This is a genomic window from Solibacillus sp. FSL W8-0372 (assembly GCF_037969735.1).
GTDB lineage: Bacteria > Bacillota > Bacilli > Bacillales_A > Planococcaceae > Solibacillus > Solibacillus faecavium.
This window is the reverse complement of the sequence record NZ_CP150204.1, coordinates 1,827,299-1,884,969: the sequence shown is the minus strand read 5'-3', so window position 1 is coordinate 1,884,969 and position 57,671 is coordinate 1,827,299. Positions and strand designations below refer to the sequence as shown.

Annotated in this window: 58 protein-coding genes, 1 pseudogene and 1 riboswitch; of the genes and pseudogenes, 42 read left to right on the top strand and 17 right to left on the bottom strand. The window is 35.8% G+C overall.

What is annotated here, in order from left to right; genetic code table 11:
- The first annotated feature begins 432 nt into the window (after positions 1 to 432).
- The 4 genes and pseudogenes from rsgA (at position 433) to MKY13_RS09260 (ending at position 6,009) form a co-directional block, all read left to right on the top strand.
- Positions 433 to 1,494: a ribosome small subunit-dependent GTPase A gene (rsgA, locus tag MKY13_RS09275; RefSeq protein WP_191698924.1), complete on the top strand. Its 1,062-nt coding sequence runs from the start codon at positions 433 to 435 to the stop codon at positions 1,492 to 1,494.
- 106 nt (positions 1,495 to 1,600) lie between these two features.
- Positions 1,601 to 2,233 (top strand): hypothetical protein, encoded by a 633-nt coding sequence (locus MKY13_RS09270; RefSeq protein ID WP_191698925.1) that lies wholly within the window; start codon positions 1,601 to 1,603, stop codon positions 2,231 to 2,233.
- A 427-nt stretch (positions 2,234 to 2,660) separates the two neighbouring features.
- A pseudogene (gene cls / locus MKY13_RS09265) lies at positions 2,661 to 4,090 on the top strand (cardiolipin synthase).
- 122 nt (positions 4,091 to 4,212) lie between these two features.
- Positions 4,213 to 6,009 carry a M3 family oligoendopeptidase gene (locus tag MKY13_RS09260; protein ID WP_339216702.1) on the top strand — a complete coding sequence of 599 codons (1,797 nt, stop codon included), beginning with the start codon at positions 4,213 to 4,215 and terminating at the stop codon, positions 6,007 to 6,009.
- 49 nt (positions 6,010 to 6,058) lie between these two features.
- On the opposite strand, the gene MKY13_RS09255 is transcribed toward MKY13_RS09260, so the two are convergent.
- Complete coding sequence (locus MKY13_RS09255) at positions 6,059 to 7,117, bottom strand: nucleoid-associated protein (protein WP_339216700.1); 1,059 nt, start codon at positions 7,115 to 7,117, stop codon at positions 6,059 to 6,061.
- Between the two features lie 904 nt (positions 7,118 to 8,021).
- On the opposite strand from MKY13_RS09255, the gene MKY13_RS09250 reads away from it, so the two are divergent.
- The gene (locus MKY13_RS09250) at positions 8,022 to 8,615 is read left to right on the top strand and encodes a YpjP family protein (RefSeq protein ID WP_339216698.1); all 594 of its coding nucleotides are present in this window, start codon (positions 8,022 to 8,024) and stop codon (positions 8,613 to 8,615) included.
- A gap of 67 nt (positions 8,616 to 8,682) precedes the next feature.
- Here the strand turns inward: MKY13_RS09250 and MKY13_RS09245 are convergent, their stop codons facing one another.
- Positions 8,683 to 9,144 carry a DinB family protein gene (locus MKY13_RS09245; RefSeq protein WP_339216696.1) on the bottom strand — a complete coding sequence of 154 codons (462 nt, stop codon included), beginning with the start codon at positions 9,142 to 9,144 and terminating at the stop codon, positions 8,683 to 8,685.
- Between the two features lie 171 nt (positions 9,145 to 9,315).
- Here MKY13_RS09245 and MKY13_RS09240 point away from each other — a divergent pair, with 171 nt between their 5' ends.
- The 3 genes from MKY13_RS09240 to MKY13_RS09230 all read left to right on the top strand — a co-directional run bounded on the left by MKY13_RS09240 (position 9,316) and on the right by MKY13_RS09230 (position 10,461).
- Positions 9,316 to 9,726: a VOC family protein gene (locus tag MKY13_RS09240; protein WP_339216892.1), complete on the top strand. Its 411-nt coding sequence runs from the start codon at positions 9,316 to 9,318 to the stop codon at positions 9,724 to 9,726.
- Between the two features lie 146 nt (positions 9,727 to 9,872).
- Positions 9,873 to 10,097 (top strand): transcriptional regulator, encoded by a 225-nt coding sequence (locus MKY13_RS09235; protein WP_191698932.1) that lies wholly within the window; start codon positions 9,873 to 9,875, stop codon positions 10,095 to 10,097.
- Complete coding sequence (locus tag MKY13_RS09230) at positions 10,090 to 10,461, top strand: hypothetical protein (RefSeq protein ID WP_339216694.1); 372 nt, start codon at positions 10,090 to 10,092, stop codon at positions 10,459 to 10,461. Before MKY13_RS09235 ends, MKY13_RS09230 begins: the two co-directional genes overlap by 8 nt.
- A 55-nt stretch (positions 10,462 to 10,516) precedes the next feature.
- Here the strand turns inward: MKY13_RS09230 and MKY13_RS09225 are convergent, their stop codons facing one another.
- The 3 genes from MKY13_RS09225 to MKY13_RS09215 all read right to left on the bottom strand — a co-directional run bounded on the left by MKY13_RS09225 (position 10,517) and on the right by MKY13_RS09215 (position 12,205).
- On the bottom strand, positions 10,517 to 11,200 hold the full coding sequence (locus tag MKY13_RS09225) for a hypothetical protein (RefSeq protein ID WP_339216692.1): 684 nt from the start codon (positions 11,198 to 11,200) through the stop codon (positions 10,517 to 10,519).
- A 268-nt stretch (positions 11,201 to 11,468) separates the two neighbouring features.
- A complete protein-coding gene (locus MKY13_RS09220) occupies positions 11,469 to 11,723 on the bottom strand; it encodes a translation initiation factor 2 (RefSeq protein ID WP_339216690.1) in 255 nt (84 codons plus the stop codon).
- A gap of 125 nt (positions 11,724 to 11,848) precedes the next feature.
- On the bottom strand, positions 11,849 to 12,205 hold the full coding sequence (locus MKY13_RS09215; RefSeq protein ID WP_191698936.1) for a DUF378 domain-containing protein: 357 nt from the start codon (positions 12,203 to 12,205) through the stop codon (positions 11,849 to 11,851).
- Between the two features lie 376 nt (positions 12,206 to 12,581).
- Between MKY13_RS09215 and MKY13_RS09210 the strand changes: the two genes are divergently transcribed.
- The gene (locus MKY13_RS09210; protein WP_191698937.1) at positions 12,582 to 12,773 is read left to right on the top strand and encodes an ABC transporter permease; all 192 of its coding nucleotides are present in this window, start codon (positions 12,582 to 12,584) and stop codon (positions 12,771 to 12,773) included.
- 149 nt (positions 12,774 to 12,922) lie between these two features.
- Here the strand turns inward: MKY13_RS09210 and MKY13_RS09205 are convergent, their stop codons facing one another.
- Positions 12,923 to 13,597: a serine/threonine protein kinase gene (locus tag MKY13_RS09205; protein WP_339216688.1), complete on the bottom strand. Its 675-nt coding sequence runs from the start codon at positions 13,595 to 13,597 to the stop codon at positions 12,923 to 12,925.
- Between the two features lie 25 nt (positions 13,598 to 13,622).
- The gene (locus MKY13_RS09200; protein ID WP_339216686.1) at positions 13,623 to 14,177 is read right to left on the bottom strand and encodes a VTT domain-containing protein; all 555 of its coding nucleotides are present in this window, start codon (positions 14,175 to 14,177) and stop codon (positions 13,623 to 13,625) included.
- 161 nt (positions 14,178 to 14,338) lie between these two features.
- Here MKY13_RS09200 and MKY13_RS09195 point away from each other — a divergent pair, with 161 nt between their 5' ends.
- Both MKY13_RS09195 and MKY13_RS09190 read left to right on the top strand, forming a co-directional pair.
- Positions 14,339 to 15,319, top strand: a complete 981-nt coding sequence (locus tag MKY13_RS09195; protein WP_339216684.1) for a thymidylate synthase — start codon at positions 14,339 to 14,341, stop codon at positions 15,317 to 15,319.
- Positions 15,320 to 15,331: 12 nt separating this feature from the next.
- Positions 15,332 to 15,802, top strand: coding sequence for a dihydrofolate reductase (locus tag MKY13_RS09190; RefSeq protein WP_339216682.1), 471 nt, complete (start codon positions 15,332 to 15,334; stop codon positions 15,800 to 15,802).
- 119 nt (positions 15,803 to 15,921) lie between these two features.
- On the opposite strand, the gene MKY13_RS09185 is transcribed toward MKY13_RS09190, so the two are convergent.
- The 3 genes from MKY13_RS09185 to MKY13_RS09175 all read right to left on the bottom strand — a co-directional run bounded on the left by MKY13_RS09185 (position 15,922) and on the right by MKY13_RS09175 (position 18,061).
- The gene (locus MKY13_RS09185) at positions 15,922 to 16,464 is read right to left on the bottom strand and encodes a hypothetical protein (protein WP_339216680.1); all 543 of its coding nucleotides are present in this window, start codon (positions 16,462 to 16,464) and stop codon (positions 15,922 to 15,924) included.
- Positions 16,465 to 16,833: 369 nt separating this feature from the next.
- A complete protein-coding gene (locus MKY13_RS09180) occupies positions 16,834 to 17,067 on the bottom strand; it encodes a hypothetical protein (protein WP_339216678.1) in 234 nt (77 codons plus the stop codon).
- Between the two features lie 349 nt (positions 17,068 to 17,416).
- Positions 17,417 to 18,061, bottom strand: coding sequence for a hemolysin III family protein (locus MKY13_RS09175; RefSeq protein ID WP_339216676.1), 645 nt, complete (start codon positions 18,059 to 18,061; stop codon positions 17,417 to 17,419).
- Between the two features lie 199 nt (positions 18,062 to 18,260).
- Between MKY13_RS09175 and MKY13_RS09170 the strand changes: the two genes are divergently transcribed.
- The 5 genes from MKY13_RS09170 (at position 18,261) to msrB (ending at position 21,740) form a co-directional block, all read left to right on the top strand.
- Entirely contained in the window at positions 18,261 to 19,106 is an 846-nt protein-coding gene (locus MKY13_RS09170; RefSeq protein ID WP_339216674.1) for a DegV family protein, read from the top strand.
- 186 nt (positions 19,107 to 19,292) lie between these two features.
- Complete coding sequence (locus MKY13_RS09165) at positions 19,293 to 20,195, top strand: GDSL-type esterase/lipase family protein (RefSeq protein WP_191698946.1); 903 nt, start codon at positions 19,293 to 19,295, stop codon at positions 20,193 to 20,195.
- A gap of 4 nt (positions 20,196 to 20,199) precedes the next feature.
- Positions 20,200 to 20,766: a YpmS family protein gene (locus MKY13_RS09160; RefSeq protein WP_339216672.1), complete on the top strand. Its 567-nt coding sequence runs from the start codon at positions 20,200 to 20,202 to the stop codon at positions 20,764 to 20,766.
- A gap of 17 nt (positions 20,767 to 20,783) precedes the next feature.
- Positions 20,784 to 21,311, top strand: a complete 528-nt coding sequence (gene msrA, locus MKY13_RS09155) for a peptide-methionine (S)-S-oxide reductase MsrA (protein WP_191698948.1) — start codon at positions 20,784 to 20,786, stop codon at positions 21,309 to 21,311.
- Complete coding sequence (msrB, locus tag MKY13_RS09150) at positions 21,312 to 21,740, top strand: peptide-methionine (R)-S-oxide reductase MsrB (RefSeq protein WP_191698949.1); 429 nt, start codon at positions 21,312 to 21,314, stop codon at positions 21,738 to 21,740.
- A gap of 45 nt (positions 21,741 to 21,785) precedes the next feature.
- Here msrB and MKY13_RS09145 read toward each other — a convergent pair whose 3' ends face one another.
- Entirely contained in the window at positions 21,786 to 23,564 is a 1,779-nt protein-coding gene (locus MKY13_RS09145) for a methyl-accepting chemotaxis protein (RefSeq protein ID WP_191698950.1), read from the bottom strand.
- Positions 23,565 to 23,668: 104 nt separating this feature from the next.
- Here MKY13_RS09145 and MKY13_RS09140 point away from each other — a divergent pair, with 104 nt between their 5' ends.
- The 5 genes from MKY13_RS09140 (at position 23,669) to MKY13_RS09120 (ending at position 26,714) form a co-directional block, all read left to right on the top strand.
- On the top strand, positions 23,669 to 23,890 hold the full coding sequence (locus MKY13_RS09140) for a YozE family protein (RefSeq protein ID WP_191698951.1): 222 nt from the start codon (positions 23,669 to 23,671) through the stop codon (positions 23,888 to 23,890).
- A gap of 185 nt (positions 23,891 to 24,075) precedes the next feature.
- Positions 24,076 to 24,783, top strand: coding sequence for a purine-nucleoside phosphorylase (deoD, locus tag MKY13_RS09135; protein WP_191698952.1), 708 nt, complete (start codon positions 24,076 to 24,078; stop codon positions 24,781 to 24,783).
- A gap of 275 nt (positions 24,784 to 25,058) precedes the next feature.
- Entirely contained in the window at positions 25,059 to 25,550 is a 492-nt protein-coding gene (locus MKY13_RS09130) for an RNA polymerase sigma factor (RefSeq protein WP_191698953.1), read from the top strand.
- Between the two features lie 4 nt (positions 25,551 to 25,554).
- Complete coding sequence (locus MKY13_RS09125; RefSeq protein ID WP_191698954.1) at positions 25,555 to 26,043, top strand: hypothetical protein; 489 nt, start codon at positions 25,555 to 25,557, stop codon at positions 26,041 to 26,043.
- Between the two features lie 17 nt (positions 26,044 to 26,060).
- Positions 26,061 to 26,714, top strand: coding sequence for a YesK family protein (locus tag MKY13_RS09120; RefSeq protein WP_191699417.1), 654 nt, complete (start codon positions 26,061 to 26,063; stop codon positions 26,712 to 26,714).
- Between the two features lie 124 nt (positions 26,715 to 26,838).
- Here MKY13_RS09120 and MKY13_RS09115 read toward each other — a convergent pair whose 3' ends face one another.
- Complete coding sequence (locus tag MKY13_RS09115; protein ID WP_191698955.1) at positions 26,839 to 27,075, bottom strand: DUF2651 family protein; 237 nt, start codon at positions 27,073 to 27,075, stop codon at positions 26,839 to 26,841.
- 316 nt (positions 27,076 to 27,391) lie between these two features.
- On the opposite strand from MKY13_RS09115, the gene MKY13_RS09110 reads away from it, so the two are divergent.
- From MKY13_RS09110 to MKY13_RS09075, 8 genes are all read left to right on the top strand, one after another.
- A complete protein-coding gene (locus MKY13_RS09110) occupies positions 27,392 to 28,918 on the top strand; it encodes a transglycosylase SLT domain-containing protein (RefSeq protein ID WP_339216667.1) in 1,527 nt (508 codons plus the stop codon).
- A gap of 277 nt (positions 28,919 to 29,195) precedes the next feature.
- Entirely contained in the window at positions 29,196 to 29,744 is a 549-nt protein-coding gene (locus tag MKY13_RS09105; protein WP_191698957.1) for a DUF2179 domain-containing protein, read from the top strand.
- A gap of 251 nt (positions 29,745 to 29,995) precedes the next feature.
- On the top strand, positions 29,996 to 30,418 hold the full coding sequence (locus MKY13_RS09100) for an RND transporter (RefSeq protein ID WP_339216663.1): 423 nt from the start codon (positions 29,996 to 29,998) through the stop codon (positions 30,416 to 30,418).
- A 229-nt stretch (positions 30,419 to 30,647) separates the two neighbouring features.
- On the top strand, positions 30,648 to 31,496 hold the full coding sequence (locus MKY13_RS09095; protein WP_339216660.1) for a DUF6612 family protein: 849 nt from the start codon (positions 30,648 to 30,650) through the stop codon (positions 31,494 to 31,496).
- 167 nt (positions 31,497 to 31,663) lie between these two features.
- Positions 31,664 to 33,172 (top strand): S41 family peptidase, encoded by a 1,509-nt coding sequence (locus MKY13_RS09090; RefSeq protein ID WP_339216658.1) that lies wholly within the window; start codon positions 31,664 to 31,666, stop codon positions 33,170 to 33,172.
- A 69-nt stretch (positions 33,173 to 33,241) separates the two neighbouring features.
- Positions 33,242 to 34,141: a CobW family GTP-binding protein gene (locus MKY13_RS09085; protein WP_339216656.1), complete on the top strand. Its 900-nt coding sequence runs from the start codon at positions 33,242 to 33,244 to the stop codon at positions 34,139 to 34,141.
- A gap of 178 nt (positions 34,142 to 34,319) precedes the next feature.
- Positions 34,320 to 35,039: a CAP domain-containing protein gene (locus MKY13_RS09080; RefSeq protein WP_339216654.1), complete on the top strand. Its 720-nt coding sequence runs from the start codon at positions 34,320 to 34,322 to the stop codon at positions 35,037 to 35,039.
- A gap of 529 nt (positions 35,040 to 35,568) precedes the next feature.
- Positions 35,569 to 36,645, top strand: coding sequence for an undecaprenyldiphospho-muramoylpentapeptide beta-N-acetylglucosaminyltransferase (locus MKY13_RS09075; RefSeq protein WP_339216652.1), 1,077 nt, complete (start codon positions 35,569 to 35,571; stop codon positions 36,643 to 36,645).
- A gap of 92 nt (positions 36,646 to 36,737) precedes the next feature.
- On the opposite strand, the gene MKY13_RS09070 is transcribed toward MKY13_RS09075, so the two are convergent.
- The gene (locus MKY13_RS09070) at positions 36,738 to 37,286 is read right to left on the bottom strand and encodes a GNAT family protein (protein WP_339216650.1); all 549 of its coding nucleotides are present in this window, start codon (positions 37,284 to 37,286) and stop codon (positions 36,738 to 36,740) included.
- Positions 37,287 to 37,669: 383 nt separating this feature from the next.
- On the opposite strand from MKY13_RS09070, the gene dapF reads away from it, so the two are divergent.
- The 10 genes from dapF (at position 37,670) to MKY13_RS09020 (ending at position 50,776) form a co-directional block, all read left to right on the top strand.
- Positions 37,670 to 38,635 (top strand): diaminopimelate epimerase, encoded by a 966-nt coding sequence (gene dapF, locus MKY13_RS09065; protein ID WP_339216648.1) that lies wholly within the window; start codon positions 37,670 to 37,672, stop codon positions 38,633 to 38,635.
- A 24-nt stretch (positions 38,636 to 38,659) separates the two neighbouring features.
- Positions 38,660 to 40,693, top strand: a complete 2,034-nt coding sequence (locus MKY13_RS09060) for a diguanylate cyclase (protein WP_339216646.1) — start codon at positions 38,660 to 38,662, stop codon at positions 40,691 to 40,693.
- A gap of 114 nt (positions 40,694 to 40,807) precedes the next feature.
- Positions 40,808 to 41,479 carry a response regulator transcription factor gene (locus MKY13_RS09055; protein ID WP_339216644.1) on the top strand — a complete coding sequence of 224 codons (672 nt, stop codon included), beginning with the start codon at positions 40,808 to 40,810 and terminating at the stop codon, positions 41,477 to 41,479.
- Positions 41,476 to 42,882, top strand: a complete 1,407-nt coding sequence (locus MKY13_RS09050; protein WP_339216642.1) for a HAMP domain-containing histidine kinase — start codon at positions 41,476 to 41,478, stop codon at positions 42,880 to 42,882. The genes MKY13_RS09055 and MKY13_RS09050 overlap by 4 nt, the downstream gene beginning before the upstream one ends.
- Before the next feature lie 314 nt (positions 42,883 to 43,196).
- Positions 43,197 to 46,004: a 2-oxoglutarate dehydrogenase E1 component gene (locus tag MKY13_RS09045; RefSeq protein WP_339216640.1), complete on the top strand. Its 2,808-nt coding sequence runs from the start codon at positions 43,197 to 43,199 to the stop codon at positions 46,002 to 46,004.
- Between the two features lie 95 nt (positions 46,005 to 46,099).
- Positions 46,100 to 47,359 carry a 2-oxoglutarate dehydrogenase complex dihydrolipoyllysine-residue succinyltransferase gene (gene odhB / locus MKY13_RS09040; protein WP_191698970.1) on the top strand — a complete coding sequence of 420 codons (1,260 nt, stop codon included), beginning with the start codon at positions 46,100 to 46,102 and terminating at the stop codon, positions 47,357 to 47,359.
- Between the two features lie 139 nt (positions 47,360 to 47,498).
- A riboswitch (Lysine riboswitch) is annotated at positions 47,499 to 47,684 on the top strand.
- 117 nt (positions 47,685 to 47,801) lie between these two features.
- The gene (locus tag MKY13_RS09035) at positions 47,802 to 48,632 is read left to right on the top strand and encodes a transporter substrate-binding domain-containing protein (protein WP_191698971.1); all 831 of its coding nucleotides are present in this window, start codon (positions 47,802 to 47,804) and stop codon (positions 48,630 to 48,632) included.
- Between the two features lie 115 nt (positions 48,633 to 48,747).
- Entirely contained in the window at positions 48,748 to 49,494 is a 747-nt protein-coding gene (locus tag MKY13_RS09030; protein WP_339216638.1) for an amino acid ABC transporter permease, read from the top strand.
- Positions 49,495 to 49,497: 3 nt separating this feature from the next.
- Positions 49,498 to 50,232, top strand: a complete 735-nt coding sequence (locus MKY13_RS09025; RefSeq protein ID WP_339216636.1) for an amino acid ABC transporter ATP-binding protein — start codon at positions 49,498 to 49,500, stop codon at positions 50,230 to 50,232.
- Positions 50,233 to 50,578: 346 nt separating this feature from the next.
- Complete coding sequence (locus MKY13_RS09020) at positions 50,579 to 50,776, top strand: DUF6501 family protein (RefSeq protein ID WP_191698974.1); 198 nt, start codon at positions 50,579 to 50,581, stop codon at positions 50,774 to 50,776.
- A gap of 47 nt (positions 50,777 to 50,823) precedes the next feature.
- Here the strand turns inward: MKY13_RS09020 and MKY13_RS09015 are convergent, their stop codons facing one another.
- Both MKY13_RS09015 and MKY13_RS09010 read right to left on the bottom strand, forming a co-directional pair.
- Positions 50,824 to 51,930 (bottom strand): toxic anion resistance protein, encoded by a 1,107-nt coding sequence (locus MKY13_RS09015; protein ID WP_339216634.1) that lies wholly within the window; start codon positions 51,928 to 51,930, stop codon positions 50,824 to 50,826.
- Positions 51,931 to 51,939: 9 nt separating this feature from the next.
- Positions 51,940 to 52,587 (bottom strand): 5-bromo-4-chloroindolyl phosphate hydrolysis family protein, encoded by a 648-nt coding sequence (locus MKY13_RS09010; RefSeq protein ID WP_191698976.1) that lies wholly within the window; start codon positions 52,585 to 52,587, stop codon positions 51,940 to 51,942.
- A 315-nt stretch (positions 52,588 to 52,902) separates the two neighbouring features.
- Here MKY13_RS09010 and MKY13_RS09005 point away from each other — a divergent pair, with 315 nt between their 5' ends.
- Both MKY13_RS09005 and MKY13_RS09000 read left to right on the top strand, forming a co-directional pair.
- The gene (locus MKY13_RS09005) at positions 52,903 to 53,199 is read left to right on the top strand and encodes a DUF1033 family protein (protein WP_339216631.1); all 297 of its coding nucleotides are present in this window, start codon (positions 52,903 to 52,905) and stop codon (positions 53,197 to 53,199) included.
- Positions 53,200 to 53,408: 209 nt separating this feature from the next.
- The gene (locus MKY13_RS09000; RefSeq protein WP_191698978.1) at positions 53,409 to 53,609 is read left to right on the top strand and encodes a cold-shock protein; all 201 of its coding nucleotides are present in this window, start codon (positions 53,409 to 53,411) and stop codon (positions 53,607 to 53,609) included.
- 23 nt (positions 53,610 to 53,632) lie between these two features.
- On the opposite strand, the gene MKY13_RS08995 is transcribed toward MKY13_RS09000, so the two are convergent.
- A complete protein-coding gene (locus tag MKY13_RS08995; protein ID WP_339216629.1) occupies positions 53,633 to 53,815 on the bottom strand; it encodes a hypothetical protein in 183 nt (60 codons plus the stop codon).
- Between the two features lie 349 nt (positions 53,816 to 54,164).
- Here MKY13_RS08995 and MKY13_RS08990 point away from each other — a divergent pair, with 349 nt between their 5' ends.
- A complete protein-coding gene (locus MKY13_RS08990; RefSeq protein ID WP_339216627.1) occupies positions 54,165 to 55,874 on the top strand; it encodes a hypothetical protein in 1,710 nt (569 codons plus the stop codon).
- Positions 55,875 to 55,939: 65 nt separating this feature from the next.
- Here the strand turns inward: MKY13_RS08990 and MKY13_RS08985 are convergent, their stop codons facing one another.
- Positions 55,940 to 57,544, bottom strand: a complete 1,605-nt coding sequence (locus tag MKY13_RS08985; protein ID WP_191698980.1) for an ABC-F family ATP-binding cassette domain-containing protein — start codon at positions 57,542 to 57,544, stop codon at positions 55,940 to 55,942.
- Positions 57,545 to 57,671: the final 127 nt, after the last annotated feature.

Below are 57,671 nucleotides of genomic sequence, written 5' to 3'. Positions count from 1 at the left end.
ATTATAGTTGAAAAAACCCATTTCCTCATCGATAAAACACTCCTTCCGATTTTGTTCTATCTGAATTGTTTCATAAATTTCTAAAACATTCAATTTATTTCAAACCAATTTACCGAAAGCTTGAAGCGTTATATTAGTGAATTATTTTAAAATTTTCTGTAAAATTATATTGACATAAATTACTATAATTTGTTATAGTTGTATTAATTATTGAAGGAAGATGGTGATGACAATGACAAAATTACATGAGATTGAAACGATGCAATTGAGCTTGTCATATAACATTCGCCACCTTTGTGCCTTCTAATATAGAAGAGTCACGCTTCTTCACTGTGCGTATGAGACCTTATGACGGGCAAAATTGCTGGTCATAAGGTTTTTTTGTTTGCCTAAAAACAATACAATACTATACGCCATTAGGAGGCAATTTCATTGAATTTACAACAACTTGGATTTACACAATATTTTGAAACACAATTACAAACTTTAACGTTTGACCGGGCAACAAGATTAGTTGGACGTATTATTTTAGAACATAAGCATTCATACCGGGTTTTAACAGAACAAGGTGAATTTTTGGCAACAGTATCCGGAAACTTTGCTTACCACGCCTTTTCCAGGAAGGATTATCCGGCAGTAGGGGATTTCGTTATAATCGAACAAATGCCGGGGGAAGAGCGCGCCATTATTCATCATTTATTTGACCGTAAATCAAAATTCACAAGGAAAATGGCAGGCTTAGAAGTCGATGAACAAATTGTTGCCTCAAATGTGGATTATATTTTACTTGTCATGAGTATGAACGCAGATTTTAACGTCCGTCGCCTAGAACGCTATTTAGTGGCAGCATGGGATTCAGGTGCGACACCGCTCATTGTTTTAACAAAAGCAGACCTTTGTGAAGATGAAAATGCGCTTATAGAAGCAGTGCAGTCTGTCGCATTCGGTGTAGACGTTTTAACAGTAAGTGCGGTTACAGGCGAAGGGATTTCAGCATTAAAGGAATTTTTGACAGAAGGAAAAACAGCCGCATTATTAGGCTCATCCGGTGCAGGAAAATCCACTCTTACAAATGCATTATTGAATACTGACCAAATGAAAGTATCCGATATCCGTGAAGACGATGCGAAAGGGCGTCATACGACAACACATCGTGAGCTCGTAGTTTTACCGTCCGGGGCATGCTTAATCGACACACCGGGTATGCGTGAGCTGCAGCTTTGGGATCAAGGAGACAGTTTATCAGCTAGCTTTTCCGATATTGATCAACTGGCGGACAATTGCCGCTTCAGGGACTGCAAACATAAAAATGAACCGGGTTGTGCGGTTATACAAGCAGTAGATGATGGTGCACTTGATTCATCGAGACTAACAAGTTACTTTAAACTGCAACGCGAGCTCGCATATATTGAGAAAAAGGCAAATACCGATGCTCAGCTTGCAGAAAAACGCAAATGGAAGCAGGTCTCAAAAAGCATAAAGAAAATGAAATAAGACAACAGGCAGATGTACATAGAAAGTGTGCATCTGCTTTTTTAATCCATGGATTGAATAACATTATTACGCTATAATAAATGGAGTAAATAAAAGAGGTGAAAAAATGATAAATTGGGTTTATGTAGTAATTTTAGGCTTAGCAGTAGGTTTTCTAAGTGCCATGTTTGATTGGCCATTTGTAGTATCTATCTCCATAATTCTAGTTTTTGGTCTTTGTTCAATTGGCTATATGTTTTACATTGCATACGCTTCTACAAATTTGGCGAAAATCAGAAAATATATTGTAAAGCATAAAAAAGATCCAGTAATGAATTACATACACACGTTGGAAGTCGGTACAAAAGAACAGGAAATCGAAGCAATGGAAAAAATCATTGGTCACTATAAACAACCGGTTATTAAAAATACATATGAAATGAATCGTGCAATTCGTCTCGACGATTTCGAACGTGCTCAATACTACGCAGATCAATTAATGGATAATCAGAATGGTCCATATGGTAAAGCATTAATTGCCGCAGTAGCCGGAAATCGGGAAGAAGCTAATAGTTATTCCTTGAAGTCCGAATGGATGAAGTACGGGATTGAAGCACAATTAGCATTAACAGAACGTAATTTAGAAGCATTTGACCATTTTGCACGACAGTCCGTTGAAGCGGCAAAAGGACTTCAACGATACTCATTATACTATAGCTTTAAAAAAGCAAAGATGGAGTATGAGATGGAGAGTAAATAAAGAGTTCTTCTAGATGCGTTAACAGGAACAAGTTGTTCAAATGTAAAGGAATTAATAAGTTGATTGGAGTGGAGGGACCGTGACTCCACCGGGAACCACACGTGCGGAAGATCCACTAACTTGGGCCTGCCGTCGTAGGCACAAGTTAGTTAGCTGGAGCCGTGCCTGGGGAAAGCATCGGTCCCGGAACGGAAATCAACGATGTCTAGATTCAATTAATTTTAAAATAAAAAACTGTAAACAAACACTATTTAAGAGTATGGCTACAGTCTGACCGCTTACTAATACAGTAAGCGGTATTTTAGTGTTAGGACGAATAAATAAATTTTGGCTTACATGTCTTGATTTCTAAATTTGAGGGAATAGTTAATGACTTGAAAAAACTGCAAACATTTTACAAGTAAAAAGAAGAAATGAGGTGATTTTAATGACACTTTTAGGTTTTTTGATGGTTACTGTGTACCTTTTGAATATTTTATTTGCACTCATGCTAATATTTATCAGTCGTAAAAGTGCTTCATCAACATGGGCATGTTCTTGCCGGTTATTGGGTTCATTTTCTATTTATTATTGGGACGAAATTTACAAAAGAAGCATTTCGTTCGCTGGCATGCTGTTCAACAGGAAGAATCTATAGAGGCTTTCCAGGATCAGCATACCGCTCTTGCAGAAGGAACATATGAATTTCCAAACGAGATTACAAAAAGGCATCAAGGGTTAATAAAAATGAATGTCGATTACAATCACGCTTTATTAAGTTCTAAAAATGATGTTGCGATTTTAGCTGAAGGGAAAGAAAAATTCCGCTCTGTCATTGAAGATATTGAAAATGCGAAACAAACGATTCATATTCAATATTACATTTACAAAATGGATGAGGTCGGAAAAAGTATTTTTAATGCGCTTGTTAAAAAAGCTAAAGAGGGCATTGAAGTAAAAATGATTTACGACGATTTAGGTTCACGTACTTTACGTAAAAAAGACTTAAAGAAATTGATGGATGCCGGTGGACAAGTAGAAGCTTTCTTTTCCTCGTATTTGAAATTATTCAATCCTCGAATTAATTTCCGAAATCACCGAAAACTCATTATTATAGACGGTCGGATTGGATATATTGGCGGTTTTAATGTCGGTAAGGAGTATGCCTGTCTTGATGACGAAATAGGGTATTGGCGAGATACGCATTTACGTATAGAAGGCAATTCCGTATACAATATGCAGGCACATTTTTTATTTGATTGGCATCAGGCGAGAAATGAAGAACTGAAGGTCGAGCAAAGATACTTCCCCTCATTTACAGTCGATGCGGACACACCCGTCCAAATTGTATCGAGTGGACCGGATACAGATTTTGAATCCATTAAAAACACTTATATTCGCATGATTTTAAGCGCTAAAAAATATGTTTATATTCAAACCCCTTACTATGTACCTGATGAGGCATTTTTGCATGCAATTCAAATTGCTGCCTCCTCAGGTGTAGATGTGCGCATTATGACGCCTGAAAAAACAGACCATCCCTTCGTATATGGCGCCAATTCAGCATACGGTGGAGACCTGCTTGAATCTGGTGGAAGGGTATATCGTTATAAAAAAGGATTCCTTCATGCAAAAATGCTCGTAATCGATGATGAATTAGCAACAATCGGTACTGCAAACATTGATGTCCGAAGCTTTAGTCTAAATTTCGAAATCAATGCGATTTTATATGATGAACGGTTTGCGATTAAGTGTAGAGAATTATTTGAAGCAGATATAAAAGATAGTTTCGAATTAACAAAAGAGCTATTTGAGAAACGAAAAACATGGACTAGAGTCCGTGAATCAGTGTCACGTCTGTTATCTCCAATATTATAAATGGAAAGCTAGTCTATTAGGCTAGCTTTTTTTATTTCATAAACCGAAATATTTTCGAGCAATTTTATTCATTTTTTAGTAAAATAAGAATTGAACTACAATTCAGAAAGCGGGGCAATACTATGAAAAACGTAAAATATCCTGAAGTTTGGGATTTAGATGTATTTTTCGAAGGTGGTAGTGCATCACCACAACTAAAAGAACATATCGAAAATTTAAACCCTAAAATGGATGTATTAAAAGAAATGGTTGAAAAATTCGATGTTCCTACAAATACAGATGCAGCATTATCTATTCAATCCATTTTAGAAAATATTAAAGAAGTAATGATGCATATATCACAGGCGGGTGCTATGCTTTCTTGTTTAACGGCACAGGATACGACAGATCGTGAAGCGCTTTTATTACAAGGTCAGCTTTCGGGTATTTCAGCTAACTTCTCTCCAATTATGGAAAGCTTTAATCAAAAGCTCGGTAAAATCGACGAATCGACTTTCGACGAATTACTTCAAACAAATGAATTATCACAATTTGAGTTTATTTTAACGGAATGGCGTGAAAAGTCGAAGGAATCACTATCTGAAGAAGAAGAAGCGCTAATTTCTGCTTTAGGTGTAGATGGCTATAGCTCATGGGGCCAGCTTTATAACATGCTGATCGGTGATATTAAAGTCGAAGTCGAAGTAGACGGCGAAAAGAAATTAATGTCGGTTGGACAAGCAAATAACTTAAGCTCTCATAAAGACCGTGCAGTTCGTAAAGCTGCATTTGATGCATTAGAGGAAGTATTTACAGACCGTGAAGAGTTCTTTGCTAAAACTTTAAACCATTTAGCTGGCTTCCGCTTAGCAGTATATAAAAAGCGCGGCTGGGATTCTGTTACGAAAGAGCCTTTACAAATTAACCGTATGAAGCAGGAAACCATCGATGCGATGTGGGGAGCTATTACGTCACGCAAAGCAAAATTTGCGGATTATTTAACACATAAAGCAACATTATTAGGTAGCGATAAATTAGATTGGTTTGATTTCGATGCTCCTGTAACGGATTCAACAGCAACAATGTCTTACCAAGAAGGCGCTGAATTTATTCTTAAGCATTTCGGTCGTTTCGGCTCGGAAATGGAAAGCTTTGCGCGTACTGCTTTTGAAGATGGGTGGATTGAAGCGGAAGACCGTGACAATAAACGTCCAGGTGGCTTCTGTACAGGAATGCCATTATCAGAGCAATCACGTATTTTCATGACATATTCAGGTTCAATGTCGAACGTTTCAACATTAGCACATGAACTTGGTCACGCATTCCATTCATATGCACTGCGTCCGGTTCATCCATTAAACCGTCGCTATGCAATGAATGTTGCCGAAACTGCTTCAACATTTGCAGAAATGATCGTAGCGGATGCAGCGGTTGAAGAAGCATCAAATGAACAGGAAAAGATCGCGCTATTAGAAGATAAAATCCAACGTTCAGTAGCGTTCTTTATGAACATTCATGCTCGTTATTTATTTGAAACACGCTTCTATGAAGAGCGCAAAAAAGGTATCGTATCTTCTAAGCGTTTAAATGAATTAATGGAAGAAGCACAAATCGAAGCTCATGGCGGAGCACTAGGTGAAACACACCCACACTTCTGGGCATCAAAAATGCATTTCTATATTACAGGCGTGCCGTTCTATAACTTCCCGTACACATTCGGCTATTTATTCTCTTTAAGCATTTACGCAAAAGCAAAAGAAGAGGGCAAAGGGTTCGAGGAAAAATATATGGCATTACTTCGTGATACAGCGGTAATGACTGTAGAAGATTTAGCAATGAAGCATTTAGGTGCAGACATCACGACTGAAGATTTCTGGTTAAAAGGAATCGCACTTTGTGAAAAAGATGTTGAAGAATTCATTGCATTAACTTCGAAGTAAAGAACAAAAAAAGTCCTTTCTACATTTTTTGTAGAAGGGACTTTTAATGTTATAGCGGTTTTTTATGCAAAGTAAAATCAATCTTATCTGCTTCCCGGATTGTTATTGTATAAGTACCATTCACCTGATCATGGTGCACGTCAATATTTTCAAGACGCTTATCATAACGGAATAACACTTCACCCTCCCCGGATTTATACACAACATGTAAATCATCACGCTTCACTTCAAAAGTAGGGGTGAAGTCAGGGTTACGGTCTGTAAACTCATCAATAAATAATTTTGCACCTTGTTCAACAAAGTCATTACGATTCTCAGGAGGAGCAATGGCTTCATATATATTATGTACAGATGCATCTAGCTCAATATATTTGCCATTTTCAAATTCCTCATCAATCACTTTTTGGAGATGGGGTGTTTGTTCTTCATTGATCGATTCCGCAATTTTCTCATATAATTCCTTCATCAGCATTTTAGTTTTCTTCTTATCTGATGCGATCGGTGTAGCCTGTAAAAAAGTCTCCATGAAAAATTTCGCTGGCTCGCCATCTGATTGTCTATCAAGCACATAAACGTTTTCTTCAAGCGGATTATAATTCATGCGAATGAGCGCACATTTTTGCACACGGCTAGAAGCGTCAGGTAAAATATTATCAATTGTATTTAAATTTAACGTTTCCAAATCAATTTGTACGGCTTCTTTCGGATCGAGCTTTAAAAATAAAATATAGGGCTCATCAATAATTTCAATATGTGCCACAAACACAGAGCCATTACTATTTGAAACGTTTTGCATAATTTGATATAGCTTATTCGATAAGTCGTTCGCTAAAGATATAAAATGGGTGTCATCCGGATATTCTACATAGCGATTAATCTTTGTAATAATATCATTATCGCGGTCTAAAAATTTACCTGCAACTGACTTAGGACTGTTCAAAGTCGCATCTATATATGATTCAAAAAAGTTGCTGTAAACTTCTGATTGTATTGCAGATAAATCCATCGTTTGACTGGCAGAGACGAAACGGCTTTGTTCCATATCAAGCAATGTTACAGCGATACGTTTCATTTGAATTGCCAATGTTGTTTCTACTTCATTCATCATTCACTAACTCCTTTTAATTCCGATTTTTCAAGTATAACGGACATTGGATTGTTTTGCACGAACGAAACAGATTTTACAAAGGGGAACATATGTGTTATTATAGTTAGGTGCTATTGTAGATAGTGCTATAAATGAATTGGCATTTCTGCTAGTGTTTTTGAAGATACTTATTCACACTGGCGCAAGCTTAAGGGCTGCAAGGACATAGTAGCAGGTTGGGACTATGTTGCTTAAGTTAGAGAAGATTAGTAGAATTTTACCGCGGTTAAAACTGGAGCTATGCTACTCCGAATAAAATAAAATTCCCCGGACGATCGGGTTGAGACTTTCATTTATTTATATTGCTATCTATTAAATACTAAAGGGGTTCCCAAGCTATATTGGGAGCCCCTTGTCCAATTTATAAGGTAGTTTTGGAAGCGTAATTGTGAAATAAACGGAGAAATTCCGTTTATTTGCCGATAATTTTAAAAAACAGCCAAAATAGACGGAGAAATTCCGCTTATTTACTTAAAAAACTTGAATTTAGGTGTTATTTTCATGAATAAGCGGAATTCATACCTTTATTTATCGCTAATTCCGCGCGATTTTATAAATAGCCGGAAATCTTCCGCTTATTTTAGAGTGCTTGTCCGTAAGTAGTAAAAAACCACCCAAAAATTTGGATGGCTGCGAAAGAAATAGTATTAGTCCGTGAAGCATAAAGAAGTCATATAACCAAGCATTAATAATAAGCCAAGACCCATAACAATGTCCATTTTTTAAAAACCTCCCTTAAATAACCTACAATATCTTCCTTTTTATTGTACAATGATTAATAGAAAGATGAAACCTTTTCGTATTTTATTCGTATAGATTTAATAACAGTGTTAAAAATTATACATAATTTAAGAAGGTGATAAACTTGAAGAAATGGATTTACAAATCTCTCGTTGTTTCCGTCGCTTTATTATCGTTTGGTTTAATTACACCCAATCATGAAATCTGGGCAAATTTCGAAGAGTCACGTCATAATCAATCGACATTAGACCGACCTAGTGACAATCATATTGCATCTGCCTATCAGCTTGATGATATTTTAGTTGATGAAAAACCATTACCAACAACCGACTATTTTGTTTCCGCGGCAAAAGAGCAGTCTTACATAAAATTCGGTACAAGAGTCGGTCCTGTCATTGAACAGGAGTTTGATACAAAGATTTTCCCGAAAATTGAAGAAGCAATTGCAACGACTATTGACCGAGTGGGTGAAGAAAAGCTTCGCAACTTAACAATTACTGAAAAGCCAAGTGGCGACTATGCAGAAAAAATCTTCCACTTAGTAGATGCGAATTCTCAAAAAGACATCATCCGTTTCCATGTAAGAACAGAGAACCGTCCTTTTGAAGGCTATTATTATAATTTCCATTACCACACATATGAAGATAATTACTCAAAGCATTATAACCTTGGCGATATTTATTGGTCGAAAAACACACCGCCGAAATGGTTATCCTAACAATATTGCACACCTGTACTTGCTGCAGGTGTTTTTTTTATGTCTAAAATCTATGATCATCAGAGATTTATTTAATAAATTTTTTCAAATTTAATATGTGCTGAAAATGTATTCCCTCATGGAAAATCGTTCTTATTAATACATGTTCAATCGTATTCATTCCCATGTCAGTTGGCGAGTGCACAATTTCTAATTTATCGGCAAATTTGTCTTTAATATCTTCAATTTGATTTCCTAAAAGTGTTTTTAGTTCTTTATAAGAAGGTGTTTCAGAGGTGAAATCGGTTGGAGATGTACCATATCCAAACCAACTATTATATTCTGATGGTGCATTGGTTTTTTCTTTAGTTTGTGTTTCTATCCATAAATATTGATCGAGATAAATATGTCCCATGTTCCAACGAATATTATTGTTAAACCGTTTTGGAATGATTTCAGCTTCTTCTACACTAACATCTTCCAATAAGCTAAGAGTGTCATTACGGTAACTTTTTAACTGGTTAAATAATATTTCATGTCTTTCCTTCATTAATAAAACTCCTTTCTATATAGCTAGTAAAATATTTCGTCAATAGTTAACGTATTTCCTTTTCTAATATGCTTTTACTGACTCTAAGATAGGAATTTTCATCCAGATGTCGTAGAGCATTTTCCTTCCTTGTTCTTTAAAATGAAAGTAGGGGGGATGAATGGGATGAATATGAAGAAATGGACAGAAACATTGCATATTGCACAATTTCGTATCGCACGACCAACGGATAAACTAGCACAGGTAGAACGTTTTTATTGTGAAGGTATTGGTCTTGAAAAACTTGGTGAATTTAAAGGACATCGAGGTTACACTGGCATTATGATTGGCTTGCCAGATGCATCGTATCATTTGGAATTTACCGAGCATATTGAAGGAAGCCCATGTCCCGCACCGACAGAGGATAATTTGCTCGTTTTTTATATGCCAGATCCTATACAAATTCAAGTTGTACAGACACGCCTTGATAAAATGGGCTATCCTCAAGTTCCACCGGAAAATCCATATTGGGAAGAAAAAGGTGTGACGATTGCAGACCCTGATGGCTGGCGAATTGTACTAATGAACACAGAGGGGATTTAATAGAATTAGAAAACAAAGCTCTGCGCAATTATTTTGTGTAGTGCTTTTTCAATTTATCCAACTATTTACTGTAAACTATAAAAATTACCGGTTCTAAAATAAGAACACTTGTTCTATAATAAAATAAAAAAGGACGGAGTGTATTTATGAAAGAGCAAATAATAAAAGCAATGCAGTACAATCAAACTCTAGACATTATGTACTTATCCAAAACTCACGCGATTTCAAAACGTCGTATCAAATTAATTAAAATTGCAGGGAATACCGTGCAGGCTTATTGTTTTACACGTCATGCAAAGCGTACATTTATTATCGACAACATTTTAGCAGCATACCCTGCTATCCAAAGGGTGAGTGTCGTTAATGCATAAAGATATTATGAATTTTAGCGATGATATACACCGTTTTATTATTTTAGAGATGTTTTTAAAAACGCTTGACCGCGACAAACTGTACGTTTCGCAATTGAAAATGGGCAAAATTTTAGAAGAATGGTATGATCAAAAATCCCATGAGACATTTCAGGATTTGAAAAAGTTGAGGGATTATTTATATAAACAAGGATGTAAGATTGAAAAACAACGCTCAGATGAATTTGTGACGGAGTATTTTGTTTTGTTTAGAGGAGTAACAGAAACAAGAACTTACACGAACATCGCCATCCGTAACTGGGTATCCCACGAAATGAGACGGGTCCTTGGAATGGAATATTTAACACCTCAAGATAGAAAGTAAAAAAAGGGCAAAACAGAAAAAAGCCTTCCACCATATACGAGCGGAAGGCCATACATTATTCTTCTCTATCTACACCTAAAGCCATTTCTAATGATGTTAAAGATAAGATGGCTTTCATCATTTCATTATCTGCATATGAAACATCTGTTTTCACCTTATCGAATTTTGAAGGACTATAATTTCCTTCATCAAACATTTTACGCGCTTTTTCGGCTGCTTCACCTCGCCACATAGCGGCATTTTTCATGTTTGTTTTATATTCATTGAATTTCTCTTCATTTTCTTTAGATAAACCACTGCCATCGATTGATCCGATAGTTTTGTAAAGACTATCATAGCGTTGCTCCAGCTGTTTCATATTACCGTAAGCTGTATACACATCTACAGTTGTGCCTAGACCTTCAAAAGTAGGTTTCCAAAGCTCATTCCACGCTTTATCATACAAGCTCATCATAGTATCCACTTTTGGTTTTACGTCAGTTAAATATAATTTTTTTTCAGCTGCTAATTTATCAGCAGCTTTTTTGGCATCAGCATCAGCTTTCGCTTTTTTATCTGCTTCAACCTTCTCTGCTGATTCAGGTGTTGCTTTCTCGGAATCATCTTTTGTTTTTTCCTTACTTGCAGTAGCTTCCGCTTTTTCAGGTTCATTAGCTACATCCGTTCCATCGCTTGTCACACCAACACCTATAAATGATATGATTAAGACTAAAAATGCTATTCCACTATACTTAAACATTTTAACCGACTTTGATCGATTTCTTTTCACAATGTTAACAAATGCGCTGAGAATGCACACCAACATAACTAGAAAAGCTATAATTAATATGATTATAAATATTGTATCCAGTTTAAACACTCCTTTTCAATTTATTATATTACTATAAAGTAATTATCAGTGCACTATAAATATGTAAAGTTTAAAAAGTCGAATAATTTCAATAAAAAACCCCTCCGCAAATTAAATGAGCGAAGGGTGGTTAGGAGATTTACTTCAAAAAAGTATTTTACATAATTTTCTTTATTTGTCTAAATTCATTTATTAAATAATCCAGCTGTTTCTGCATATCTTTTGACTGAGTCGGCGGGGGGCCGGAATCACCGTTCTTAGATTTTTCCAAAGCATCCAGTGCGAGACCGGCAGCAAGTGTAGAAATTAAGTCTCCTAATGTAACGATAGAAGCTCCTATAAAAGCAAGTCTCGCTATTTGAATATCCTGAGCATCTGAGGATTGATCTGAATTTTTCTTGTTGTTATTCATTTATTTCCTCCTCACCACTAAATATCGATTGTCATTACATCATATGTAGAGAGCAGATAGGGCACAACCAATTAGCAATTAAATACAAAAGACCAGGACTCATAAGAGAGCCTGGTCAATGATAATTATTTTTTGTTCTGGTCGCTGTTACTGCTATAATGCTTGGCTTTAGTATCATCACTTGTTTTCTTATATTCCGAAAAATCTTCTTCTTTACCAGCTTCCATATTATAATTCGGTCTTGTATTCGCACGATTAGATGTGTTGTAGGAATTTTCCTCTACATCGTCTAACGGTTTCATAAGAATCGGAATCGATATAAGTCCTGCAATACCTACAAGAGCATAAACAATTCTTGATAATACAGATGTTTGTCCACCAAATAATGAAGCCACTAAATCAAACTTGAAGAATCCAATAAGTCCCCAGTTGACTGCACCAATAATGACTAGAACTAATGCTGTTCTATATAATATTCCCATTTTGTAACATCTCCTTTATTTTTTTGACTCGAATGTCCTGGCGTTTAAAACAAACAGGACTTCGTTTCTTAATCTTCATATATTTTCTCCGGAAACAGCTGATTTATACTATTTATATTCGATTAGGATTGTTCATTAAAAAAAGCCAACTAACATAAAATTTTGACTTAAAAAAAGGACAATTGCACAAACAAAAAGCATTCATAACGCATATTAAATAATGAGGCGTACTACACTATATAGACGTTACTGCTGCTTCCTGTTAGTAAAAGACGCGATTTTTAATAATTTTATTAAAAATTTAGTTTTTTAAGGTGAATTTTTATGTAACTCAAGGTATAATATTTGTATACTATAAGAAAAAGGAGGACTGCCGATGATAACCGGTCAGTTAGGGCGAGCATTCCAATTAGCGGAAAAACATAAGCTCGACGTAAGTACAGTTTTAGAATTAACGAAAGTGATTGCAAAAGAAGTAAATGGCTCCCAAAAAGTTGAGGAGAAGATTTTGCAACAAATGATTCAAATTTTAGAGAACAACAAAACGATTCTTAGGGAGGCAACATAAAAATTGATGCAAACTATTGAGCTCTACGATGATTTAGACACATTTGACTAAAGGCGCTACTCAGCAAATGAAATACGAGTAGCGCCTTTTATGTTGTCATATTTTATAAATTTCCATACATAGTTCAAAACCTTTTTGCTTATAAGAGCTTATTTTTTAAATATAAGCTTTGAAATAGTTTTCGTGAATTCTTCATATGAAAAAGACGTTTCTCCTCGCTGGTTATACCACTTTTGAATTGTTACTACTAGCCAAAACGGCACAGCATTTCCTTCAATTAAATGATAGTACTGCTCATAACCTCTTTTTAAATGTTCCCAACGAAAATCATTGCCGGATTGTGTATATTCAGACACATCGATTATTTTTGCTTTGCCATGTTGAAGTAAAATGTTTTTCATATGGATATCACGTGGGTTCAATCCTTTACTGCGTACGTATTCTCTGGCATCCTCCACTTCACTCACAACGTGCTGCGGGATAGGGATACCTTGCAGAATGCAGTCAAATAGCGTTTTTCCTTCTTCGTAACTTAAAACGAGGTATTCGTCGGATGAAGCATAACACATGGGAAAGAAAGGTGATTCTCCTAATTGTTCATAAACATTTGCTTCCATTTTTACTTTTTCTACTTTATCTTGTGCATATAATTTAAACGCATAAGCGGGAGCAGAAAGAGACTGAAAAACGGCTGCATCTGTACCGACACCAATACACTTCAAATTATCCGCATCCCCAATTATAGTTACCGGCTGGTTATTAGGATTTGAAAAAACTTTAATTTTTGAAAGAGAACTTATATCTTTTTCCCATTCATTATTCATATAATCTCTCCGTTCATTTTCTGAATTAACGGGTCCACTTTTGTTTTATTTTTCTTCCGAGTAAGAATAACGCGACTAAGTAAAGGGCAATGATCAATATAATCTCCCAGTTTCCTGAAGCTATTTGATGTCCTGCTAGTGAAAAGGCTAAGATAGTGGGTAGCTTCCCTATAATTGTTGCGGCAATAAAGGCGATTACGTGGACATTAGAAATACCTGCAATTAAATTTACACCTGCGGGAGGTAGGATAGGGATAAGGCGCCCGAGGAGTACTGCTAAAAAGCCATTTGTTTGAATGAGCTCTACATATTTCGTCAAATATTGATGTTTTGTTAAGTATTTTAGTGCAACGCTTCGTAATAAATTCTTACTTAGTAAAAATAATAAAATGGATCCCGTAGTCGTCCCGAGCAGGTTAATCATCAAACCCGGCATAAAATCATGATGACTGGCAATGTACGCGGCCAGCACGGGGATAGGCGCAAATGGAATCATAGAAACTAGCACCATTATTAAAAACTGATAAAGCCATGCATACGGTTTTTCATTCTGTACGAGGTCTAAAATTTGTTGTTCCATATTATATCCTCTTAATAGTTATGTTAATATATTATCCGTTCTTTAATAAGACGCTCGTGTAGAGAAAAAGGTGCATTTAAAAGAAATAGCCTATATGTTTGTTACATAAATTATTTTTTATAGCTATAATAGAGATGAAATGAATTTGGAGGGTGTTTATCTTGTCGAATGAATTAGAAAAAACATATTTAGATTTTATGAAATACATTTTAGATAACGGGGTAAAAAAAGAAGACCGCACTGGGACTGGTACAATTAGCGTTTTTGGTTATCAAATGCGTTTCGACTTATCAAAAGGTTTCCCATTATTCACAACTAAAAGAACATCATTTAAACTAATTGCTAGTGAATTATTATGGTTTATTAAAGGTGATACAAATATTCGTTATCTTTTGCAGCATAATAACCACATCTGGGACGAGTGGGCATTTAAGAAATGGGTTGAATCGGACGAATACGAAGGCCCGGATATGACGGATTTCGGCCGTCGTTGTTTAGAAGACGAAGAATTTAATTTACTGTACAAAAAAGAACTGAAAGATTTCTGTGATCGAGTATTAACTGATGATGAATTTGCTGAAAAATACGGCGATTTAGGAAATGTCTATGGTAAGCAATGGAGACGTTGGACAGACTCTGAAGGAAATGAAATTGATCAAATAAAAGATGTCATAAACCAAATCAAAACGAATCCTGATTCACGTCGATTAATTGTAAATGCATGGAACCCAGAAGACGTAATAAATGCCGGTGCAAAAGGAAGTAAAGCTGCATTGCCTCCTTGTCATGTCATGTTCCAATTTTATGTTGCTAATAATAAATTGAGCTGTCAATTATATCAACGTAGCGGAGACACTTTTTTAGGAATTAATTACAATATTACTTCTTATGCATTGCTGCTTTATTTAATGGCTAAAGAGTGTAATCTTGAAGTTGGTGAATTTATTCATACAGTCGGAGATGCACATATTTATTTAAACCATGTTGAGCAAGTGCAAGAACAGCTGTCACGTGAGCCAAGAGACTTACCAACATTAACTATTAATACAGATAAGCAATCGATTTTTGATATTGAATTAGAAGATTTAACGATTGAAGGCTATAATCCACATCCATCGATTAAAGCACCGATTGCGGTATAAAGGGGAATAGAGATGATTTCACTAATTGTTGCACATGATGAAAATCGGGTTATTGGTTATAAAAATGAGCTTCCTTGGCACTTGCCTGGTGACTTGAAATATTTTAAAGAGATGACAATGGGCAAGCCAATTGTCATGGGACGAAAAACTTTCGAATCGATTGGACGCCCATTACCAGGTCGTCGTAATATTGTGATCACAAGAAATACAGATTATAAAGCAGAAGGAATAGAAGTTGTAGGAAGCCTTCAGGAAGCATTGGCACTCGTTCAGGATGCTGAGGAAATCATGATTATTGGCGGCGCTCAAATTTTTGAACAAGTAATGCCGATAGCTGATAAGCTGTACATTACTTTAATCAACCATACATTTAAGGGAGATACTTACTTTCCAACCTACGACGATTGGAACAAAACTTCTTGTCTTGAGCCAGTAAAGTCGGACGAAGGCTTTACATTCCAATACTGTATTTACGAAAAATAAAAAGTAATGCCATTATTCTCCTTGAGAGCAATGGCATTTTTTGCTGGCATAAAAAAAGATTGCCATTCCGAGACGCTTCCATAGGTGCGGCCTTACACGAACGTAGATGGGGAAAACTTTTATGTATATTTTTCATTTTTTGATAGGAAAACGTAATAATAGCTAATTAAAAATAATACTTCCAGTAACAATAAAGTACCCATTATAGTAGTGGCTAGCATGTTAAAGTAAGCACTTATACCTGCTAGAATGAATAGCAACATCATAATGTTAATTAGATTGTATAACAGCTCTTTATTCTTTTTACTATTTAAATCGTCCAATAGTTCTGAGATAATAGCAAATATTAAAAACATACCTGCAACAATAAACACAAGCCCACCATAAGCTATAATTGTTGCAAGTGAAGTTGAAAAAGCCATCGTTAACGGCGAATTACCTGTTACATTTAATAAGAAAAAGATAAAACTGTGAGCGATCATTATCATTACATAAGGTCTAACCTTTAACAGTCTTTGATTTGTTCTTCCCAATTCGATTATCCCAAAAAGTATCGATATGTATCCAATTATATTGGTTAAATAATAAGTCGCTCCGATATCCAAAAAACTTAAATTTGTTTTGAAGAAAACAAAGATTAATCCAACGAAAATATTTATCATAAATAACGTCTCCTCCTTTATAGTTAGTTTACATAACTAGAATCGGCAAACCTTCTAACACTAACCTGCCCAATTAGTTAAATAACAGCATTTCATATTGTTCAATATTTTAGGCTCATCACCATAACATGGGGTTGCTTTTCTAATAAAATTTCACTTGATTGATTGGTGGGCTACGGCAAGACAGCGCTAAAGCCACTTGAAGTGTCTTTATCACTGCCTTTATTGCCGTTTGCGAGGCCCACCAATCTCAAAATTTTGCCCTCGTTATAAAGTGAAGTAAAAAACACCTAATCAAGCCGCTTGCGCTATCGCGAGGCGGAAGAGAGCGGAAATGCTATGTTTTATATCTTCATTTTTTGCAGAAATTTACTTTACCCCAAGTAGAGTGACACGGAGCGGAGGGTGAGCCGCCAAATTACTCGCTTCAACGAAAAGAGTTGTGCGAAGTGTAGGGGCGGACTCCTTGGCGATTAAGCGTGCGCGGAAAATAGTTGCTCCTGTCGCTGCCGCTTTCGTCGCAAAGCTTTTTGACAAAAGCTTTGGAGCCACGCCGCCCGGAAAGCCTGCCCCGGAACGTAGTACAACGGACGCGAGCTTCAAAATACTTGCTTCAACGCGTTTTCCCCATAACGTAGCAGAACGGACTTGATTAGAAAATATTATTTTTCACTTTTGTCATCGCCAACTTATGGTGATGAACTATATTTTAATATATATTCCTTTTATTACCACTAAATTATTCATTCCAATATTCAATCAGCAAGTGTTTTAACAAGTGAATTAGCATAGGTACATAAATTTATGTACTCTTATTAATCTCTGTGATAATTGCGGTCCGTTGATATAACAACAAAAACGGGGACACCAATTCAAATAGAATTGTATCCCCGAAAGCTGTGTTATTTATTGTTTTCTCACCATTAACCGAACTCGTTATTTTTTAATTAGGTTAAATTAAGTATAAATAAACGCAGGCAACCATGCAGCCACAACCTGCAATTACGAATAAATGCCAAATTGCATGGTTATAAGGTAGCCTAGTCCAAGCGTAGAAAATGGCACCGAAAGTAAAAAATAACCCGCCATATAAAAGTAGCATAAACCCATCAAAAGTTAAAAAACTGTAGAGGGGACGAATGGCGATAATAATTAGCCATCCCATCGCTATATATAATACTAAAGATAATTTTTCAAACCGATGGATAAACAAGATTTTAAATACAACCCCTAAAATCGCTAGGGACCATATAATACATAGCATGACAATGCCAAATGTTCCTCCGATTGCTATAAGTAAAAATGGGGTATAGGTACCTGCAATTAATATATAGATCGATGAATGATCTAAAATTGCAAAGATACGTTTATATTTTTCCGGCACACTATGTAATAGCGTTGACATTAAAAACAACAAGATTAATGAAGCTCCAAAAATGGCGTATGAAGTAACATGCAAGGCGGATCCATTTATTGCCGAATAGATAATAAGCAATATACAGACGGGAATACTAATTGCCAGGCCAATGCCATGTGTAATCGCGTTCCACAACTCTTCCTTCCAACTTTTGTAATCGAATGTATCTATTTTTTGCATCGTACATCACACTCCTCTTTATATCAGTATAGTACGAATTGTAAATAATTGTGATAGTTGAATGTCATAATGTTATACTACTATATGTCATAATAGAGTGATGATAAAGAGACATGTTTTGCTATGACAAATGTCATATTGGTAAACAAAAATGATTTCTTTATAATAGTAAGGAAGATAGAAAAAGGATGTGTTTTCTTTGAGTCAAATTCATATTGTAACGGACTCTACATGTGATTTAACAGATGCAGAAATTCAACAGCATGGAATCCATGTAGTACCACTAACAGTACAAATTGATGATAAAACGTATACAGATCGCGTAAACCTGCAACCGGATACATTTATCGAATTATTAAAAACAGCAAAAGAGTTGCCTAAAAGCTCTCAGCCTTCTCCGGGCGTATTTAAAGAATTGTATGATGAGTTAGGGAAGGGTGGGGCGCAAGTTGTCTCCATTCACATGACAGGCGGTATGAGTGGAACATACCAATCTGCTAGCCAGGCAGCAGAAATGAGTAGTGCGGATGTTACAGTAATTGATTCACGCTATATCGCATTCGGGCTTGCCTTCCAACTTCGTGAAGCAATTCGATTACGTGACGCTGGAGCATCTGTAGAGGAAATTGTGGCAGGGGTTAACAAAGTCCGTGAAAACACACGTCTTTTCGTTGCACTGGATACATTGGAAAACATGGTGAAGGGCGGACGAATCGGAAAAGGTAAAGCGGTAGTCAGCTCATTGCTGAATATTAAACCGATTGGCCACTTGGATATTGGCGAAGTTACTATTTGTGCCAAACCACGAAGCTATAAGCAAATCATAAAATTTTTAATGAGTGAATTTGAAAAAGATACAAAAGGCAAAAAAGTAATGTCTGTAGGAATCTCTCATGCGAATTCAATGGATACATTAGTTAATCCATTAATAGAGCAAGTAAAAGCGACAGGCTTTACAGGAGAAGTAGAAGTAGCATTTACATCGCCGGTAATTAGTACACACACTGGTGAAGGTGCAATCGGCTTTATGTATTATACCGAATAAAAATAGGGTAATTCTAAAGGTCAGTACCTCTAGAATTACCCTTTTTATTTGTGATTGAGATTCTTTATGCAATTACTTACATAATATAAAATAATGATAATTTTCCATAGATCCAGATGTTTATAGGCAAATCATTCCTCATGGTGCAGAAAATATTTTATAATATAATATAAAGGGGGAAATTGTATGTGGCGGTTCTTACTCGCAACTTTGGCTGTTATTGTTTTGTCCGCATGCTCCATTACAGTTGACCCGAATCTAGTGGAAGAGCAATTAACCGACAATTCGAGTACTGAAAATAATGAGCAATCCAGTCCGGAAGATGAATCTGAACAAAAAACTACGGGCTTCTTCGATATAATAAATGATGTATTTCAACTAGATTGGTCCACTCGTAAAGAAGATAATGCTCAACCTATACAGTATTTAGCTTTAGGAGACTCATTGACACGTGGTGTTGGCGATGAAACCATGGAATATGGCTATACGATACGATTACAGGAAGAGCTTGAAAAATGGCCGATGATTGAATCGGTAGAACTTGATAACCGTGGGAAAAATGGTCGACGCAGCGATCAGCTTTTAGATTTATTACAGCGTGGACATTATGATGAGGAGCTGGCAGAAGCAGACCTTATCTCTATATCACTTGGTGGTAATGATGTCATGAAAATAGTGAAAAATAATTTATTTACAATGACTAAAACAATGTTTGACAAAGAATTACCTCGTTTTAATGAACGCTATGAACAGGTAATTACAGAAATACGTGAAATTAATGCCGATGCACCAATTATTCTAGTCGGTTTTTATAACCCTTTTTCGATTGTAGTAGATGAAGTAACACCTTTTGATCCAATTATTGCTGAATGGAACTACTCCATCGAACAATTGGCAGTAAAGGACGGAAAAGCATGTTTTGTAACTGTAGAGGATTTATTTGTGTCAAATGAGGATATGGTATATCATGTAGACTTCTTTCATCCGAACAGCACAGGATACGACCGCATGGCAGAACGCATTATTGAAACAATGCAAGCATGTAACATAGAAGAGATGTCAGACGGTTTAATAGGATTTGGGGAGTGAGTATATGAACAAATGGAAAGTAGCATTTTTATTACTAGCGGGCACAGTGTTATTAACACTAGCTACGGTTCTGTATCTTTTAACTGCAGATGGAAAACAAGTCACAGAACAACCTCCACTCCCGATAGAGGGCAATATATTAAAAGTTGAAACGACAGCAAAGGAATTTGAAGCAATTGCGAAACAATATTTAACAGCAGCGATGAAACAATCCCCAGTTCCTGTAGAAATCGTTATTGATGAGAAAATTTATTTATACAGTACATTAACCATTTTTAATTTCGACTTGCCGATTCAGATGGATTTCACCCCGGTTGTAAAGGACGGAAACATTGTATTGAATCAAGAGGCAGTCCATGTCGGGAAAGCAAATATACCACCGGAATTTGTATTGAAAATGATTGATGACGCGGTTGATTTTCCAAATTGGATTATGGTGAAGCCAAACGACGAGGAAATTTATGTAGATTTATCTCGTATTAATATTGCAAGCGGTTCAAGAGTCCGAGCAAAGGAAATTGATCTTCCTAATGATAAAATAGAATTAGAAGTAGTTATTCCAAACGAATAAAACTAGGAGGCAGATTTATGACATATGAAAAAGCGACATTTGCAGGGGGATGCTTCTGGTGTATGGTAAAGCCATTTGATACACAACCCGGTATTATAGAGGTTATGTCAGGCTATACAGGGGGACATGTTGAGAATCCAACATACGAACAAGTTTGCAGTGAGACAACTGGTCATTTAGAGGCTGTACAAATAACATTTGATCCAGCTATTTACCCTTATGAAAAATTAGTTGAGCTTTATTGGACATTAATTGATCCTACTGATGCGGGCGGCCAATTTTATGACCGCGGAGAATCCTATTCAACGGCTATTTTTTATCATGATGATGTTCAAAAACAAATTGCCGAACAATCAAAGGCGAAGTTGGAAGCAAGCGGGAAATTCAAAGCACCAATTGCTGTAAAGATTTTAGAAGCAAAGCCGTTCTATGTGGCTGAAGAATATCACCAACATTACTATAAAAAGAATCCTGCTCATTACGAGCGCTATTCCATTGGTTCGGGGCGAGCTGGATTTATTGAAAAACATTGGGGGTCGAAGTAAATGAATAAAGAAGAACGCTTAAAGCAATTAACAGAGATGCAGTATCATGTTACGCAAAATCAAGGAACTGAACCGCCATTTAGAAATGAATACAACGATGTTTTTGAAGATGGAATCTATGTTGATATTGTATCCGGGAAACCATTATTCAGTTCAAAGGATAAATATGATGCCGGCTGTGGTTGGCCATCGTTTTCAAAACCAATCGAACAAGTGGAAGTGACGGAGCATTTTGATACTTCTCACGGCATGCGTCGTGTAGAAGTTCGAAGTAAAACTGCCGATTCGCATTTAGGACATGTGTTTCCGGATGGACCACAGGAATTAGGCGGATTACGTTACTGCATCAATTCTGCAGCATTACGCTTTATTCCAGTTTCAGAATTGGAAAAGGAAGGTTATCCTCAATATTTATCAATGTTCAAATAAAAACAACTCGCTTATGGAATCCCATAAGCGAGTTGTTTTTTAATGTTAAATTTTAAATTCACTAACAACACTTCGTAAATTATCAGCTTGCGCGGCCAATTCGACAGCCGACGCATTAATTTCCTCCATCGAAGCCGAGCCTTGAGAAGCAGCAGCTGCACTGCGTTCCGTGTTAGCGGCTGTATTATCTGCAACCGCAGCAACATGAACAAAGGAAGAATTCACATCGTGACTATTGTGCAATGTTTGCTCAATTTGACCAACCATATGTGTTAAAATATCCGATGTTTTTTCTGTCTGTAACAAAATATTTTGCAAAGAATCCGTTGTTTCATTTGTTACTTCGACACCGCGAATTACTTTTTGTACGCCTGTTTGGTTTTGGGCAATGATGGATTTCACTTCGGACTGAATAGATCCGACAATTACTGCTACTTCACTTGCAGCCTGCTGAGATTGCTCTGCAAGCTTTCGTACTTCATCAGCAACAACGGCAAATCCACGTCCATGCTCTCCAGCACGTGCGGCTTCGATTGCAGCGTTTAAAGCCAATAAGTTTGTTTGTTCAGCAATTGCTGTAATGGTACTAATAATAGATGTAATATTTTCAGATTTACGGCCTAAATTTTCAACTGTTGCCGATGTAGTTGCCATCGTTTCTTCAATTTCTAACATCACGTTTGAAGATTGCGTAACCGAATTACTACCGAGATGTGCAGCATCCTTCATGTGTAGAGCGGCCTGTTGAACTTCCAATGCCTTTTCATTTAACTCATGCATCGATTGCTCAAGCTTTTGCATTTCGTTTGCTGCATTTCCGATACTAGTTAAAATCTCTGTGCTATCATTCGCAATATCCATCGTAGAGTCTGCAATAAAATCAATCGTACGTGCATTCTCATCTGCTAAAGCCATTAATTCCTGAGAACTGCCTGACACATTATCTGCGAGGTTAGAAACACGCTTTATTAATACGGATATAGACTCGATTAGAATATTTGTTGAGTTGGCAATTTCAGAAAATTCATCTTTAGTTTTAACATTTACACGACGTGTTAGATCGCCGCCAGCTTGTGCAATATCCAAAATGGACTCATTAATTGCTTTTGTATTTCTACGGATTGATTTAAATAGCATATAGCCCAACGTCATGGTCAATATAATCGCAATAAAAGCTAATACAAAAAAAGAAATTTTAGAGGCTAAAGCAAATTGCTCTAAATCCGTTATGGATTCCTCGTTACGTTGTTCTAAAATTTGAATCAATTTAGATGTATTATCATCAATATATGATTTGAAGCTTTGGCTTCCGCTATTTTGAAAGAGTTTTGCCGCATTTTCATATCCGTATTTTTGACGTACATCAATTGTAGATTTAGAATAGGATAAATAATTCGTATAAAATTGCTGAATTTGTCCAACAATCTTCAACTCTTCATCCTGATTTTCAAAGGATTTCTGAACAGATGTCAGATTGTTATGTATTAGTTCTTTCGTATCCTCATATAATTGCAGATACTTTTCGTCACCTGTAATTAAGTAGGTCTGTTCATGGCTTGACAGTTTTGCAATATCAGAAGCCAGGTTGTTAATTTGAAATTGCTGTTTTAAATTTTCATCTGCAAAACTACGCAAGCTATTTTGTAAGTTTGTTATATTAATATACGATAAAATTTGCATAGCAAGGATAATTGCCATTAAAATTGTAAACGCAATTAAAATTTTACCTCGAATGAGATGGAAGAAATGAAGTGGTTTTTTTGCAGTTTTCATTTTTTTATTAGTTTTTTCTCGTTTCGTACTTGATTTTTTTTTCTTTTGCATAAATTCACCATCTTTTCTGAAAAATCAATATTTTATTATAATACTACACTAATGGGGATTTTTCACTACAATAATGTAAAAATATATAAGTAGGAGGGAAAATATTGAAAAAGTCATTTTATCACTATGTATTAACATATAGAGGGGGAGAATGGTCTGATGAAAAAGTTCGTTTTGCTGAAAGTATGTTCATAGATCATTCATTTCCAAAGCAATCGGATAATTTCGAGGAGCTTTCGACCTATATTGAATTACAGGCAGACGAATATTTAACAATAAGTGCGTTTGATTCACTGTGGGATTTATATGAGGCTAAATTCAATTGATATTTTGCATACCCACGAATTTTTAGGTATAGTTGTACTAAAATCCGTAGATGTGAAATTGCTTACATTTGACAAAATATTGTATGTTTAACCAATATTTTTAAAAAGCAAGACGTCTAACGATTGAATATTTATACGAAAACGTTTACAATTTAGAAGAATTATGATGAAAAGAGGTTTTATAAATGAGCGTTCACATTAATGCCAAAAAAGGCGACATTGCAGAAATCGTATTATTACCAGGAGATCCGTTGCGTGCTAAATATATTGCTGAAACATTTCTAGAAGATGTTGTTCAGTATAATGAAGTGCGTAATATTTTAGGCTATACAGGTACGTATAAAGGTAAACGTATTTCTGTACAAGGTACAGGCATGGGTGTACCTTCGATTTCAATTTATGCGACAGAATTAATGCAAGAGTATGGTGTACAAAAATTAATCCGTGTAGGTACTTGCGGTGCGATCCAAAAAGATGTAAAAGTGCGCGATGTAATCATTGCTCAATCTTCATCTACGGATTCTAGTTTAAACCGTGTTATTTTTGGCGGTACAATTGATTTTGCACCAACAGCTGACTTCGATTTATTATTAAAAGCATACAATGCAGCAAAAGAAGCAGACTTAAACGTGCGTGTAGGGAACATTTTCACTGCTGATATGTTCTATTCAGATGAAGCACAAAACGAAAAATTAGCACAATACGGTGTGTTAGCTGTAGAGATGGAAACATCTGCACTTTACACATTAGCTGCTAAATTCGGTCGTCAAGCTCTTACAGTATTAACTGTATCTGACCACATCTTAACTGGCGAAGTAACAACTTCTGAAGAGCGTCAAACAACGTTCAACGATATGATGGTTATTGCGTTAGAAGCTGCGATTCAAGAGTAGGAATACAAAGGGTTTATCCATAACGTAATTTTGAAAGTGCCTAACAGGTGAAAACTTGTTAGGTGCTTTTTTAGTTGAATGAATCAATAGCATGTAAATAGAGGTATTCAGCGTGTTTCAAGTTTCACTCGTTTACTCGACTATCATATGAAATAAAATTGTGAGTTAATTAGGTAATAAAAAGACCAAATGGTAAATTAAAAAAATAATAGCAACTTTAGCAAATTCTTAGTCGTCTCACTTGTGAAGGGAAAATGATTCAGGGAGATTAAAAAATGTCTAAAATGAATCCTTTAGTTCTGATTGAAGAAATATACAATGAGCATTATGCGTATTTAAGAAACTTTTTAATAGGTCTAACTAAAAGTGACGTAATCGCTGATGATATTATTCAAGATTTTTTTACAAAAATATTAGTTTCACCCTCAGTAGTTACAGAAGTTAAGTATATGAGGAGTTGGTTAATAACAGGGGTTAAAAATACACTGCTAGATTATTATAAAAAGAAGAAGCCTGAGTTGCTACATGATGAGAATATTATTGAAACGTTGTTGGTTGATAATTATACACCTGAAGTAAGTGCAACACTTAATAACGAATTGGAAATAGTTTTAAGCAAGCTATCGACTTCTGAAAAAGCAATTATTATAGCAAAAGAATATTATGGTTATGATTACAATGAGATTAGTGATCTATTAAATATACCCGTATCCACAATAAAATCGATTGTGTTCAGAATGAGAAAAAGAATGATTAAAGTGAGGTAATTCTATGGATTCTTTCAAAAAAATACATCTTTTATCTCTGGAGTTGATTCCCATCATCAATGACCTGGATGATGAGCCGAGACAGGTTGTTTTAGAACATATCACTTACTGTGAAGATTGCCAAAAATTATATGATCGTACAGAAAACTTTAATTCCAGTATGCCAAAGCAAGAATACTCAGAGGATGTGGAGTTAAAGCCTTTAAAAAAATTAGTGCAGTTTAATAATGGATTAAAGTTATTACTTATTACTGTAAGAGCGTTAATTTTATTTTATATTGTTTACTCCAGCTTTAAATATTATGGTGTGGAGTCTGTAACATCGATGCTAGAGTATTTCAAATCTGGGATATTTTTATTTTACATACCAGCTGCCATATTCCTACTTGTATTTGCGTTTACATTCTTCAATAAAAAATGGGTCTGGATATCGTTGGTGATTGATTTAGTAATTATTTTATTTTTAGAAAAAGTGTTGCAGTTATTTTTATAAATGGAGGTGTTAAATTGATGTATTTTGTCATGTTGTTTGGATTGTTTTTAGGTATTATATTTTTTGCATTTGTTTTTATTGCTTCAAAAAGGAGCAGCAAATATTATTTAGCACCAGTCATTACCTTTTTGTTTTCTGGAATGATTGTGGCATACAGCCTATTTCTCGTTGGGGGATTCGAAGGAATGGGGTATTTATTTTTAGCAGTAGGATTTCTTGTCGTTAGTATTGTAGGGACATTGCTGTTACCGTTATTAATTCCTAAGGTTAAATCAAAATCGTTTAATAGAAAAGATAAAATTAGTTTGTTCCTTTTACCTATTCTATTTTTTGCAACAATCGGGATAGCCATAATTTCAGAAGATGGCTACTGGATTATTGAACAGTCAAGCGCTGCTCCTGTAGAAACAGAAGGTTACCGAATTTCCACTATTTCTGAAGGTAGCAAAGCAATCACTTTACAGCTTGGGGAAAAATACCTTGGAAAAGAGATTGAAGTGAAAAAGGTAAGTAAACGAGGGGCGACAGAAATAATTTTGAAATTTGTAGATGGAGGGGATGATGATAAAGTTCCTTTTATAAAGATCGGTCTAAATGAAATAAACGAACCATTGAAAGTACAATCAACGGATGGCGATATTATTGAATCATTAGGGGGCACATGGGATTAAAGTTATCTAAAATTGAATAGAAATTATAGTTAGTTAAAGGGTAAGCCAGTCCAAATAATGGTGCTTAATGTACGCCAGACTAATAGCTTATGTAATGATAGAGGAGAAGTACTTGTATGTAGCTTTACGCACAAGTACTTTTCCTTTTTATAGTGTTCATAATACTAGTGATGATCGAGAAAATCGTAAATATAATCACCCAAAAGAAGAATGTTTCACCAAATGTTGTAAACGTAAGTATTGTTAATACGCTAAATACGATTAATGGAGCGATGAACCATTTTTTAAATAACAAATAACTTATTGATGAAACAGTATAAATGATAATAGGTAAAATTAAAAATACTAATAGAAATTCCATACTATCCTCCTAAAACATCAGCTTTTGCTAAAACTATGTTAATACTTTCTCGTATTAAAATTGTAACATAGGAAATTTATGGTTGATATAGTTTTAAATTTTTCATAAAAAAATTAACAGTATACAACGGACGAATTTATCGAATGAAAGCTTTACTATTCTTTTGCTGAATTGTATCAGATTTTGATAGGAAGCATTCAGTGTATCAAGTAACAAAAATCGCCGAATTTTCACACTATCTCAAATAGGGTATTTATGGTAACATGTAACTGAATCTTTCAATGTTACAAAATAAAAGGAAGTGTAATAATCACATATGAAAAAGATATTGAAACCATTGATTAGTATTGTTGCCATTGGTGCACTCTCCCTATCTATCAATATAAATCAAAATGTATTTGCGGATACATGTGAGTATGATACATCATCAAAGGTAAACCCAGACTATTCCACAATGAACTGTTTGTTAACGGAAACAGCACTGAGATATAATGTGCCTCCTGAAATTGTGAAGGCGGTTGCGGAAGGTGAAAGTGGAAATTGGCGACATTTTGATCAGAATGGCAAAGCGATTGTGACGGCTGATAATGGAATTGGTCTTATGCAAATTACTAATCAAGCGCGCTACGATCAAGAGAAGCTAAAAAGTGATCTTGTCTATAATATTCAGGCTGGCGTAGAGACGCTGGATAAAATGTTTAATCGCAAGGATTTGCCTAGCATTAACGGCGGGGAAAGAGAAGTATTGGAACATTGGTATTTCGCGATTATGGCTTATAACGGGACTAAACCAGTAAATAGTCCAATTGTCCAAGCAACGGGTGAAAGAAATGTTAATGCCTATCAAGAAAAAATTCTCGGAATTGTTAAGAAATCTGAATTAATTAACTTAAAGGAACTGCCATTTAAACGTGAACATTTCCAATATGACTCTAACAGCAAGGAAAATATTAAATTTTCAGCACTGAATTATCAATTTGATTTACCATTAACAAAATCAAAGTATTTTTTCAAAACGAATCAAAAAGTAAGTGCAACAGCTAACCCTAAATTTAGGTCAACACCTACAACGAATAATGAAAATATTAAGGGTACTTTAAATAAAGGCGAAATGGTTACCATTACTGGTCCATTTGTATACGATGAAGTTTCAACGAAGAAAAACCATTTTGTTTGGTATCCAGTAAAAAGAAGCGACGGGTCAGAGGGGTATGTAGCTTCAAGTTATTTAGAGTACCCGGAAATGACAACGTTACCGGTACCGAGTCCAGCAGAGGGTACTACACCTATACCGGACTACTCAGAATATATTAAAAAGTATGCTGATTTCAACCCTACAGCTTGGTGGAAAGATGATATGATTTGGGCAATCGATCGAGGCTTAATTAAAGGGTACAATGACGAATGGAACGCAAAAACAAAGAAATACGAAACCCAGCTACAACCGAACAGACATTTAACGGAAGCTCACTTCTTAACAATATTCTTCCGTTATGCTCAAAATGATGAATTAGCAAATGTAAAAGGCACGTCGTCTTGGAGCAGAAGTGGTATATACAACATGGCGGAAAAATACAAAATGCCTGTACTGGCAAATGAAAAATCCAAAGCATCTAGAGCTTTAGCTGAAAGTGGTATTAAACGTGGTAAATTAGCGCAATTGATGGTCTCTTACCACTTAGGTAAACAAGTAAGTGAAAACGAAGCCATTAAATTTTTCATGGATAATGGGATTACTACGGCTAAATCAATCGTTGCATACGAGCCTGACCGAATTTTAACTCGAGCTCATATATCTGCGTTTATTCAAAGATATGAATCATTCGAATCAAAGCAAAAATAATAGAACTTAGAAAACGGTTGCGTTCTTGCAATCGTTTTTCTATTTTTTGAATATCCAAAAGGCAAGCTCACTATTAAAGTTGAGGTTGCCTTTTAAATTTATCCAATCAATATTAATAACATTGCAGAATAATTTTAAGCACTTATTTCTTGGGTAACACGTAGTCTACATAAGCTTTTTACCATTTTCATTCCTCCACTCTAATAAAATTATATGACTATAAAAATAATTTTGGGGTAGAAGTAAAGAAAATATTTATTATGAAAGAGGCGTTAACATGCAAGAAATACTACTAATTTTGGCAATACAACTAGTTTATGTACCTTTAATGACATTGCGAACGATTTTCTTAGTAAAAAATATGCGACTTCTCGCTTCGATTTTTGGTGTTATGGAAGTACTTATTAATGTATTTGCATTATCTATCATTTTCAGCGGCGATCAAAACTTCATAGCGATGCTCGTATATGCACTCGGTTTTGGTCTAGGAATCCCATTAGGAACAATGATTGAAAGTAAACTAGCTGTTGGTTATGTTTCTGTTACGATCAACACGCAGGAAAAAAATCAGGAATTAATTGATATGTTAAGAGATAATGGATTTGCCATCACGACGTATATTAGCCAAGGACGTGACAGCGACCGATTTAAATACGAAATTTTGGCAAAGCGAAATCGTGAAAAGGAATTGTTCAATCTTGTAGAATCAATTGAACCTAAGGCATTTATCATTTCATATGAGCCTAAATCATTCAGAGGCGGGTTCCTAGTCGATCGAATGCGTAATAAAAAGTTTAAACTTAAAAAGAAGTCTGAAAATAGTTGATAAGTTTGAATTAAAAAAATCAGTAATTACATGTATAAATAAATAAAAATGAATCAAACTATTAATGATGGTCGGTTAGCCATCGAATGATTTCGGCGCAGAAGGCTTCGTCCTTCGCGCCTTTTTTATGCTTATAGACTGTCAAATTTATTTAAAAATGATGTTATGGAAATCCTCTTTTCTTCAAATAATGAATAAAAAGAGGTGAAAAGATGAGTAAAGAAGTTGGGAAGATATTTGTACAAAGGATAATGAATAATAGTGATCCATTATCAAACATCGTAACAGTGCACCTTTTTTGTGAAAATGCGATCAATAGCTTAATTAAAGCAAAGGCTTTTGGCGTCGAGGATTTCTCGAAAAAGAATAAGGGGGAGACATATATCCCTATACTCGATTCCAATTATTCAACAAAATTATATTTTGTATATTCAATGGGTTTAATCGAACAAAAATTGTATGAAAACTTAAGGTTGCTTAACCATTGGCGAAATAAAGCTGCCCACAATATCCATGAAGATATAAAGAAATTGCCTATCGATTTTCATATTTATAATGAAAACCATTCGATTACAGCAGGGGCCGATGAAAATGAAATCGTCTTAGGTGTAGCCTTTGCAACTTATGTTGAATTACATAAGTTCATCGAAGAACAATATCAAATCAATATTTGAATAAAGGCGCTAATTTTATATCGATATAAGAGGGTTGGGAATGCATCAAAGTTCCTGACTCTTTATTTTTGATAGCTTATTGATATTTGCTGCATTTTGGTTAGTTCGTATTTCATAAAACACATTTTAATGATGGGTATATATAACGAATATCTATTACTACTGCTAAAATTGTCTAAATAAGGGTATAGGATATAAGTAGTTTATTTTTACTAAGGGGATGGACAATTTGAAAAAAAGATATTATTTAGCTATGAGCGCACTGTCAATTGCAGTTGTAGCAGGTTGCGGAGATACAGCTGAACCAGTAGATGGTACTAAAGATGAAGCAAGCTTAACATTGCAGCAAGTCTTTGAAAAAGCAATGGAACGTCAACAAAATTTAAAAAGCGTCCATGCAGAAACGAATATGGATCAAGTGACGAATTTAATGATGGACGGCGAAACAATGCAAATGACGAGTACCTCTAATTTAGCAATGGACATCACACAAAATCCATTGGCAATGTATACAAACGGTAATATTGAAATGGATATGAGTGGCGAGAAATTCGATATGCCAATGGAAATGTACATGACCGAAGAAGATGGGTTTTATATGTTGAACGGCGAAACAAACGAATGGATCAAGTTGCCGGACGAGCAATATGAGCAAATTATGGCACAAGCTGGGGCACAGGCAAATGCAACAGACCAATTGGAACAATTACAGCAATTCATTGATGAGTTTACATTTGAACAAGACGATGAAAATTACTTATTAACCTTAAATATTCAAGGTGATGAGTTTAAACAATTTATTCTTTCCCAAATGGGTGCAAGCTTAGGTGAATCCATGGAAATGTCCAACGATATTTTAGAGAACATGTCGTTTGAAGATTCCCAGTATAATATAGTAGTTGCAAAAGATACATTTGATACGAAGGAAATCGATTTGGACTTAAAGATTATCACTAACATCGAAGGTCAGGAAACAACGATCGAAAATGATGTTAATGTTGTGTACTCGAAGTTCGATGAGGTAGATACAATTAAAATTCCGGATGAAGTGTTAAAAGAAGCAACAGTAACTGAATAATTGACAAGCAGTGGATGCGCATTTTTACGTTATCCACTGCTTTTTTTATTTTACATAGGAAACAAAATAAAAAAATTATCGTCTGTCCTTTTCTAGTCGCCTCTAAACTGATATTATTGATATAGTGTGACATCAGTCAGTGTAAAAATGAGAGTGGTGAAATTAAAATGGATGAACAAAAAAGAGATGTAGGACAAACAGAACAAAGTGAGCAGCAAGTTAAAGTTGAAAAGCCTGCTGGTAAGTATTTACGGATGAAACCATTCGCATTCATTATGCTCATTTTCCTAACAATTATATGTACAGCTGGTTTAACTATCTTTGCATTAACGTTTGGTGAGCAAAAGGTCGTTGAAGTAAAGGTACCTGTTGAACGACCGGAATTTAAAAAGCTATATGATGCATATGATACACTTCAGCAAAAATATTTCGAAGATGTAAATGAAGAAGAAGTGGTATATGGTGCAATCAACGGAATGTTTGATGCATTGGGAGACCCTTATTCAGACTATATGAACAAAGAAGAGGCTAGCTCGTTTAACGAAAACCTTTCTTCAAGTTTCCAAGGCATTGGTGCAGAAATTCAAGAGAGAAACGGCTACATTATGATTGTCTCTCCAATTAAAAATACACCTGCTGAAAAAGCTGGTTTACAGCCAAGAGACATGGTGCTGGCAGTTGACGGCAAAAGTGTAAAAGGTATGAGTTCCACTGAAGCTGTACTCCTTATTCGTGGAGAAAAAGGTACAGAGGTGACATTAACAATTCAACGCGGAGATGCGGAAAGCTTTGACTTGACGCTAGTACGTGATGACATCCCTGTGGAAACAGTATATGGTGATTTAGATGAATCAGGAATAGCTCATCTTCAAATTACATCATTTAGTGAAAATACAGCAGTAGAACTCGAAAAAATTCTAATCGAATTTGAAAAAGAAGGATTGAAGGGGATTGTTATAGATGTTCGCCAAAATCCTGGTGGGTATTTAAAAGCGGCCATCGACATTTCAAACCTATTCGTTGAACAAGGTAAAACCATCGTACAAATTCAAGAGCGTAATTTAGAGCCTCAAATTGTTGCGGCGGATAATCGTTCTAAATATAAGCTGCCTATAACGGTATTAATCGATGAGGGAAGCGCCTCTGCCTCAGAAATCTTAGCAGGAGCTTTAAAAGAATCGGCAAATGCAAAAATTATTGGCTTAAAATCATTCGGTAAAGGCACAATGCAAGAAGTAATTTACATGGAAGATGGCGCTAACTTAAAGTTTACAACGGGTAAATGGCTAACACCAGATGGAAACTGGGTAAATGAAAAAGGAATCACGCCTGACGTGAAAGTGAATTATCCAGATTATGCTTCACTGCCATATATTGACCCAACTCAAACTTATGAATTAGGTACCGAACATGTAGCTATTGAAACGGCAGAACGTATTCTCGAAGTACTGGGCTATGACCCGGGCGAAGTGAATACTAAGTTTGATGAAGCAACTGAAGCGGCTTTAAAAGCGTATCAAGAAGAAAATGAGCTGGAAATAACGGGGATCTTAACAGGAGATACAACATATGCATTAATGGATGCCATTAGTGAAAAGCTCAAAACTGAAGATCCTCAAATTTTAAAAGCTAAAGAACTATTAGGTGTAACGCCTGAAGAAACAACAGCAGACTAATACAAAAGATGGGCTAGTATAAAGTGGAAATCACTTTATTGCTAGCCCATTATTATAGGAAGTGAAAATATGAAAGATGTTTATTTATTTAGTGGCTTTTTAGGAAGTGGCAAAACTTCCATGTTAACGGATGTGATTCGTCAACTGAAGGAAGCAGGTTTAAAGCCAGCCGTAATTATGAATGAATTAGGCAAGCTGCCTTTTGATTCGCAATCTGTAGAGTCAGATGTACCTTTAAAGGAAATGCTCGAAGGCTGTATTTGTTGTAGTGGCGCAGAAAAGACCGAGGCGCAAATTCAATCGCTTTTGCATGATCAGGAATTTGATGTATTAATTATTGAAACAACAGGTGCAGCACATCCTGTAGAGGCACTGGATGCCGTGTATTCGCCATTATTTGCAGAACAGTTGAATATAAAAGGTATTGTTACAGTAGCCGATAGCCGATTATGGTTAGATCGCACTACTTTAACACCACAAGTTCGTTCGCTGTTTATGGAGCAGATTCGCCATGCACACTTAATATTAGCGAATAAAACGGATTTGCTGACAGATTCCGAACAAGCTCAAGTTGTATATGAACTGCAAGGGTTTAATTCAAAAGCGTTCATCTTACAAACAACGAATGGTCGTGTTCCACTTAACTTGTTACAAAATATGCAATCGACAGCCCGTGTTTCAAAGGATGACATCGTATCAGCGCGCATCGGTGAAAGCTTTAACTTAGGCTCTAGATTAGTACATTTTAATACTAGTTTTACTCAAGAACAGTTTGAAGGGTGGATACGGGAACTTCCGGAAACGGTTTACCGCATGAAGGGATATGTACCGATTGAAGGGATTAAAAACCCGATGCTGTTTCAATATGCTTACGGTATGGTGCAATGGCTACCGGAATACGTGAAGATGACACCAAGCCTCGTAATAATCGGAGAGAATATAAAAGACGTGGAAATTATTGGACAATAACTCGTCAATACCTTTTCAAATGCAATGTTTGAGGAAATTGGATAAATTTATAGGGAAAATGAAGTGAGATTTAAGATTATAAGGCTTATAAATTGGTAGATGGACAACTTACCAATTTATAGGCCATTTTTTTATAGATTTTTCATTTACGATGGGATTACGAAAGGAGGCGTACAAAATGAAAAAATTAATATTACCATTTTGTGCAGTAATACTTTTTGCAACACAAGCACCCGTTGCGAATGCGAACGCAAACGAAGGGGGCAAAACAACTACAGGAATCAACTACTATCAATCAGCAGCAGAATATAAGATGAAGCTGAATCAAAAATATAACTCTCAAAAAAATACACCTCAAAAACAAGAGGTATCATCAAATACAAGTAAAAATACATCTGTTAAAGAAGTTACTAAAAAGCAAACAACAACTAGTCCTTCTACAAATGCAACAACACCAAAAACTGAAACAGTATCGACAGTAAAGAATACGAATGCAGTAACGAATACTGCTACTGATCAAGTAGCGGCATTTGAAGAGAAAGTAGTAGAACTAACAAATGTAGAGCGTACTAAAAACGGTTTAAAGGCATTACAAATAGACCGTCCTTTAATGGCAGCAGCTCGAGAGAAATCACAGGATATGAAAGACAATAACTATTTCTCTCATACTTCACCGACATTTGGTAGCCCATTTGATCGTATGAAAGCATTGAAGATTTCGTATAAAGCTGCAGGTGAAAATATCGCAAAAGGTCAAAAATCACCAGAGCAGGTTGTAGAAGCTTGGATGAACTCAGCAGGACATCGCGCTAATATTCTAGATAAAAATTTCACGCATATCGGTGTAGGTTATGTTAAAAACGGCCACATTTGGACACAGCAATTTATTAAAAAGTAAAGATTATTGGTATATCACTTATAAATAGTGGTTTAAAAAGAATGTAGACAAAAGGTCTCGAGAGACGAACTCTCGGGACCTTTTTATCTTTTTAATTATTGCTAGTTAACGTACGCTCGCGGAGGATTTACAAAATGCTAAGCTGTGTTATTTATATTTTATTGAAATAATAATTATTTTATAATATTTAATTTGAATTTGGTCGACATCCGTTTATCTTTAACACAAGCATTTTATATCGGGTTCAATTGTGCTACAATTAACGGTATACTTAAATTTACTTTAAAATAAAACGATGTAAAATTGTTATGTGAATTGTGGTGAATTACCAATAAATACTTTTTAAAAAATAATAATTATTAAAGGCATACATGAATAGATGTAGAAAATGGGCCTAAAAAAACTATTTTAATAAAAAATTAACTAAAATTAAATGGCAGACTAAATAATATGATATTTATCGAAGCATGTTGAAATGTCTTGATGCATAAAATATAAAAAATGACATTTGCTTTGTTAGGAGAAAATTATGAACGAAAAATCAATTATTTTAACAGGTGGAGGAACAGCCGGTCATGTATCTTTAAATGAGGCAATTATTCCATCCTTATTAGAAGCAGGATATAAAGTACATTATATTGGTTCGCATGATGGCATAGAAAAAGAACTGATAGGGAATGCCTTTCCGACATTACCATATCACAGCATTTCAAGCGGGAAGCTACGCCGTTACTTTTCAATGCAGAACTTTACGGATCCGTTCAAAGTGTTGGCAGGGGTTACACAAGCTTTTACTATTATTAAGCGAGTGAAACCGACTGTCATCTTCTCAAAAGGTGGTTTTGTGTCGGTACCGGTAGTAATAGCAGCCAAACTGGCGAATATTCCCGTCGTTGTACATGAATCGGATGTAACACCAGGGTTGGCAAATAAAATTTCATTGCCATTCGCTTCGCATATTTTTACCGTATTTAAAGAGACGATGAAGCATTTGCCGAGCGATAAAGCCACATGTACTGGCTCGATTATCCGGCAGCAACTTTTTGAAGGTAACCGCGAACGTGGTTTGGAACTTTGCAATTTTACTTCGGACAAAAAAGTACTTCTTGTTATGGGCGGCAGTTTAGGGTCGGTGGTAATTAACGATGCACTTCGTAGTAACTTGTCGGCATTGCTCGAAAAATACCAAATCATTCACCTTTGCGGCAAGGGGAATAAAGATGCGTCATTAAATAATCTGGAAGGCTATTGTCAATTTGAATATGTGACGAATGAATTGCCGGACCTGTTATATGCAACAGATTATGTCGTATCAAGAGCGGGCTCAAATTCTATCTTTGAATTTTTGACACTGCATAAGCCAATGCTGCTAATTCCTTTATCAGCGGCAAAAAGTCGTGGGGATCAAATATTAAATGCAAATCTATTTAAAAAACAGGGGTTTGCACAAGTATTGGATGAAGAAAAATTGACAAAAGAATCATTTTTACAAGCCATCAATCACCTTACTGCAAAAGCAGATGAAATGATTGACCATATGGTTGAAGTTGAACATCCTAAAACCCCGAAGGAAATGGTCGGTTTAATTACTCAATATGAAAAATAAAAAGCGAGAGGCGTCCCAACAATGTGGAGAATGCCTTTCGCTTTAATTTATAAGTTATTGATAATGCATGCCTGATTTATAAAACGTTCATTTTACATCGCTTGTTCTTCTGCTTCCTCTTGCGTGTTGGCAGTTGTTAAGTAGAACAGGTCTTTTGGTATTTTGAATAAACGAAATTTTGTAGTGCCTTGATTGATTTCTTCAAAAAGCAGTGGATTTGTAAGCTCAGCATCGATTACATACGGCAATTTTAATGCCGCTGCCTGTGATCGACCATTTTCTTCCCGTACGCGTAAAAATACTGTATGGAAATCATAATCAAAAAACAACTCATTTAAAAACGCCAGCTTTGCTTTTTGATTGTAGCCTACTCCTTGATATGGCTTCCCAATCCAAGTACCTAAAAAACCGGCACCATCCTGAATATCAAAGATACTAATTGTGCCGATTGGAGCGCCCCACTCATCAACAATCGTACGTGAGATTGTTTGGCCGTTTTGCTCTTCTTCGATTAATTGTTTAGTCATAAATAAGTACTCTTCAGCAGAAGTTGCTTTTTGACGTACATATGGAAACACAGACGGATGACGTAATAATTCGTATAATTCTGCAGTTTCATGAAGTTCTCTTTGTTTTAACATGTGAAACGCCTCCTTTTAAGAAGAAAATGGTAGAGCCTGTAGTAAAGAAATAGTGCAAATAATCTTCTAATGCTAAAAGGTTCTTTATCATAAGGCAGTAGTCATTTCGAACTTGATCTTACCTAAAAGAATTTGACGTTAAACTATGGAACATAATTTGCCGGTCTCGCTCTATCCTAGACAAATAAAACAATATCGAAATAAGAATTGTATCTACATTTTATTATAATATATTCTCTTGGCGCAACTTTCAAGCTCGAAAAAAACATTTTTTTCTACTATAAGTCTATATATTCTGAATAGTCTAATTAATAATAATATTGATGACAATTTGTTTTTTTACAAAGTATAATATAGTAATTATGAGAAGGTGAGGCGAAAGAATGAAAGTACAATTAGTTAAAGTTCACGGTTCAGGAAATACATTTTATTTATACGAAGCATTATATGACGATAAGCTTGATTATGTGAACATGGCTAAGCAATTATGTAATCCTTCTATAAATGGAGGAGCAGATGGACTGTTGCTCGTTTTGCCCTCCGATATTGCCGATGCTAAAATGCGCGTCATAAACGCGGATGGTTCGGAAGCTTCTATGTGCGGCAATGGCTTACGCTGTGTTGCACGACATGTATGCGAAAAATTGGAAATCGATGAAGCGATTATTGAAACGATGCATGCTTGTTTAACAGTAAGAAAAGAAGCTCCTATTTTTGAACAGCTTCCAACATATTCAGTGGAGATTTCCCCTATTTCATTTGAATTATCATCTTTGCCGCTGTTTTTAGAGGATAAGCAGGAATTGCACCATGAGCGAATTGCGGTATTTTCTGAAGATATTCCTTTTACAGCCGTTTCTGTCCCTAACCCACATTTAATTGGAATTGTTGAAAAAAAATATATAGAGAATACATCCCATCAACAGCAGCTAGCTGCATTTTTAAATTCGGATAATGAGTATTGCCCAAATGGTGTAAATGTCAGCTATGTGCTGCCTATTTCAAACGATGAAATTTTCGTTCGCACGTATGAGCGAGGTGTAGGTTTTACAAATGCATGTGGTACTGCAATGACCGCTTCAGCATTGATTTCTACAATGGAGAACATTGTTTCAGGTAATTTAATTACAGTTTATAATCCAGGTGGCTTCGTCCAGTGTTCGGTTGAACAGTATAATGATAAATGGAAACTGTCACTTATTGGAAATGCAACTATTGTAGGGTATTATGAAATAGAATATAGTCATAATAAAATAGAGTTTATTGATTGTGTTATAACAGAAGAGCAAGTACAATATGATAAATGTAATATTTATACAGAAAACAGGTTAAGAAGTTTTACACAGTGAATAGTGCAATAGGGGGAGCAAGTAATGAACGCCATTTTTTCCATAAATCAATTGGATTTGTTATTCAAGAATAGTAGTGATGCTGTTTTCTTTATGGAAAGAGTAGATGATCAGTACCGCTATATTTATGTTAATGAAGCGGCTATAGAATTAATAAACGTTAATCCTACCGGTAAGTTATTAGAACAAGTCGTACCTTCCCATTTAGCAAAACCGATTATTCAAAACTATAATTTGACTATACAAAATCAAAAACAAATGGAATACGAAGATTATACGTATGATAAAATGGAAGTTCGAAAACAGCGTACGACATCGATACCAATTTTTATAAATGAAAAAACTTATGTTTTGGCAATTACAAAAGAAGTTTCCCTCGGGCGTGACCTGGAAGACAAATATCTTTTCATGCGCTCATTACATTCCAGTTCATTTATATCTACACTTTTAGTATCCAATGATATGCATTTGCTCGAAGCAAATCCTACTTTTATTCATGAATTTAATATTTGTATGGAAGATGCTCTTACTCAAAAGTTGTTTGAAATGCCTTTTATGGACGGTAAGAGTGTAAAACATCTTAAAAAATATATAAAATGCGTTCAAAATGGGGAAAGTATTCAATCGCAGATGCTATATTTTATTGATAAAAATAATGAGCGTCGATGTTTTACTGCGTCCTTCTCCTCACTGACTAGTAACGATGCGACGATTGCTGTAATTATTATGCTACATGAGATTACAGAATTTATTAAACAACAGCAAGCTTTGCGAACAGCTTCACATGGCTTGGAAATGTTTAAAAATGCAATTAGTTCAGTAGCAGATGTTATTTTTACCGATGTACATGGAGTGATAACGGATATTAATGATCGTATCATAAAAAACACCGGCTACAGTCGTGAAGAAATCATCGGAAATACACATCATATTTTCAATTCAGGTACCCATAACAAAGAGTTTTTCGAAAATTTATGGAGCACAGTTAAAGAAGGGAATGTATGGCGTGATGAAGTTTGTAATCGCAAGAAGAATGGGGAAATTTATTGGGTCGACTCCACAATTGTTCCGTTAAAAAATGAATTTGGGGAAATTGAACAATATTTCACTGTACAATATAACATTTCTTCGGAAAAGCAACTGCTGTCTGAGTTATACAAAATCGAGCGGATATTCCGGGCGATTACAGATAATACGAATGACTTTATCGTTGTGACTGATCGTTATGGGAAAATTAAATATGCTTCACCTTCATACATTAGAAAGCTCGGCTACGAAGAGAATGAACTAATTGGGGCTCCTTACGAAGATTTGCTTATGCCTGAAAGTATTAAAGTATGGAAGGAAGCGCTAAACCCTAAAGAAATCGATTTAGTAGAAGAATTGAAAATCGAATTGCTGCTGCATAAAAAAGATAACAGCCCGATATGGACGGAGGGCAATTATACGATATCCTTAGATTTATCGCACCATGAAATTTCGGAAATTGTGATGGTATCCAGAGAAATTACCGAACGCAAAGAACTGGAAGATAAATTAACTTATTTGGCTTATCATGATAGTTTGACGCAACTTGGCAACCGCAGAAAACTATACAAAGATTTCCCTCTGATTCAAAGTGAAGCGAAGCATGCTGATACAAGTCTGGCCATCTTCTATCTAGACGGTGACAACTTTAAACAAGTTAATGATTTATATGGGCATGATGTAGGGGATGAGTTTTTAATACAGTTTGGCAATTCACTCGTTAAAAGTGTTCGACAAGAAGATTTAGTCGTAAGATTAGGCGGAGATGAATTTTTAATCGTATTTACTGGACTATCAAATTTCGAAATAGAGCGTACGGTTCAAATTGAACAAATAATGAATCGCATTCAAGAAAACTTGGAAATTGGATGGAGAATAAGAGGGGTGCATTTCTCTCCTACTGTATCTATAGGGATTTCCATTTACCCGCAGCATAGCGAATCCCTGGATGAGCTCATTGATTTGGCAGACCAGGCATTATATCAAGCAAAACAGTCCCCGGAATATCAATATTGTATTAGTGATGTATAACGGAATAGCTAATGGAAGGTACGGAAAATTTATTCCGTATCTTTTTTTATTTAAAATACAAATGGTAAACTAGATTGTAATAATAGATATTATTTGATTGAAAGAGGGAAAGGCATGAGTCAAAAAATATTAATCATTGAAGACGAAAAGAGTATTGCTCGTTTTTTAGAGCTGGAACTTCAACACGAACAATTTGAAACAAAGGTCGCTTATGATGGGAGAACCGGCCTTGAATTAGCGCAAAGTGAAATATTTAATTGTATTTTATTAGATGTGATGTTGCCTCAGTTAAATGGGATCGAAGTATGCCGCAGAATAAGAAAGACAAGTGATGTACCCATTCTTTTAATCACTGCACGTGATGAAGTGATGGACCGTGTGGCGGGACTGGATGCAGGGGCGGATGATTATATAGTGAAACCATTTGCTATTGAGGAGTTGCTCGCAAGGATTCGTTCTATATTAAGAAGGGTAAAGCATACCCATACTTCCAAACAATTGGTCGTGCGTGATTTAGAAATAGATGTCGATGCTTATGAAGTGCAGTTTGAAAATAAGAAAATCGAGCTTACCCGAAAGGAATTCGATTTATTAAAATTGCTTGTGGAAAATAAAAATCATGTATGTACTCGTGAGCTCATTCTTGAAACCGTTTGGGGGTTTGATACTGAAGTAGAAACGAATGTGGTCGATGTATATATTCGACATCTAAGAACGAAACTTCAAACAAACAACGACCCGTATATCGAAACAGTTCGTGGGGTAGGATATGTGATGCGCGGATGAAAAAAGGATATATAAAACAATTGCATTTATCCTTAAAATCAAAGTGGATGCTTGCTGTAGGCGTAACAATTTTTATAAGTTATGCCATCATTTCAATTGTACTGTATATAGCATTACAAACTTGGCTTATTAATAATGAAGAAAAAAATGCACTACGTACAATAGATGATATGTCCACTTTTTTTGAAGCACAGGAGAACACTGTTACAATACAGAAACTGCAAAATAATTCAGCTTTAATGAAAGCAATTTTGACCCAGGAGCAAACGGTTCGTATATTTAATTTGGATGGTATTGAAATTATGCGGATAAATGATGTAACATCTGCGGCGGAATTTCCAACCGAAGAAATGAATTATTTTTCAACTATTATAGAGAAACAATCAATTGACGGTACAGAAGGATATGTCATCCACAGAGCGGTACGAATTGGACAATTTCAAGGAATTATGCAGCTCATTCATCCTTTGACGACATTCCATACGATGATGAATTATATACTGACTACCATACTTATCGTTGGATTTGGCGCAATGCTCTTCTCTGTTTCAATCAGCTATTATTTAGCAAATGCATTAGTTAAACCGATTGTCCAACTGAGGGATGCAATGCATTTAGTGAGAAATAATGGGTTTAAAGCACAGCCACAATTCGATTACTCAGCACATGATGAATTAGGGGAATTACTTCAGATGTATCGTACGTTAATGAATGAGCTTGAAATTTCGTTTACAAAGCAACAACAATTCGTTGCTGATGCCTCCCATGAACTGCGGACACCAATCCAGGTTATCGAAGGTCATTTATCATTAATTAAACGTTGGGGAAAAAACGACCCGGAAATTTTGATGGAGTCATTAACTACTTCCTTAACGGAAATTTCGCGCATGAAAAAAATGATTGAGGAATTATTGCAACTGGCTCGTAGGGAGGAAGCTGACGAATCTGCGGCAGCTAATATAGAAGAAGTTTATGAACAGGTGAAAGAAGAATTACTACAGTTATATCCAGATACACAATTCAACTTATCTGTTGTAGGACAGAGGGCAGAGGCTGCAGTAACAGAACATGCGCTAGCGCAAATCTTTAGAAATATTATGAGTAATAGTATACGATATAATAGCAATGTGCCAAATCTTCAAATAAACATTCTTTATAACGATACGGACTCAACAATATTAGTAACAATAGAAGATAATGGGCTCGGCATTTCAAAGGAGCATTTACCGTATATTTTTGATCGTTTTTATCGGGTTGATGAATCACGTACTAATCATGTGGCTGGTACGGGACTCGGCTTAAGTATCACAAAAATGCTTGTCGATAAATACCGAATCTTGATGAAAGTGGATAGTACTTTACAAAAAGGCACTATTTTTTCCCTGAAATTCCATAAAAAATAGAATAATTTTAGTCAATCTATTTATTATTTCAATAGTTCAAGAAAAAATATGCTAATTTTTATAAAAAGAGTTGTATTTTTTGTGAAGAGTAGTAAGATTGAGATGGAAAAAACGTTCTTCCCCCTTTTATAATGTGCTTTTAGTCTATGTGGAAGAGTGGTAAAATATTATTTGATTTATTTTGGTAGATAAAAAAGTAATACTTTATTATCAACAGCAGAAGGATAATAATTTTTATATTGTGATATATAAAATTATTTCTTTCTAAGTAAATTATTGGAACAGCCATAAGGCAAAATTTGGAGGTTATTTTCATGTCGAACAATGTATTACCTGCAGGTTCTCCATGGTCTGCATTCTCTGGTCCTAACTTAGGTTATGTATTAGAGCAATACGACTTATTCCTGCAATCTCCTGAAGAAGTTGAACCGGAATTAGTACAGTTATTCCAAGCTTACGGTGGTCCTGTATTTGCAGATGGTCAACAACCAGTTGCAACAGCAGCTGTAGCAGGTACTGGAGACTACAAAAAAGTATTAGCAGCAGTTAAATTGGCAGAATCTATTCGTGAATATGGTCATTTAGCAGCAGATTTGTACCCATTAAAAAATCGTCAATTAGACACTTCACGCATTGAAGAAAGCGTATTCAATTTAACGGCAGCAGATCTTCAGGCCATTCCTGCATCAGTATTTTTTGCAAATGTCCCTGCAGGCGTTACTAACGGTAAAGAAGCAATTGATTACTTGAAGTCTGTTTATACAGATAAAGTAGGGGTAGAAGTTGCACATTTACAAAACGCGGAAGAACGTGCTTGGATCGAAGCACAAATTGAAGGAGGAGCATTTAAAGCCTCTTTAACTCCAGAAGAAAAGAAAGCCGTGTTGGAGCGTTTAACACGTATTGAAAACTTTGAAAAATTCATCCATAAAACATTCGTTGGTCAAAAACGCTTCTCTGGAGAAGGTTTAGACACACAAATCATTTTATTAGATGAAATCATTAAGGCTTCTGAATCAAACGGTGTTAAAAATGTACGCATCGGTATGGCTCACCGTGGTCGTTTAAACGTACTGACTCACGTACTGAAAAAACCATACGATATGATGTTCTCAGATTTCGCACACGTTTCAAATGAACTTTTCTTACCGGAAGATGGCCGTTTACAAATTACTAAAGGCTGGACTGGTGACGTTAAGTATCATATGGGTGCATCTTACACACATGATTCTGGATTAAATGTAAAATTAGCATACAACCCTTCTCACTTAGAAGTAGGAAACCCGCTTGTAATCGGTTCTGTGCGTGCTGCACAAGATGATACTTCTAAACCGGGCGTTGCTAAGCATGATCCATCTTCTGCAATGGGTATTATTCTTCACGGTGATGCAGCATTTGCAGGTCAAGGGATTGTAACAGAAGGCTTTAACTTCTCTCAAACAGCTGGCTTTAAAACTGGTGGTACTGTACAGATTATCGCGAACAACATGATCGGTTTCACAACTGAATTGCATGATTCTCGTTCATCAAACTACTCATCAGATCCAGCAAAAGGCTATGATATTCCTGTAATCCATGTGAATGCAGACAGCCCTGAAACAGTAGCAGCTGTAGGTCGTTTTGTAGCGGCATACCGTGAAAAGTTTAAAAAAGATATCGTTATCGACTTGATTGGTTACCGTCGCTACGGTCATAATGAAACAGATGATCCGACAGTAACAAACCCTGAAACATATAAATTAGTAGCAAAACATGAGCCAATCCGAGCATTATATGGTGCACAATTAGCTGAAGCAGGTATTTTATCTGCAGATGAAGTTAAGGCATTGGATACAAGCATTTATGCAGAAATGCAAGCTGCTTACGACCATGTTAAGGCAATGGCAGAAAAAGACGAACATAAATCTACTGAGATGCCTGAAGAGTTAAAAATTGAATTCCCTGAAATTGACACGAAAGTTGATGCAGAGCGTTTAGCTAAAGTGAATGAAGATTTACTTGTATTTGGTGAAGGTTTTGAACCACAAAACAAATTAGGTAAAATTTTAGCAAAACGTCGTGATGCATTTACTGAAGGTAAAATCGACTGGGGTCATGCTGAGACATTAGCATATGCAACAATTACACAAGACGGCACACCGGTTCGTTTTACTGGTCAAGATGCACAGCGTGGTACTTTCTCTCAACGTCACTTAGTATTACATGACAAAAACAATGGTGCTGAATTTACACCATTACACCATGTTGAAGGTGCAAATGCTTCATTCACAGTTTACAACTCACCACTTACAGAAGCAGGTGTTGTAGGGTTTGAATATGGTTATAATTTAGAAAACGAAAACGTACTATCTGTATGGGAAGCACAATTCGGTGACTTTGCAAACATGGCACAAGTAATGTTTGATAACTTCATCTCAAGTGCTCGTTCTAAATGGGGTCAAAAATCTGGTTTCGTACTTTTATTACCACATGGTTATGAAGGTCAAGGTCCAGAGCACTCATCTAGCCGTATGGAACGTTTCCTACAATTATCAGCTGAAAATAACTGGTTCGTAGCAAACTGCTCTAACGCAGGCAACTACTACCACTTATTGCGTCGTCAAGCTGCATTATTAGGTACTGAAGGTGTACGTCCATTAGTAGTGGTTTCTCCAAAATCATTATTACGTCACCCATTAGCTGCAGCGACTGCTGAACAACTTGCAACTGGTCGTTTCCAGGAAGTAATTGAACAGCCAGGTTTAGGTAAAAATACTGAAGCTGTAGAAAAAGTAGTACTTGGAACAGGTAAAGTAATGATTGATTTAGCTGAACGTGTAAAAGATGGCGAAGGTTTTGACCATTTACACATCGTTCGTGTTGAACAAATTTACCCATTCCCAGCACAACAAGTGAAAGATATTATCGCTCGTTTCCCAAATGTGAAAGAAATTGTATGGGTACAGGAAGAGCCGAAAAACCAAGGCTCATGGACTTATGTTCTTGAAACATTATATGAAATTGCTGAAGGCAAAAAAGTTCGCTATGTAGGTCGTCCTGCAATGAGCTCAACTTCTGAAGGTGATGGCGATTCACATAAAGCAGCTCAAGCGAAATTAGTTAACGAAGCACTTGAAAAATAATATAATCGATTGATTGATACCGAGCTACTTCTATACAAGGTAGGGGTAGCTTGCTATACAATAACTGTATAGCGTAATAAAAGGAGGATATGAACGTGGCTGAAATTAAAGTCCCTGAATTAGCAGAATCAATTACTGAAGGCACAATTGCCCAGTGGGTTAAAAAAGTTGGAGATCGCGTAGAAAAAGGCGAATTCATCGTAGAATTAGAAACAGATAAAGTAAACGCTGAAATCATCTCTGAAGAAGCAGGCGTATTAACTCAAATTTTAGCTGAAGAAGGCGATACTGTTTTAGTAGGACAAGTAATCGCAGTAGTTGAAGCTGGCGAAGGCGCAGCACCTGCACCTGCAGCAAAAGAGGAAGCACCAGCTCCTGCTGCACCTGCAAAAGAAGAAGCTCCTAAAGCAGCAGCAGCTCCAGCTCCAGTAGCAGTTGAAGAAACTTCAGGTGAGCGAGTAATTGCTTCACCAGCAGCTCGTAAACTAGCTCGTGAAAAAGGCATTGACTTAGCAGCGATCTCTCCAGTAGATCCTCAAGGTCGTGTACGTGTTCAAGATGTAGCAGCTCATGGCACAGCGCCGGCAGCACCTGCACAAGCAACTGCAGCTCCAGCTGGAAATGGTCCAATGATCTTCACTCCAGCAGGTGACACTGATCGTGTAACTGTTGAAAAAATGAGCCGTCGTCGTCAAACAATTGCAAAACGTTTATTAGAAGTTAAACAATCAACTGCAATGTTAACTACGTTCAACGAAATCGACATGACTAACATCATGGCTTTACGTAAACGTAAACAAGAACAATTCGTGAAAGATAACGACATTAAATTAGGTTTCATGTCATTCTTCACAAAAGCAGTAGTTGCAGCACTTAAAAAATATCCATACGTTAACGCTCAAATTAACGGTGATGAAATTCACTTAAACAATTTCTTCGATATCGGTATCGCTGTATCAACTGAAGAAGGTTTAGTAGTACCAGTAGTTCGTGATGCTAACGCTAAGAACTTTGCTGAAATCGAGAAAAACATCGCTGAATTAGCTGGTAAAGCACGCGACAAAAAATTAGGCTTAAACGACATGGCTGGTGGATCATTCACTATCACTAACGGTGGTGTATTCGGTTCATTAATGTCTACACCAATCATGAATGGTACTCAAGCTGGTATTTTAGGTATGCACTCTATCGTTAACCGTCCAGTAGCTGTTAACGGTGAAGTTCAAATTCGCCCAATGATGTATGTAGCATTATCTTACGACCACCGTATTATTGATGGTAAAGATTCTGTTGGTTTCTTAAAAACAGTTAAAGAAATGATCGAAAACCCAGAAGATTTATTATTAAATTCATAATTAAAACTTTGAAAGCTAATTCGTAATGTATATTGCGAATTAGCTTTTTTCCTTTAAATTTCAGAAAAATGAGTGTTGACGGAAAAGTTGGAATAATGTTAAACTTAAACTATTAATTTAATAACAAAACCTCACAGCTTAGTGAGGTAGAGGTGCGGTATTTAATAGTTTTGTATGGAGTCATTGAGCTGACAGTGAAGTATAAAAGAAGGAAATATCGCCGAAGTGTTGTTATAGCTCGATTTAACAGCGCTGGGTCTGTAATAAATAATTGCAGGACTGTCTCAATCTTCTTCCCGGATGATTGAGGTGTGCTATCTCATATTGGGAACTGTAGAGGATTTGGGCTAATCGTGAATGTAAACGACCTAAGGATATCCTTTTTGGTCGTTTTTTTTCATTTTTAAAAGCCTGAAATACATTTATTAAGGGGAGAGTTAACTTGAAAAAGAAACTATTAATGGTCATTACCGCAATGATGACAATATTTGTACTTGCAGCATGCGGTTCAGATGACGAAACAACAACTGGATCAGACAAGAAAGTATTGAAGGTTGGTATGGAAGCCGGTTATGCACCTTTTAACTGGTCGCAAAAGGGCGATTCAAACGGTGGCGTACCGATTGATGGTTCGAAAGAATATGCAGCAGGCTATGATGTAGAAATCGCGAAAAAAATCGCTGAAGGCTTAGATATGGAATTGAAAGTCGTTAAAACGGACTGGGATGGTTTAATTCCTTCTCTACAATCTGGAGCAATTGATTTAGTAATTGCAGGTATGTCGCCAATGCCAGATCGTATGGAAGCGATTGATTTCACAGAAAACTATTATACAAGCGATTATGTAATTGTCGTAAAAGAAGATGGTCCATATGCAAATGCAACATCATTATCTGATTTTTCAGGTGCTAAAATTACTGGTCAGCAAGCGACAACTCACTATGACGTAATCGACCAAATCGAAGGTGTAAACAAGCAGGTTGCAGCAACTGACTTTGGTGCAATGCGCGTGCAATTACAATCAGGTGCAATCGATGGCTACGTTTCTGAGCGTCCTGAAGGGATCTCTGCTGAAATGGCATTAAACAACATTAAGTATATCGTTCCAGAGCCAAACTTCGAAGCAGATGAAGCTTCAACAGCTGTAGCAGTAGGGCTGAAAAAGGGATCTGATTTACGTGAACAAATTAACAAAGTATTAGCTGAAATTTCGGAAGAAGAGCGTCAGCAATTAATGGAAGACGCAATTGCAAATCAACCAGCAGCACAATAATCGTGTTGCAATTATTGTTTAATGAAGGTTGTCTTGCCGGCAAACGGGAGACAACCTTTTTCTATTATCATTGCTTAATACATATATTAATAAGAAAGAATTGGAGGACAAGGCTATGGCATTTTTAGAATCATCATGGAACTTGTTTACGAACAACTGGGATTTATTCGTACGTGGAGCTTGGACTGCACTTCTATTAGCGATTATCGGAACAATTTGTGGAACACTTATCGGATTCTTTATCGGAATAATGCATACAATTCCACAACGTAAAAGGAACGTAAAAACGATTATTTTGAAAGTATTTAACTTTATTTTAACTTCATATGTTGAGATTTTCAGAGGGACACCAATGATGGTACAGGCGATGGTTGTGTTTTATGGTCTCGTATATTTAGGGATTGACATTGACCGCTTTCTTGCAGCATCTGTCGTTATAAGTTTAAATACTGGGGCATATATGGCTGAGTATGTACGTGGGGGTATTGTATCAATTGACAAAGGTCAATTTGAGGCAGCTCAGGCAATTGGCATGAATCATCTTCAAACGATGTTACATATTGTCATTCCACAAGTAGCACGCAATATATTACCTGCAACAGGCAACCAGTTCGTTATGAATATAAAAGATTCTTCCGTATTAAGTGTTATTTCCGTTGTGGAACTATTTTTCACAGCGAACTCGATTGCCGGAAGCAACTATAAATATATCGAAGCATTCTTTATTGCAACGGTATTGTACTTCATTATGACATTTACCGTAACAAGGTTCTTATTACTGTTTGAGAAGAAGATGGATGGACCTGCTTCCTATAAAGTGGAGCTCATTACAGGCAATAAGCTAGAAAAGGATGGTAATTAAACTATGACAGTTGTAATTGATATTAACCATTTAAATAAAAAATTCGGTGACCATGAAGTATTAAAAGATGTTAACTTCCAGGTGAATAAAGGGGAAGTTGTGACATTAATCGGATCTTCTGGTTCTGGGAAATCAACATTGCTACGATGCATTAACTTGCTCGAAACGCCTACAGCCGGAGAAATCATATATAACGGAGAAAATATATTAAACGATGGCCATCATATTGAAAAGTACCGCACACATTTAGGAATGGTCTTTCAGCAGTTTAATTTATTCAATAACTTAGACGTGCTTCATAACTGCGTAGTCGGGCAAATAAAGGTGTTGAAGCGTTCAAAAGAAGAGGCACAGCAAAATGCGATGAAGTACTTGGAGCTTGTTGGTATGAGTGCCTATAAAAACGCAAAACCAAAGCATTTATCTGGTGGCCAAAAACAACGTGTTGCAATAGCCCGTGCTTTAGCGATGGATCCGGATGTAATGTTATTCGATGAACCGACATCTGCACTCGATCCGGAGATGGTAGGGGAAGTATTGAAAGTAATGCGTCACCTCGCTGATCAAGGAAATACAATGCTGATTGTGACACATGAAATGGAATTTGCCAAAGAAGTATCAGACCGCATCGTCTTTATGGATAAAGGGGTCATTGTAGAAGAAGGGGCACCGGAAGCAATACTTGTAAATCCAAGTCATGAACGGACGAAGGAGTTTTTAAAGCGTACGTTGCGTTAAAAATAGTGATTCATCTATAAAAATAGCTTATTACTAAAAAACAAGGGGTTTCCGGAAAATTTCATTCGGAACACACCCTTGTTTTTCTTTTGCCTAGCTTTACTTTCTCGAATTCCATTCACTAATAAGTATAAAGACAACGGCAAATGCAATTGCTATTGCAAAAAACCACATTGGAACACTACCAAATGCCATAAATTCCACCTCTGAATGTGAGTTTAACATGTACTACTGTTTCTATCAATTATTGGTGCTTACCGTTTTTTATACGATCGAGGCTTTCCTATAGCGGTAAAATCATATAAAATAGAAGAGTATAGATATTTGTTAAAAGTGAGGGAACAGCATGCTACATTTAAAATGGAAAGATGCACCTACGATTCGTACAGTAAAATGTGTACATACGGATGCGTCAAAGTATTTAGTATCAAATGTATTAACAGTAGGCAAAGAATATGAAGTGAAGAATGAGACGGAAGAATTCATCTTTGTTATTGATAACACAGGTGAAGTTGGCGGATTCTACAAAGAGTATTTTGCTTAAAAATAATGGGTACGTAAAAGGCTATTTTGTCTTTTACGTACCCATTTTTATTTTTGCTCTAAAATAATATGTTCGATCTCATGGCGCTTTTCATCTGTTTTCACATGCATACGTAGCGTGTCTTCGATATCATGCAATAGTTGAAGCTGAGTTTGTTTAAAGCGGTCAACATCGTTATGTGATAGTGCAGGACGTTTTGCTGCCTTACTGGAAGCCTCGAGCATCTTTCCGTTTTTCCGCATTAATTGCTCTGATGCATTCATAAGACGTTCCTGCGATTGCATAGCGCGACGCTGGTTGTTCATATTCAATAACATGGCTATTTGGGCCTGCCATAGAGGTATAGTCGTCATAATAGAGCTTTGAATCTTTTCGATTAACAGTTGATTTGTTTGTTGAATCATACGGATTTGGGGAGCATATTGGATGGAAACTTCCCGCGAAAGCTCTAAATCATACATACGGCGGTCAATCCATTCGATTTGCATTTCCAAATCTTTCAGTTCATGCTGTTTAAAAGGGTTTTGACCTTCTATTACCTCTTGTTGAAGGGCAGGCAACACAACATCCCTCATATGCTGTTTTTTTACTTCAAGCGTCGCAATATAAATATTAACTTCCTGAAAGTATTCCTCATTCATTGCATATAATTTATTTAGAAACTGGTAATCATTCAGTAGGGCACTTTGATTATATTCTAATTGAATACTTAATCGGTCTATTCTTTTACTTAATTTATTATAATGAGTCATGATTTCCTGAATAGACTGTTTGGAACGATTAAATAACTTTGCAAAAAATCCTTTTTCCTGCTCGATCAAAGCATCCGGATCTATCATTTCTAGATGCTGCATTAAATCAGATAATACTTCACCCACTTTTCGGACATCTTTTCGCTGGATGTATTGTAGCATTTGGGAAGTAAATTTCTTTAATGCTTCCTGAGCGGGCAAACCAAATGCAAGAACATCTTCATATTGTTTTGGTTCCAAATTTTGCGCTAGTTGTAATACCCTTTGCTTCATTTGATTTGATAATGATGCGAAAAGCGGTGAGGCTGCATTGTTCGCAACGTTCACCGCAAATTGTTCTTTACTTACTTGTAAGTCTGTATTCTCACTTGTTGTAAAGGCATCAAATGGATTATTCGTCATATTCATTTGTTACTCACCGCCGATTTTTAATCGATCTTTACGTTTTTCATTCGACATTTTAGCAAAGTCAAGTTCGATTTTTAAGTTTTCGATATCTGATGATAGAGCACTCTTCAAATCGGATTCCATCGTTATTTGAAGCTCTTTTAATGTTTTACGCGTATCTTCCAGAGCTAAATGTACATCCGTACCAGGAACCTGCTCTTTTGTTAATAATGTATATTTATCCGACAGCTCAACAGCTGAAGGTAAGTGTGCATAGAAGAAATCTTCTACAGCATAAAACTTTTGAGGATTAGTCTGGACAATATTGATTATGCGCTTTGATAATTTAGACATTTCATTTATTTGTTTAAATGAGCGTACAGAACGTACACGGATATACTGCTGATTCAATGCCTGAATATGTGCACGGGCCTGTTTAAGTTGTGCTTCAATTAAATTATATTCGGATTTGGACAGCCCTAGCTTTTTACTTTGAGTAGCTTTCTGAATGCCCAATGTCACCTTATTGCTAATGAGATAGGCACCTACTCCAAGAGGTAGTGCAAGCATCGTCGCTATACCCGATAAATTTACAAAAGTAAGTGTTAGAGCAGTTGAGAAGACTAAAAAGTTTATTAAGTGTCTTGTAAGAAAATTTATAGGACCAAGCATTTTCGTACCTCCTTTACTCGATACTATTGATACGTTTGAAATGAAAAAAAGTTTCAGACTTTAATTCTTTCACAAATAAAAAAATGAAAGTCTTTTTCTAATCGTATCAAGTTTTTGTTCAAATAACAAAGTAAAATGTTTGAAAACGATAAAAGCTGCTAGGGAATATTGTGTGAGGTTCTTTAAAAAATCAATCATTCCATTTTAATAAATTTATACTATTATTTGTCTTATCACTTGTAGTATCATATGAAAATATCGATTATTAGACATATTCATGTTCTCTGTATAGAATGGTCTTATAAAGAAAGGATAATGTTTATGTATCAAATTATATATATGAAAGCAGATTATGAGCCTTGGTGGCAATTTGAGGGCTGGGAAGAACATATTGTATCTGTTGAAAAATTTGAGACAGAACAACAATTCCTAATAGCATTTAATCAGTTACTTGCAAAATTTCGCGAAAAATATGAGTTTGAAGCTTACAAAAATGACCGTTTTTATGCATTTTGGTCTGAAGAAGAGTGTGAGTTCTGTGAAGCATGTGATGAAGACAGTCAGATTTATCATGGTATTATAATATTAACTCCTGAGGTAATTTCTACTTAGATCAAAATTTTTATAATTTAAATTATTCTAATTGACATGAAATAAAGCCGAATATATACTGTATTTAACAATTGAAATGTTTGACCGAATACAATGGATTCACATATTACAAACAGTAATCGAGTTAGTTGATCGGTGCTCTTGTAATGTGTGTTTTTTTATTTATTAGGACATTTAATTGTTAACTTTTATTTTTGGAGGTATTCAATATGAAACAAGGTACAGTAAAATGGTTTAATTCAGAAAAAGGTTTTGGCTTTATCGAAGTAGAAGGAGAAAATGACGTATTCGTACATTTCTCTGCTATTCAAGGTGAAGGTTTCAAAACATTAGACGAAGGTCAACAAGTGGAATTCGACGTTGTAGATGGAAACCGCGGACCACAAGCAGAGAACGTAACAAAACTATAATCTTGCAAATCCTAAGCTGCGTATCAATTGATACGCAGCTTTTTTTTGTGTTTAGCATATTTTTGGCTCATCACCATAACATGGGCTTGCTTTTCTAATAAAATTTCACTTGATTGGTGGGCTACGGCAAGACAGCGATAAAGCCACGTGAGATGCGTGTCTTTATCACTGCCTTTCTTGCCGTTTGCGAGGCCCACCAATCCCAAAATTTTGCCTTCATTATAAAGTGAAGTAATAAATACGCAATTAAGCTGCTTGCGCTATCGCGAGGCAACGAGCGGAAATGCTATGTTTAAATCTCAATTTTTGCAGAAATTCACTTTATGCCAAGTAGCGTAGCAGAACGGACTTAATTAGAAAATATTATTTTTCAATTTTGTCATCCTCAACTTATGTTTTCGAACCATATTTTTACATATAATGATATAATTTAGAAAAACAGAAAAATGAAAGGTTGAGTTTCTAATACGAAATTTTAATGAAGCCAATATAAAAAATACCTCATTAATAAAGTGGATAGCGATTGTTATATTTATCATTGCCGGTTTGTTCGGAATGTCTTATTGGCAAAAACAAAGTAAAGAAACAAACGAGCAAATGAACCCCCTTGCGGACAGTGGGGATAATTTTAGACCGATAAGCGAGATATACTTAAAAATTCACCAGTATGAGCTATTTTACCGAGATCATCGAATGCAATCGAAAGAAGCTGTAACATTTTTTGCGTTAAATGATGCAATAAATAAATATGCGCTGATCGATTATTTACATCAACAAAATATCACCTTAAGTGAGGAAAAGCGTCAATTACAACGAGAACTTTTAGAAGAGCAACTTACAAAGGATTTGCAGGATCATTTATTAAAACCTTATCTTGAAACCATGTTCCAAGCGCTTAATATAAGCAATCAGGACTATATCGAGCAATATTTATTAATTAATACAGAACATGATCTTTTAAAAGAAGACATGTTTTCCAGTAATAAAGGTCTCGTTCAGGATGAAACTGGCTTGTTTAGCTATCCGAGTAGTGATCAGCAAACGCTCTATCAGGAAAAAATGAAAATTTCCTTCGATTACATGGAATACTTAGCGGAAAGCGAGTTCATCCATATAAAACCTGATCGTCCGACATTCGATTTGCCGTTCGCAATCGACAGTACTTTTTTTAATTTCACTAAAAATCTAGCTGGTGAAACGATTTTTGCTTCAAAAGAATTTAGTGAATCTGATCTAACAATGGAACAGCGGGATTTTCTTTACGTTATAAAAAAACAATATAATTTACATGAATTGGCGCGGTATAATTTTATTCTATACAAAAATGCATTACAGCAAGAAGCAGCACCAGGATCAGAAAATCAAGCAATTGCGAATGAGTTGATGGAAATATTTAAAATCGCGGAACGGACAATTGATTGGGAAATTGGTGAAGTGACAAAATATGAGTTTAATGAAATTCCTATGTTTGACGTTAATCAATTACGAAAACATAAAGATATTACATTACAGCTGTATGAGCATGAATATTATTACCGTGAAGAAGAAATCCCAAAAAAATTCTATGCTTTTCGAATTGCCAATGAAGAAATTGTTGCGATGTACGCTTTGTTTAATTATTTAAAACAGGATTTTGGTATTGAATTAGATGAAACAATCCGTTCAAGTACGCGTGCAAAAATTGAAAAATCTCTAAACGAACAATTACAAAACCCTTATTACAAAAAGTATATGGATAATTTATTACAGACATTTGAAATACCTTTGTCTTCCTATATCAATGATTATTTATTAGTGAAAGAAGAGTATGAACTGCTTTTACAATTAATAAAAGATCGGAATATTGGTATTGATCATGATGGTCGTTATAATAAGGGCTGGATTGAAGCACGCTACAGAACAGCGGCAAATTTATTATGGGAAGACCAATTTAAAAAAATGTGGGATATGCAGCTAGATGAAGTTGTCAAACCACTTGAACCGCAACCTGAATTATCATTTACTTTATCGGAATATGCGCCTCCTATCGGTTTAAATAATGAGGGCCAGTATATTTTCGTAAATATTTACGCACTTCATAGTTGGTTAACAGATGAACAGCAAACTTTATTTGATTTACTTGTAAAAACGTATGATTTACCGGTTCTATCTCGCTATTCAATAACAGAATACAAAGACAAACTTCAACTTCTAAAGGCGGATGAAAGCGAGAAGAAACAGTTACTTGAAATTCTTGAAATTTTTGAACGGTCAATTAGAGAGTAAGTCGATAAAAATACAAAAAAAGAAGGGTACAGCTAAGCTGCACACCTTCTTTTTTATTGTCTATCTTAAGATAAACCTTGAGCATCTTTCCACTCTAAATATTCATCGTATGTTAATGGCTTATCTAAAATTGAACCGTCTTCACGGATCTCAATTACGCGATTAGCAATTGTTTGAATGAACTGGTGGTCATGTGATGTAAAGATCATCGCGCCTTTAAAGCGGATTAAACCTTCATTCAGTGCTTGAATTGATTCTAAGTCTAAGTGGTTCGTTGGTTCATCCAATAATAATACGTTCGAGTTCGAAAGCATCATTTTTGAAAGCATACAGCGAACTTTCTCTCCACCTGAAAGTACAGCAGGAGATTTCTTCACTTCTTCACCAGAGAATAGCATACGGCCTAAGAAACCACGTAAGAACGATTCAGTTTCATCTTCCGGAGAATAAGGGCGTAACCATTCAACTAATGACTTTTCATTGCCGCCGAAGTATTGGTCATGATCCATTTCGAAGTAGCTTTGAGATGTTGTGACACCCCATTTATACGTACCGGCATCTGCTTGTTTACGATCCATTAAAATATCCATAAATGCAGATTTTGCATTTGGTGAACCTAAAAGGATAATTTTATCTTCTTTGTTCATTGAGAAGCGGATGTCTTTGAATAATACTTCGCCATCTTGTGAAGCTGTTAAGCCATCAACTGTTAATACGTCATTCCCGATTTCACGACCAGCTTGGAAGTTGATGAACGGGTACTTACGGCTTGAAGGACGGATGTCATCCAGCTCAATTTTATCAAGCATTTTTTTACGAGACGTTGCTTGAGAAGATTTTGATGCGTTTGCAGAGAAACGTGCAACGAATTCTTTTAATTCTTTAATTTTCTCTTCTTTTTTCTTGTTTTGGTCAGCCATCATTTTTTGCGCTAATTGACTTGACTCATACCAGAAATCGTAGTTCCCAACATAAAGCTGAATTTTACCAAAGTCTAAGTCAGCAATATGTGTACATACTTTATTTAGGAAGTGACGGTCATGGGATACAACGATTACAGTGTTTTCGAAGTTAATTAAAAACTCTTCCAACCATTTAATCGCTTTTAAGTCCAAGTGGTTCGTCGGCTCATCCAGAAGTAAAACATCCGGTTTACCGAATAGTGCCTGTGCAAGTAAAACTTTTACTTTGTCAGAACCTTCTAAGTCAGCCATCAACATATAGTGTAGATCGTCGCCGATACCTAGACCATTTAAAAGAGTGGCAGCATCAGATTCTGCTTCCCAACCGTTCATGTCAGCGAATTCGCCTTCAAGTTCAGCTGCGCGCATACCGTCTTCGTCTGTCATTTCAGGTTTCATATAGATTGCGTCTTTTTCAGCTTTTACTTCCCAAAGACGTTTATTACCCATAACAACCGTATCTAATACATTGAATTCATCGTACTCGAAGTGGTTTTGCTTTAATACTGAAAGACGTGCATCTTTAGCCATTGATACGTGGCCTTCTTGTGCCTCAATATCACCAGATAAAATTTTTAAAAAAGTTGATTTACCAGCACCGTTTGCACCGATTAGGCCATAACAGTTACCTGGGTTGAATTTAATATTTACATCGTCAAATAATTTACGGTCACCGTAACGTAGACCTACACCTGATACTTGAATCATGCAGGTACCTCCTTGAATTGTTTCGTTGTATTTTGGATTGCTAAAAAAAGAGAATTCTCTTTTGCACACAATGTTTCTATTATAGCATGATTTAAAGCTAAATTAAATAACGGCGCTTATGAAAATC

Bases quoted from the DNA above. Each gene is read 5' to 3' on its own strand.
- MKY13_RS09270 (WP_191698925.1), top strand. From the start codon at position 1,601: ATGATAAATTGGGTTTATGTAGTAATTTTAGGCTTAGCAGTAGGTTTT.
- MKY13_RS09260 (WP_339216702.1), top strand. From the start codon at position 4,213: ATGAAAAACGTAAAATATCCTGAAGTTTGGGATTTAGATGTATTTTTC.
- MKY13_RS09255 (WP_339216700.1), bottom strand. From the start codon at position 7,117: ATGATGAATGAAGTAGAAACAACATTGGCAATTCAAATGAAACGTATC.
- MKY13_RS09245 (WP_339216696.1), bottom strand. From the start codon at position 9,144: ATGAAGGAAAGACATGAAATATTATTTAACCAGTTAAAAAGTTACCGT.
- MKY13_RS09240 (WP_339216892.1), top strand. From the start codon at position 9,316: ATGAAGAAATGGACAGAAACATTGCATATTGCACAATTTCGTATCGCA.
- MKY13_RS09235 (WP_191698932.1), top strand. From the start codon at position 9,873: ATGAAAGAGCAAATAATAAAAGCAATGCAGTACAATCAAACTCTAGAC.
- MKY13_RS09230 (WP_339216694.1), top strand. From the start codon at position 10,090: ATGCATAAAGATATTATGAATTTTAGCGATGATATACACCGTTTTATT.
- MKY13_RS09225 (WP_339216692.1), bottom strand. From the start codon at position 11,200: ATGTTTAAGTATAGTGGAATAGCATTTTTAGTCTTAATCATATCATTT.
- MKY13_RS09220 (WP_339216690.1), bottom strand. From the start codon at position 11,723: ATGAATAACAACAAGAAAAATTCAGATCAATCCTCAGATGCTCAGGAT.
- MKY13_RS09215 (WP_191698936.1), bottom strand. From the start codon at position 12,205: ATGGGAATATTATATAGAACAGCATTAGTTCTAGTCATTATTGGTGCA.
- MKY13_RS09210 (WP_191698937.1), top strand. From the start codon at position 12,582: ATGATAACCGGTCAGTTAGGGCGAGCATTCCAATTAGCGGAAAAACAT.
- MKY13_RS09205 (WP_339216688.1), bottom strand. From the start codon at position 13,597: ATGAATAATGAATGGGAAAAAGATATAAGTTCTCTTTCAAAAATTAAA.
- MKY13_RS09200 (WP_339216686.1), bottom strand. From the start codon at position 14,177: ATGGAACAACAAATTTTAGACCTCGTACAGAATGAAAAACCGTATGCA.
- MKY13_RS09190 (WP_339216682.1), top strand. From the start codon at position 15,332: ATGATTTCACTAATTGTTGCACATGATGAAAATCGGGTTATTGGTTAT.
- MKY13_RS09185 (WP_339216680.1), bottom strand. From the start codon at position 16,464: ATGATAAATATTTTCGTTGGATTAATCTTTGTTTTCTTCAAAACAAAT.
- MKY13_RS09175 (WP_339216676.1), bottom strand. From the start codon at position 18,061: ATGCAAAAAATAGATACATTCGATTACAAAAGTTGGAAGGAAGAGTTG.
- MKY13_RS09165 (WP_191698946.1), top strand. From the start codon at position 19,293: ATGTGGCGGTTCTTACTCGCAACTTTGGCTGTTATTGTTTTGTCCGCA.
- MKY13_RS09160 (WP_339216672.1), top strand. From the start codon at position 20,200: ATGAACAAATGGAAAGTAGCATTTTTATTACTAGCGGGCACAGTGTTA.
- msrA (WP_191698948.1), top strand. From the start codon at position 20,784: ATGACATATGAAAAAGCGACATTTGCAGGGGGATGCTTCTGGTGTATG.
- msrB (WP_191698949.1), top strand. From the start codon at position 21,312: ATGAATAAAGAAGAACGCTTAAAGCAATTAACAGAGATGCAGTATCAT.
- MKY13_RS09145 (WP_191698950.1), bottom strand. From the start codon at position 23,564: ATGCAAAAGAAAAAAAAATCAAGTACGAAACGAGAAAAAACTAATAAA.
- deoD (WP_191698952.1), top strand. From the start codon at position 24,076: ATGAGCGTTCACATTAATGCCAAAAAAGGCGACATTGCAGAAATCGTA.
- MKY13_RS09130 (WP_191698953.1), top strand. From the start codon at position 25,059: ATGTCTAAAATGAATCCTTTAGTTCTGATTGAAGAAATATACAATGAG.
- MKY13_RS09125 (WP_191698954.1), top strand. From the start codon at position 25,555: ATGGATTCTTTCAAAAAAATACATCTTTTATCTCTGGAGTTGATTCCC.
- MKY13_RS09120 (WP_191699417.1), top strand. From the start codon at position 26,061: ATGTATTTTGTCATGTTGTTTGGATTGTTTTTAGGTATTATATTTTTT.
- MKY13_RS09115 (WP_191698955.1), bottom strand. From the start codon at position 27,075: ATGGAATTTCTATTAGTATTTTTAATTTTACCTATTATCATTTATACT.
- MKY13_RS09110 (WP_339216667.1), top strand. From the start codon at position 27,392: ATGAAAAAGATATTGAAACCATTGATTAGTATTGTTGCCATTGGTGCA.
- MKY13_RS09105 (WP_191698957.1), top strand. From the start codon at position 29,196: ATGCAAGAAATACTACTAATTTTGGCAATACAACTAGTTTATGTACCT.
- MKY13_RS09100 (WP_339216663.1), top strand. From the start codon at position 29,996: ATGAATAATAGTGATCCATTATCAAACATCGTAACAGTGCACCTTTTT.
- MKY13_RS09090 (WP_339216658.1), top strand. From the start codon at position 31,664: ATGGATGAACAAAAAAGAGATGTAGGACAAACAGAACAAAGTGAGCAG.
- MKY13_RS09085 (WP_339216656.1), top strand. From the start codon at position 33,242: ATGAAAGATGTTTATTTATTTAGTGGCTTTTTAGGAAGTGGCAAAACT.
- MKY13_RS09080 (WP_339216654.1), top strand. From the start codon at position 34,320: ATGAAAAAATTAATATTACCATTTTGTGCAGTAATACTTTTTGCAACA.
- MKY13_RS09075 (WP_339216652.1), top strand. From the start codon at position 35,569: ATGAACGAAAAATCAATTATTTTAACAGGTGGAGGAACAGCCGGTCAT.
- MKY13_RS09070 (WP_339216650.1), bottom strand. From the start codon at position 37,286: ATGTTAAAACAAAGAGAACTTCATGAAACTGCAGAATTATACGAATTA.
- dapF (WP_339216648.1), top strand. From the start codon at position 37,670: ATGAAAGTACAATTAGTTAAAGTTCACGGTTCAGGAAATACATTTTAT.
- MKY13_RS09060 (WP_339216646.1), top strand. From the start codon at position 38,660: ATGAACGCCATTTTTTCCATAAATCAATTGGATTTGTTATTCAAGAAT.
- MKY13_RS09055 (WP_339216644.1), top strand. From the start codon at position 40,808: ATGAGTCAAAAAATATTAATCATTGAAGACGAAAAGAGTATTGCTCGT.
- MKY13_RS09050 (WP_339216642.1), top strand. From the start codon at position 41,476: ATGAAAAAAGGATATATAAAACAATTGCATTTATCCTTAAAATCAAAG.
- MKY13_RS09045 (WP_339216640.1), top strand. From the start codon at position 43,197: ATGTCGAACAATGTATTACCTGCAGGTTCTCCATGGTCTGCATTCTCT.
- MKY13_RS09030 (WP_339216638.1), top strand. From the start codon at position 48,748: ATGGCATTTTTAGAATCATCATGGAACTTGTTTACGAACAACTGGGAT.
- MKY13_RS09025 (WP_339216636.1), top strand. From the start codon at position 49,498: ATGACAGTTGTAATTGATATTAACCATTTAAATAAAAAATTCGGTGAC.
- MKY13_RS09020 (WP_191698974.1), top strand. From the start codon at position 50,579: ATGCTACATTTAAAATGGAAAGATGCACCTACGATTCGTACAGTAAAA.
- MKY13_RS09015 (WP_339216634.1), bottom strand. From the start codon at position 51,930: ATGACGAATAATCCATTTGATGCCTTTACAACAAGTGAGAATACAGAC.
- MKY13_RS09010 (WP_191698976.1), bottom strand. From the start codon at position 52,587: ATGCTTGGTCCTATAAATTTTCTTACAAGACACTTAATAAACTTTTTA.
- MKY13_RS09005 (WP_339216631.1), top strand. From the start codon at position 52,903: ATGTTTATGTATCAAATTATATATATGAAAGCAGATTATGAGCCTTGG.
- MKY13_RS09000 (WP_191698978.1), top strand. From the start codon at position 53,409: ATGAAACAAGGTACAGTAAAATGGTTTAATTCAGAAAAAGGTTTTGGC.
- MKY13_RS08990 (WP_339216627.1), top strand. From the start codon at position 54,165: ATGTCTTATTGGCAAAAACAAAGTAAAGAAACAAACGAGCAAATGAAC.
- MKY13_RS08985 (WP_191698980.1), bottom strand. From the start codon at position 57,544: ATGATTCAAGTATCAGGTGTAGGTCTACGTTACGGTGACCGTAAATTA.